We start from the raw sequence: 55,915 nt of genomic DNA, 5'->3' as shown, positions 1-55,915 counted from the left end.
GGACCATCGCCAGGATCGGGGTGATGCCGATGCCGCCGGCGAGGAAGAGGTAGCCGGCGGCGTCGACGAGCGGGAAGTGGTTGCGCGGGCCGCGCACGGACAGGGTGGCACCGGCGCGGGCGACCGCGTGCAGCTCCACCGAGCCGCCCCGGCCACTCGCCTCGCGCAGGGCCGCGATGCGGTAGTGGTGGGCGTCGTCCGGGTCGCCGCACAGGGAATACTGCCGGACCCGGCCCGAGGGCAGCCGCACCTCCAGGTGCGCCCCCGGCGCCCAGGGCGGCAGCGGCGCGCCGGTGGCGTCGTCGAGGCGTACCTCCAGCACGTCGTCGGCCGCGACGGCCGCGACCTCCACCCGCAGGTCCCGGTCGCCCGCCGGGCCCGCGACCGGCCGGGCACCCGGCGCGTCGGCGGCGCGGGTGCCGGGGGTGAACACGGCGGGTACGGCGTCCCAGCCGGTCTGGTTGCCCCGGGTCGGGTACGTGACCAGGCCCTCCTCGACGACCCGGTAGTCGGGCAGCCGGGTGAGCACCTGCGTGATCATCTCGCGGAACATGAGGCGGGCCAGGTGGGCGCCGGCGCAGCGGTGGCTGCCGATGCCGAAGCTGAGGTGCCGGGCGGCGTCGCGGTCCAGCCGGATCTGCTTGGGCTCGGGGAAGACCGCCGGGTCGTGGTTGGCGGCGACCCAGGGGATCAGCACCCGCTCGCCGGCGGCGACCGGGCAGCCGCCCACCTCGGCGTCGGCGCGGGCGGTGCGGGCCATCGACTGCGACGGCGCGAACGCCCGCAGGAACTCCTCGGTGGCGTTGTGCAGCAGGTCGGGGGAGTCGACCAGCCGCTGCCGGTCCTCCGGGTGGCGGCTCAGGTGCACCAGCGTGGAGCCGGTCAGCGAGGTGGTGGTGTCGACCCCGCCGGCGATCAGCAGCCCGATCACGGGGACCAGCTCGTCGGCGTCGAACAGCTCGCCGTCGGGGCGCCGCTGGGCGGCCAGGTAGCTGACGGCGTCGTCCGTCGGCTGCGCCCGGCGCTCGACGATCAGCTCCCGGATGCGCCGGTCGAGGTACGCCAGGCCCGCCGCCCCGCGTGCGGCGCGCTCGCTGCCGGGCAGCGCGGCGAAGATGTCGTGGATGGGGCCGGCCAGCTTGGCCCAGTCGGCTTCCGGGAAGCCCAGCCAGTCGAGCGTGACGGCGGCCGGCAGCGGGTTGGTCAGGTCGCGGACGAAGTCGACCGAGCCCTCGGCGACGAACGCGTCGATGACGCGGGTGGTGTGCCGGGCGATCATCGGGGCCAGCTTCGCCACCGCGTCCTGGGTGAGCAGGGGGTTGATCAGGTCGCGGTACTCCGTGGCGGCCGGAGGGTCCAGCTCGATCGGGTACTGCTCCAGGCCGGGGCCCCGGGGGATGACGATGGCGGTGCCGTCGCCGCCGGCGACGGAGCGGGCGGAGGAGAAGGCGTCGTCGTCGCGGGCGATGCGGACCACGTCGGCGTACCGGGTGGTGTAGACGAAGCCGCCGTGCGCGGTGGTGCGCCCGACCGGGCAGGTCTGCCGGTACGCCTCGTAGTAGCCCACGGGGTCGGCGTTGCACTCGGCCGAGTGGTGGTCGAAGGGGGTGGCCGGTGTGGTCAGCTGGTGTTCGGTCATGGGGACGAGCTCCACGGGTGCGGGACGCTGCGCGGTGTTGCCCAGCCGCGCCACTGGGGTGTCGGACGCGAGCGTAGCTCGCTCACATCACGAGACGCTGTTACGGATCGAGCCTCAGAAGGTGAGGACCGCCTTGCCGACCTCGCCGGCCCGTACGGCGGCCACCGCCTCGTTGATCTGCTCGAACGGGAAGTGGGTGATCAGCCGGTCCACCGGGAACCGGCCGGCGGCGTGCAGGTCGAGCAGCTTCGGCAGGAAGACCTGCGGCAGGCTGTTACCCCCGATGATGCCGGTGACGGTGCGGCCGTTGAGGATGCTGCGCCAGTCGAAGCTCATCCGCTCGCTCGGCCCGACGCCGATGACGCCGCAGCGGCCCAGCGGGCCGAGGACCTCCACCGCCGTGCGCAGCACGTCCTCCCGGCCGGTGGTGTCGATCGCGACGTCGAAGCCGTGCGGGGCGATCGCCGCCAGCAGCTCGCGCGGGTCCCCGGCGGCCGAGTGCACCCCGTGGGTCGCGCCGAGCAGCCGCGCGGTGTCCAGCTTGCCGGCGTTGACGTCCACGGCGGCCACCACGGCGCAGCCGGCCGCGCGGGCGGCCAGGATCGCCGCCACGCCGACCGCGCCGGCGCCGAAGACGACCAGCGACGATCCGACCTCCGGGCGCAGCACGTTGAGCACCGCGCCGGCGCCGGTGCCGAAGCCGCAGCCGAACGGGCCGACGACCCGCAGGTCGATCTCCTTGTCGACGGGCACCACGGCGCGGGCCGGGGCGACCACGTGGGTGGCGAAGGACGACTGGCCCAGGAAGTGGCCGTTGACGGGTGCCCCGTCGCGGGACAGCGCCGAGCTGCCGTCCGGCCGCCGCCCGGCGAAGTTGACGGCGTCGAACCGGCGGCAGTACGCGGGGTTTCCGCCGAGGCAGAGCGGGCACTCGCCGCAGGAGGCGAAGCTCATCGCGACGTGGTCGCCGACGGCGACGCCCGTGACCCTTGCGCCCACCTGCTCCACCACGCCGCTGCCCTCGTGGCCGAGGACTGCGGGGGTGGGGAAGAAGTTCGAGAACTCCAGGTCCGTGCCGCAGACGCCGACGCTGTCCACCCGCACCAGCACCTCGTCCGGCCCCGGCTCGGCGAGGTCGAGCTGCTGGAGGGTGAACGGCGCTCCCGCGCTCTCCAGCACCGCCGCTGTGATCCGCACGCGCCCTCCCGGTCAACTCACAAAGCGAGACTGCATCTTGACATGCGAAACATGAAGGGTCAAGGATTCCCTCATGGCTGACCTGGACATTCCCCCCGCCCGCCAGTTGATCGACGGCGCCTGGGTCGCCGCCGCCGACCAGGGCGAGCTGCCTGTGCTCGACCCCGCGACCCGGCAGCTGATCCAGCCGGTGGCCCGGGCCCGGGCGGCCGACGTCGACGCGGCCGTCGCTGCGGCCCGCCGCGCCTTCCCCGCCTGGGCGGCGACCTCACCCACCGAGCGCGGGGCGATCCTGCGCCGCTGGGCCGACCTGATCGCCGCCCACGTCGAGGACCTCGCCGCCCACGAGGCCCGCGACGTGGGCAAGCCCCGCTCCGGCGGGCGCCTCAACATGTACATCGCGCACGGCATCGTCGACTACTTCGCCGGCGCGGCCGACAAGCTCACCGGTGTCACCCTGCCCACCCGCACGCCGGACTACTTCGGCTACACCCGCCCCGAGCCGTACGGGGTGTGCGCCGTGGTCCTCCCGTGGAACGTGCCCGCCGTGCTCACCGCGGCCAACGTCGCCCCGGCCCTGGCCGCCGGCAACACCGTCGTGCTCAAGCCCTCCGAGATCGCGCCGCTGGCCCCGTTCGCCCTGGCCGAGCTGGCCCACCGGGCCGGCCTGCCGCCGGGCGTGCTCAACGTCGTCACCGGCCTCGGCCCCGAGGCGGGCACGGCGCTGACCGGGCACCGCGACGTCGACCACATCAGCTTCGTCGGGTCCACGGCGACCGGCCGGGCCGTCATGCGGGCCGCCGCCGAGAACCTCGTCCCCGTGAAGCTGGAGCTAGGCGGCAAGTCACCGAACGTCGTCTTCGCCGACGCCGACCTGGACGTGGCGATCCCGGCCATCGTCACCTCGATCACCGAGAACGCCGGGCAGAACTGCTACGCCGGGTCCCGCCTGCTGGTCGAGGAGTCGATCCGGGTGGAGGTGGTGGAGCGGGTCGCCGCCGGGATGGCGGCCGTGCGGACCGGCCCCTGGGACCAGGACCTGGACATGGGGCCGCTGGTCAGCCAGGCCCAGTACGACCGGGTGCGCGGCTTCCTGGCCGAGGCCCCGAGCGCCGGGGCCCGGCTGGTCACCGGCGGGGAGTCGGCCGGCGGGCGCCACGGCGACGGCTGGTTCGTCGCGCCGACCGTCTTCGACGGGGTCGACTCCGGCATGCGGCTGGCCCGCGAGGAGGTCTTCGGCCCGGTGCTCGCCGTGCAGGGCTTCCGCGGCGTCGACGAGGCCGTGGCGCTGGTCAACGGCACCGACTTCGGGCTGCTGACCTGTATCTGGACCAGCGACGTGTCCCGGGCGCTGCGGGTCGCCGCCGACGCGCGCAGCGGCCAGGTGGCGGTCAACCAGTTCCACGACGCCGGGGTGATCGGCTTCCCGTTCAACATGCAGAAGGAGAGCGGGTTCAGCCGGGGCGGCGGCTATGCGGCGCTGCGCGAGTACACCCAGGAGAAGGCCGTCGCGGTCCGCCTGCTCGATCGCCCATCGGCGTGACCCGGCCGGGCGAGCTGCCGGCGGCGCGGGCGCGGCTGACCGTCGCGACCGGGCCGCCGCCGGCCGCGTTCGCCCAGGCCCTCGCCGAGCTGGCCTTCGGCGGCGCCGGCTGGCCGGGCCTGCTGGCCGCGCTCGCGCAGCGCGTCGGGGCGGCCTGCCGGCTGGTCTCCGAGGCCGGGGAGCTGCTGGCCGCCAGCGACGGCGCGGCCGGCGGCCCCCGCGGCGCCGACCCCGAGGAGGTACGCCGGGCGCTGGCCGGCTCCCGGCCCGGCGGTCAGGTGGCGGGAGGCGTCCCGGGCCGGGTCCGCTGCGCCGACGGGTGGACCGGCCGCGCCGTGCCGGTCGGCGCGGGGCCGCGGCGCCTCGGCGCGCTGCTGGTGGCCGAGCCGGTCACCGCCGGGCAACTCGACCTGGCCCGGGCCGCGACCACCGCGCTGCTGATCGACGCCGTACGCCGCGAGTCGCCCCCGCCGCCCGCCTTCGCCGACGCCGCGGCCGTGCTGCGGGCGCTGCGCGACGGCATCCGCCCGCCCGGGCCCGGCGACCCGCCTGGTGCGGGCGACCCGCTCGATGCCGCCGCCCCGCTCGGCGTCGGCGGCTCCGGCGGGATAGCCGGCCCGCGCGGGGTGACCGAGGCCGACCTGCTGCGGGCCGGCGCGGCCCACGGGTGGCGGCTGGACCAGCCGCACGCGGTCGCCGGGATCGTCTACACCGGGGCCCAGCAACGGCGCTGGGCGTCGGCGCTGAGCTGGCTGGACCGGCCCGTGCTCGCCGAGGGGCGGCGGGCCTGGACCCTGCTGCACGGCGACGTGGACCGCGAGGCGACCCGGCTGCGGGCCCGGCTGGACCAGATCGTCGGCGCGGGGCAGGTGCGGCTGGCCAGCGGCGCGCTGGTCAGCGGGGCCGCCCGGACGGCGGCGTCGTTCCGTGACGCGGACCGCCTGCTGCGCCTGCTGCTGCGGCAGCCGGACGCGCCGCCCGAGCTGCCGTTCGGCCGGGCCGGGCTGCACCAGGTCCTGCTGGCCGTGCCCGACGACCGGCTGAGCTGGTTCGTGCAGCGGCACCTGGGGCCGATCGCGCACCGCGACGACCTGCTGCGCACCCTGGACTGCTGGCTGGCCACCGGGGGCAGCCGGCAGGCCGTCAGCGAGCGCCTGCACCTGCACCGCAACTCGGTGGGCTACCGGGTGGGGTTGATCAAGCGGCTGCTGGGTGTCGACCCGCTCGAGCCCGACACGGCGACGGTGCTGCGCACCGCGCTCGCCGCGCGGGAGCTGCTGGCCGCGTCGGACCCCGGCTGACCTGCTGATCGGTGCCCGGTGAACGGCGCGGCGGGGGCGTAAAGGCACGGCTTGGTTTCGCTGGCGTTCCTGTTTCGGTCAAGCCGTTGACATGCCGACGCACCGCAGGCAGAGTACGTCGCTAAGCAACGCGAATCACAATGCAAGACGCCATATCGATTGGCAGAGCGCCGGAGGGTCCTGTGCGAGCGATGGTCCAGATGGAGTTCGGTGGCCCGGAGGTGGTGCGCCTGCGCCACCTGCCCGACCCCGAGCCCGGCCCGACCGAGGCCGTCATCCGGGTGCATGCTGCCGCGCTCAACCACCTCGACCTGCTCCAGCGCCGGGGCCCCGGCCGGCTGCCCGGCTTCCGGCTGCCCCACGTCGCCGGGATGGACGTCGCCGGCCAGGTCGTCGCCATCGGTGCCGACGTCACCACGGTACGCCCCGGCGACCGGGTCCTGGTCGACCCGACCGTCGGCTGCGGCACCTGCCCCGCCTGCGCCGCCGGCCAGCCCGGCCACTGCCCCCGGCTCGCGGTCGTCGGCGGCAACCGCCCCGGCGGCTTCGCCGAGTACGTCGCCGTCCCCGCCGCCGTCGTGCACCCGGTGCCCGCGCACGTCGACCTCGCCGACGCCGCGGCGCTGCCCACCGCCTGGAGCCTCGCCTGGCACGCCGTGCACCGCGTCGGGGCGGTCCGCCCGGGGGAGTGGGTGCTGGTGCAGGCCGGCGCGAGCGCCGTCAGCATCGCCGCCGTCCAGCTGGCCCGCCGCGCCGGGGCGCGGGTGATCGCCGTGGCCCGCACCGAGGCCAAGCGGGCCCTCGCCGCCGAGCTCGGCGCCGACGCGCTCGACCTCGACGAGCACACCGTGACCGCCGTCCGTGACCGCACCGACGGCCAGGGCGTCGACCTCGTCGTCGACCACGTCGGCACCGCCACCTGGCCGGTCTCCCTGGCCAGCCTGCGCACCGGCGGGCGGCTGGCGCTGCTCGGCAACACCAGCGGCGACCAGGTGACCTTCTCCCTGGCCGACGTCTACCACCGGGGGCTGCGGCTGCTCGGCGCCGGCGCGTACGCCCCGGCCGACTTCGCCGCCATGCTCGACGCGTTCTACGCCGGCGGGCTGCGGGTGGTGCGGGCCACCGAGTACCCGCTGGCCGACCTGCCCGAGGCGTACGCCCGGCAGGAGTCCCGCGACCTCGTCGGCAAGATCCTGGTGCGGCCATGACCGGGACCCCGCCGGTGCCCCCGGCCGCCCCCCGCCCCACCGGCCCCGCCGACCTGCTGATCGTCGACGCCGAGATCGTCACCATGGCCCCCGGCCGCGAGGTGGTCACCGGCGGCGCGATCGCGGTCACCGCGGGCCGGATCGCCGCGCTCGGCCCCGCCGACGCGCTGCGCGCCGCGTACCCGGGCAGCCCGGAGCTCGACGCCGCCGGCTGCGTGGTCGTGCCCGGCCTGGTGAACGCGCACCAGCACACCACCGCCGACCCCCTGGTGCGCAGCAGCATCCCCGACGACGTCCCCGCCCAGCAGGCCATCTACGACTGGATCGTGCCGCTGCACGCCGCCGTCACCGGCGACGACGACGAGCTGTCGGCCACCCTCACGGCCGTCGAGGCGCTCAGCTACGGCGTCACCACGCTGCTGGAGCCCGGCACTGTGGCGCACCCACTGCGGGTCGCCCGGGGGCTGCGCGCCGCCGGCATCCGCGCCCGCGTCGGCGGCTGGGGCTGGGACACCCCCGGCGCGCCGTACGCGCTGCCCGCCGCCGAGGCCCTCGCCGCCCAGGCCGACACCGTCACCGCGCTCGCCGGCGACGAACTGGTCACCGGCTGGATCACCCTGCTCGGGCACGACCTGGTCAGCGACGAGCTGTTCACCGGCGCCGCCGAGCTGGCCGAGCGGCTGGACGTGCCGATGACCTGGCACATCTCGCCCGGTCCGGACGACGTCGCCGCGTACGCCGCCGCCGGCCGCGCCCGGCCCGTGCTGCACCTGCGCGACCTCGGAGTGCTCGGCCCCCGGCTGCTGCTCGGCCATGCGGTGTGGCTCGACGACGCCGAGGTCGCCGCGATCGTCGACTCCGGCACCGCCGTCGCCTCCTGCCCGGGCGCCTACCTGCGCCTCGGCCAGGGATTCAGCCGCGCCGGCCGGCACACCGAGCTGCGCCGCGCCGGCGGCCGGCTCGCGCTGGGCTGCGACTCGCACAACGCCGGGGACACCCCGGACGTGTGGCGCGCCGCCCGGCTCTTCGCCGGCCTGGAGCGGGACCGGGGCGCACCCGACCCGCTGCGCGCCGACGAGGTTTTCGCCCTGGCCACCGTCGACGGCGCGGACGCCGTCGGGCTGGGGCGGCTCACCGGCTCGATCGAGGTCGGCAAGGCCGCCGACCTGGTCGTGTTGGACACCCGCACCATCTGCTGGACCCCGCGCGGCGACCTGGCCACCCAGCTCGTCTGGGGCGCGGCCGGGCACACCGTCCGCGACGTCCTGGTCGACGGTCGGCTGGTGGTCCGCGACCGGCGGATCACCACCGTCGACGTCGACGCCCTGCGCGAGGAGGCCACCGCACGCCGGGCCGCCCTGCTGCGCCGGGCCGGCATCGACATCCCCCATCGCTGGCCGACCGTGCCCGCGACCGAGTACTGCGCGCCAGGCCGAGCCGGCCGCCGCGACGCCCCCACTGTGAAAGGAAACGCACCATGACACTTCGTACCGCGAAGGGCCCGGCGGCGGTGATCGCCGGAGCCCTGGCGTTCGCCCTGGTCGGCTGCGCCAGCAACGACGCGTCCGCGCCGTCGGCGGCGGGAACCGCCAGCGGCGGGACCACCCAGGCCGGCCAGCCCGACGTCAACGGCGACGGCAAGGTCGTCATCGGGGTGCTCAGCCCCGGCGACATCAACGACAACGGCTACTACGAGAGCTTCGTCGTCGGCGCCGAGAAGTTCGCCACCGAGAAGGGGTGGCAGGTCATCAAGCGCGGCAGTGTCCCGGCCACCGAGGCGCTCGCCGCCGCAAGGGCGCTGTGCCAGCAGGGCGTGGACATGGTGGCGCTCGGCGCGTCCGAGCTCAAGGACGCCATCCCCGCCTCCGAGGAGGCGGTCTGCGCGAAGACCGCCTGGTACGTGCCGTCGTCGGAGAACGTCCCGCAGACCTCGCGGACCGTCATCTCCAGCGACGACCCCAACCAGAGCATGCTGGCCGCCGGGTACGCCACCGGCCTGCTGATGCAGCAGAAGAACGCCACCAAGGCCGGCTTCGTCACCGGCATGGAGGCCGACTTCTCCGTCAACGCCGCCAAGGCGTTCAAGGCCGGCATCCGGATGGTCGTGCCGAAGGCCGAGCTGGTCACCACCTACACCGGTGACTTCAACGACTCGGCGAAGGCCCGGGAGGCCGTCCAGGCGCAGCTCAGCCAGGGCGTGAAGGTGATCTACCCGTACCTGGGCGGGGCCACCGACGCCGCCGCCAAGCTCGCCGCCGACGGCGGGGCCATCACCCTGACCCCCGGCACCGACCGCTGCGACTCGACCGACCCGCGCTTCGACATCTCGGTCATCTTCGACCCGGGCGCGTACTTCGCCGCCGCCCTGGAGCTGTTCGCCAAGGGCGAGATGCAGCTCGGCACCACCAAGGTGTGGCACCTCGGCAAGGACGCGTACCCGACGGTCAAGATCTGCTCCCCCACGGCCGAGCAGACCCAGAAGATGGACGCCTTCATCGCCGACGTGGGCAGCGACAAGATCGACACCAAGGCGGAAGTCGCCAAGCTCGGCTCCTGACCCCCGTCGCCCGACGACCAACGAGGTGGAAACGGACTGTGGACGTTGACGACCAGCTGACGCCGGCCCTCACCCTGCGCGGGGTCAGCAAGCGTTACGGTCCGGTTGTCGCCTGCGACGCCGTGGATCTCGCCGTACGGCCCGGCGAGATCCACGGCCTCCTCGGCGAGAACGGGGCCGGGAAGTCGACCCTGATGAAGATCCTGCTCGGGTTGGTGCACCGGGACACCGGGACCATCCTGCGCGGCGCCGAACCGATCGAGATCGACAGCCCGCAGGTCGCCGCCGACCTCGGCCTGGGCATGGTCCACCAGCACTTCAGCCTGATCGAGCCGCTCACCGTCTGGGAGAACGTCATCCTCGGCGACACCGGGCGGGTCGACCGGGCGGCGGCCTGCGCCCAGGTCGAGCAGGTCGCCCGCCGCTACGGGCTGCCGATCGACCCGCTCGCCCGGGTCGACCGGCTCTCGGCCGGCGAACGGCAGCGCGTCGAGCTGATCAAGTGCCTGCGCCGCGACCCGTCCGTGCTGATCCTCGACGAGCCGACCTCGGTGCTGACCCAGGCCGAGTCGGCCGAGCTGTTCACCGTGCTGCGCCGCGTCGTGCAGGCGGAGAACCGCGCCGTCATCCTGATCAGCCACAAGCTCGCCGAGATCATGGCCGCCACCGACCGGGTGACCGTGCTGCGGCGCGGCGCGGTGGCGTTCCACGGCACGACGGCGGACACCACCGCCCAACAGCTGGCCCGGCAGATGGTCGGCCGCGAGGTGTCGCTGCGCGCCGAGGGCGCGGCCCTGGGCCTGCTGCCCGTCGAGCCCCCGGCCGGGGCGACCGACCCGACCGGGCCGGTGGACGCCGACCCGCCGGCCGATCCGGGGGAGGCCACCGCGCCGGACCCCGCCGCGCCGGCTGCGCTGCGGCTGCGCGGGGTTACCCTGCGCGTCGGCGGCCTGCCCGTCCTGGACGACCTCCACCTCGGCGTCGCCGCCGGCGAGATCGTCGGCCTGTACGGGGTCGAGGGCAACGGCCAGGCCACCCTCGGCGAGCTGCTCTCCGGGCTGCTGGTGCCCGACACCGGCGCCGTCGAGGTCGGCGGCCGGCCCGCCGACCTGACCCGGCCGGGCGCGCTGCACGAGGCCGGCCTCGGCATCGTGCCCGAGGACCGGCACCACTCCGGGGTGGTGCTCGACATGAGCGTGGCGGAGAACCTCGTCATGAAGTCCCTCGCCGGGGTCTGCACGCGCGGGGTGCTCAGCCGCCGACGGATGCACCGGATCGCCCGCCGGCAGATGGCGGAGTTCAACATCGTGGCGCCCTCGCCGGACACCCCGCTGCGCAGCCTCTCCGGCGGCAACCAGCAGCGGGTGGTGCTGGCCCGGGAGCTGTCCGCCGGCCCGAAGGCGCTGGTCGCCGCGCAACCCACCCACGGGCTCGACGTCGGCGCGATCGAAGACATGTACGTGCGGCTGCGGCAGGCCGCCGCGGAAGGAGTGGCCGTGTTGCTGATCTCCACCGAGCTGGAGGAGGTGATGGCCCTCGCCGACCGGATCGCGGTGATCTCCTCCGGCCGGATCGTCGGGGTCCTCCCCACCGCCGAGGCCACCGCGGAACGCCTCGGCATGCTGGTCGGCGGGGTGGCGCACTGATGGCCGCTACCACCGCCCCCGCGCCGCCCACCGGCCCGGGCGGCCTCGACGCCACCGGCCGCCGGCTGCTGCGCCGGCTCAACCCGGGCGTCGGCGGCTGGCAGGTCACCGCGGCCACGGCAGCCACCGTGGCCGTCGCCCTCGCCCTGTCCGCCCTGCTGATCACCGTTACCGGCGGCTCACCGACGGCCTCGGCCACGGCGCTCTACCAGGGCAGCATGGCCAGCCCGGCGGCCTGGTCCACCTCCCTGCTGTACGTCGCGCCGCTGCTGCTGGTCGCCGTCGGGGCCTGCGTCAGCGCCCGTTCCGGCTTCTTCAACATCGGCCAGGAGGGGCAGGTGCTGATCGGGGCGCTCTTCGGCGCCTGGGCCGGGCTGCGCCTGTCGCTGCCCGGGCCGCTGCTCGTCGTCTGCGTCCTGGCCGCCGCGCTCGTCGGGGCGGGCGCCTGGGCCGGGCTCAGCGCCCTGATGTACCGCTTCCGCGGCGTCAACGTCGTGGTCAGCACGATGCTGATGACGTTCCTGGCCCAGCAGCTCGTCTCGTTCGCGGTGAACACCCCGTGGCTGCTCCAGGAGTCCCGGCTGGGCCGGGGCACCCTGTCCCCGCAGTCCAACCCGCTGCCGGAGAGCGCCCGGATCACCTCCCTCGGCGAGTACCCGAACCTCCAGATCAACGGCGGCCTCGTCCTGGCCGTCGTCGTCGCGGTCGTGTTCAGCCTCGCGCTGGCGCGTACCCGCTGGGGTTTCCGGCTCACGATGACCGGCCTCAGCCCGGCGGCGGCCCGGCACGCCGGCGTGCGCGTCGGCGCCCTCGGCGGGATGGCGCTGGCCATCTCCGGCGGCCTCGCCGGCCTGGCCGGGGCGCTGCTGCTGGCCAGCCCCGTGGGCACCAACCGGTTGCAGCCCGGCATGTCCCTCAACATCGGCTGGGACGGCCTGCTGGTCGCCCTCGTCGCCCGGAACAACCCGCTGCTGGCCATCCCGGTCGCGGTGCTGTTCGGCGTGCTCCGGGCCGGGGGCAGCTTCCTGGCCGCCACCGGGGTGCCGCCGTTCCTCGTCGACGTGGTCAAGGCGCTGCTGGTGCTGGCGTTCGTCGCGCCGCCGGTGGTGATCGGCATGCTGCGCAAACGCCGCCGCGCCGGCGAGCCGGCGACCACCACGCCCGCCACCGACCCGGCCGTGAGCAAGCAGGACGCTATGGAAGGCAGTCTGGCATGAGCGCCGCCGACAACATCGCCACCATCCTCTCCAGCGGGGCCCGGCTCACCGTCCCCCTGGCCTTCGCCGCCTGCGGCGAGTACGTGGCGCAGCGCGCCGGCACCCTCAACATCTCCGTCGAGGCGATGATGCTCGGTGCCGCGTTCGGGTCGATCGCCGTGGCCAGCGCCACCGGCAGCGCCACCATCGGCCTGGCCGCGGGTGCGCTCGTCGGCGTGGCGGTGGCGTTCGTGCACGGCAACCTGTCGCACCGGGTGCAGATCAACACCTTCGTCGTCGGTTTGGTCCTCAACGCCCTCGTGCTGGGCCTGACCAGCTACCTGATCACGGTGAGCACCTTCACCGGGCACCAGGTGTGGCAGGTGAGCGCGCCGGTGCTGCGGGACATCCCGATCGTCGGCCCGCTGCTGTTCGTGCAACGCTGGCCGGTGTACCTGCTGCTCGTGGTGATCCCCCTGACCTGGTGGCTGGTCCAACGCAGCCGGTGGGGGCTGGAGCTGCGGGCCGTCGGGGAGAACCCGCAGGCCGCCGACGTGAGCGGGATCCACGTCAACCGCCGCCGCCGGCAGGCGCTGCTGTGGTGCGGGCTGCTCGCCGGGCTCGGCGGCGCGTACCTGGCCGTCGGCGAGGTCGGCTCGTTCAACCAGAACATGACCGCCGGGCGCGGCTACCTGGTGATCGCGGCCGTGATCTTCGGCGCCTGGCGGCTCGGCCGCACGCTGGTCGGCTGCGTCGTGTTCGGTCTGGCCGACGCGATGCGGCTGGCGCTTCCGGCGCTGGGCGTCACCATGAACTCGCAGCTGCTGATCGCCGCGCCGTACCTGCTGGCGCTGCTGGCGATGCTGGTGTTCGCCACCGCGCACCGTGAACCCCGCGCGCTGGCGCAGCCGTTCCAGCGCGGCACCACCTGACCTCGGCGAAACGGACGGGTGCCCGGTGCTCCGAGAGGTGTTCTCTCGGACGCCGGGCACCCGTGGTGGTGCTACTTCGTGGCGCCGGTCAGCGCGACCAGGGCGCTGGCGGTGCGGAAGTAGGGGTTGCGGCCGAGGTCGCCGACGGTGGTGATGTCGAAGGCGTCCTTGAGCAGCTTGGCATCGCCGTCGCTGACCCCGGCGAGGGCGGACACCGGGGCGTCGACGATCTCGGTGAGGGTCTTGTCCTGGTAGGCCTTGTCGACCAGCTTGGTGAGGTCGGCGGTGACGGGCATGCACACTCCTTCGAAAACTCCGGCCGGACACTCCGGCCGGATGCGGACAAATCTGACTAATTAGATCATGGGGCGGCGGGCGGATCCACAGTGGACCCGCCAGGGGCTCACGCCTCCTCGTCGCCGCCTTCCTCGTCCTCGTCGTCGCCGAAGACCTCGTCGGCGATCATGCCGCCGGCGAAGCCGAGCGCCGCGCCACCGACCACACCCGCGACGACACCGCCCATGCCGGGCCCGTCGTGCCGCTCGTGGTGGTGGTCGTCGCGGTAGTGGCCGTCGGGATGGCCGTACGCAGCGTGCCCGTAGCCGGGCGGGCCGTAGCCCTGGGTGGGCACCGCGTAGCCGTGGCCGGTGTGCATGCTTTGACGGCCGTCGAGGACCTGGCGGACCCAGGCGTCGACCTGCGCGGCCCAGTCGCCGTGCTCGGCGCCGCCGTGGGCGACGTGGTGGCGACCGTACGAGTCGTGGCCACCGGTGAACAGGCCGCCGCGCTTGTCGAACTCCAACACGACGTCGACGCCGTGCTCGTTGGCGACGAAGGTCAGCTCGACCTCGTTGACGGCGTGGGCGTACTGCGGGGCCGCGAAGTATTCGATCTCCTGGTAGAACGGCAGCGTCTGGTGCAGCCCGGAGAGGTGACCGCGTTCGAGGTCGGCGGCCTTGAACTGGAAGCCGAGCCGGCCGAACGCCTCCAGGATGTGTTCCTGTGCCGGCAGCGGGTGCACGTACACCGGGTCGAGGTCGCCCTTGTCGACCGCGCCGCGGACGGCCACCTCGGTGCGCAGGCCCATCGTCATGCCGTGCAGGTGCTGCCCGTACAGGTCGGTCACCGGGGTCTCCCACGGCATCGCCACCTGGAACGGCAGGGACAGGTGCTGCCCCTCGCCCAGGATCAGGCTGCCGGCGACCTGGACACGGTGGAACTCGACGAGCGCGTCGTGCTCCTCCTCCGCGCCGTCGACCTCCACCCGGGTGACCAGGCCGACGGTGATGTGGTCGATCTCCACGTCGTGGCTGCCGCCGGTCAGGTTCACCTGCCCGCCGAGCAGCAAGCCCGGGCGGGTGTTCGGATTGGACAGGACCGTGTCGACGCTCGGGCCACCCACCCCGAACGCGCCTAGCATCTTCTTGAACACTCCGCGTGTCTCCCTTGACAGCCGCCACGCGCGTCACCCGGACTCGGTGGAACTTCCACCGGAAACCCTTGTGCCGCAACGGATTCAGCGGCGTCCATGGTGGAAGCCGCTGCGCCGGGAAAGTACCAACTCAACCTGAGAGGTAGCTGAGTGTATTCACATGCTTCACTTTCGGTGAGGTTGCGAGGGTTGGCGGGTCCGCTCAGGCGTCGTCTAGCCCTGCATTCCGCACGTCGGCGATTGTCAGCACCATTCCAGCGGGTTGACGTCGAGTAGGTCGAGGAGTTCGAGTTGCAGGGGTGTGGGTTGAGGGATGGTGTGCAGGTTGCCGCTGGTCGCGGGCCGGCCGGCGTAGAGGCCGGCGATGCTGGTCCGGCCTTGGGCGCGTGCTGACCAGCTTCGACAGGTCAGCATCGGAGATGTACTCTTCGCCCGCCTCGCGAGCCTGCTGACGCAGGCGCAACCCGTCGTTGAAAACCACACGGGCGCACCCGAACGCCTGCGCCAGCGCGGCACGCTGGGTGGCGTCCGGGGTGATCCGGAAGTGGTAACGGAGCTGCACGGACAGCACTGTACGTCAGCGTACAGCCATAGGATCGACGGCATGACTTCCACCCTCGACACCCTCCCGCGGATCGGAGCACCAGCGACGCGGGCCCTGAATAACGCCGGCTATACGACCCTGCGCGACCTGGCCGGGGTGCCTCGCGCCGAGCTGGCCAAGCTGCACGGCATGGGGCCGAAGGCCCTCGGGATCATCCGAAACTCCCTGGAGGAGCACAACCTGAGCCTGGGGTAGGGCATCCCCGAAGCGACGGCACGGGGAGAGGAACCCGCCGACGAGAAGCCGGGGAGAAGTGCGTACCTTGTGGTGAAGTTCTGTGTGGGACCGTGCTCAGGATTGCGGCAGTCGGCTCAGCGCGGACGGTCCCCACCCGGTCGGGTCCTCGCCGGGCGGCACCATCGCGAGGGCCTGCCAGAGCAGCAGGACGTCCCACCAGCCCGACTCCGCCGGGGTCAGTGGGCGCACGGCCTGGTAGCCGGCGAGGAACCGGGCATGGACCTCAGGCGGCACCGGCCCCCAGTCGTGGTAGCGGGTGCCGAGCAGGATCGTCGCGCGGGCCAGGTCGACGAGCCGGTGGTCGTGCCGGGCCTCCTCGAAGTCGAGGACCGCGGCGATCTCGCCGTCGGCACACAACACGTTGGCGGAGCGGAAGTCGAAGTGGACGAGTTGCCGTGGCAGCCGGTCAGGTGGCGCGCTGGCGACCAGTCCGCGCAGCGCGTCGCGGGCCGCTGCGGGCAGCTGCTCGGCGCGGGTGTCGAGCCATTCGGTGATGACGGCGTGCCGACCCATGCCAGCGCGTTGCCGCCGCTCATCACGATCCGCTCGCACGAGTCGATGCGTACGCCCCAGTGCTCGTCCAGGACGTCGGCGACCCAGCGGCCCGCCGTCCGCGCGTCGCTGAAGCCGAACCTTCCGTCGAGGACGTGGTGCGGATCGTGCGCCTCCCACAGCATCTCCAACACAGGCATCTGCGATCCGATCATGCGGCCCAGTGTGGCGGAGCCGTACGAGAAGGCGGGCGCCCCGGATGCCGGGCCGTCTCCTGACGGTGGCATCCGGGGCGCCCGGTCGCGCGCGGCATCAGGTCAGGCCCGGCTCCACCGCTGGTTCGCGGCGGTGTGGCAGGTCCAGGCGAGCACGGTGGTGCCGTTGGCCGTGCCGGCGTTGTTGACGTCCAGGCAGAGCGACGGGAACCGCACGTTGCTGATGGTGCCGTTGCCGTTGAAGGTCCACTGCTGGTTGGTGCCTCCGTTGCAGTCCCAGATCTGCGCCCGGGTGCCGGCGGCGGCGTTCGTGGGCAGTTCCAGGCACTTGCCCAGGACCTGGAGGGCCTGGCCGGACTGGGTGAACTGCTGGTTGGCGTTGCTGTGGCAGTCCCAGATCAGCATCCCCGTGCCGTTGGCCGGGTTGGCGTTGTCGACGTCCAGGCACCGGCCGCTGGACTCGCTGCGCAGCCGGAACGTGGTGGTGGGCGGCGGGGTGGTCGTGCCTCCGCCGCTGACCCGGTAGACGACCGTGCCGTGGGCCGGCACGCTGGCGGAGATGGTGCCGGTGGTGGTGGAGGTGCCGTTCGTCCAGGCGTCGCGCAGGGTGAACGAGGAGCCGGACTTGCCGATCGCGGCGGCGGTGGTGGAGACGGTCGTGGTGGAGCCGCCCTGGTTGAACAGGGCGACGGCCACGTCGCCGTTGGCGAGGCGCTTGGCCAGCACCCGGCGGGTGCCGTCGTTGGAGACCTGGGTGGCCTGGAGGCCGAGGGTGTCCTGGTTGATCCCGATGAGGTTGGCGTTCTTGAGGATCGTCTGCGTGGCGCTGTCCATGTTGCGGATGTCGTTGCCGGCGATCAGCGGCGAGGCCATGATGGCCCACATCGCGAAGTGGCTGCGCATCTCGGTGTCGTTCATGCCGCCCCGGCCGACCTCCATCATGTCGGGGTCGTTGAACGCACCCGGACGCGCGTAACCGGCCAGCGGCACGGTGACGTTGATGATGTTCTGGATGCCCATCGGGTAGCCGTTGGTCTGGCCGGTGTCCCAGGCGTTGGTGATGTCCTCGGTGGTGCGCCAGATGTTGGCGACGTCGCCCCAGTCGCGCATGGGGCCGGTCTTCTCGTGGATGCTGTTGGAGTTGATGCTGTAGAGAATGGGACGACCGGTGGCGGCGAGGGCGTCGCGCATGATGGCGAACCGGTTGACCTGCTCGGTGATGGTGCCGGTGGGGGAGCACCAGTCGTACTTGAGGTAGTCGACGCCCCAGGCGGCGAACTGGCGGGCGTCCTGGGCCTCGTGGCCCATGGCACCGGTGGCCCCGGGGTAGGAGTTGAAGTACTGGGCGCAGGTCTTGTCCAGGGGCGCCTGGTAGATGCCGAACTTGAGGCCCTTGCTGTGGATGTAGTCACCCAGGGCCTTCATGCCGCTGGGGAACCGGGTCGGATCGCCCTGGAGGTTGCCGGCCGAGTCGCGGTTGGGGTTCATCCAGCAGTCGTCGACGACGACGTACTGGTAGCCGGCGTCCCGCATGCCGGAGCTGACGATGGCGTCGGCCATCTGCCGGATCAGCGCCTCGTTGATGTTGCAGTAGAACGTGTTCCAGCTGTTCCAGCCCATCGGCGGGGTGCGGCCCACCCCGTTCTCCAACGCCTGAGCCGGTTTCGGTGCGGCTACCGTGTCGACCACGGTCAATCCGACTGCTCCCAGGAGTGCGACGCTCAGGGCGGCGAACCATCTCGTACGTGCGCGCATTGACTCTCCATTGTTTCCGGGTGGTGGATGTCGTTGTTTTTGCCTGTCGACTGATGCCAATTGGCAGGCAGGGACGGTGAACTGGTGACATCGATGCGGCGGCTACCTGCGATTGCGGGACGGGAATGCGGCCCGGCCACCATCGCTGCGGAGTGTTCCCGGATGTTCACGGCTCGACGCTGCGACACGCATCGAGCTGAGGCCCGTGGGATCCCGATGGGCTGGTCGGAGCGGCCCGGTAGCTCCTCGGGAAAGTTATCATGTTATCGCTAACATGGGCAAGCAAAACCCCCGTCGGTGATCGTCGGTCGCCAATGGGTTGCGACTGCGGGCGACACCCGCCCCCGGTCACCTCGCGGCGGGCGAACTCACCACCCGCACCTCGCCGGCCGGCAGGTGCAGCTCCCCGCCGACGGGTTCGCCGGTGAGCATCTCCCGGCCCCGCGCAGCGACGACGGTATCGGTGTCGGCGTGGTTGACGAAGAAGGTGAAGACCTCCTCGTCGTTCCGGCGTACCAGCACCTCGACGCCGGCGGGCACGCCGGTGGGGGCGGCCACCAGCGAACGCACCAGGGCGAGCAGCGACTCGCCGTCGAGGCCGGCGGAGACGTACACCGCGCGGCCCCCGCCCGCCAGCGAACGCGACGTGATCGCGGGACGGCCGTCGAGCTGCCCCCCGGAGTATCCGGCCAGCACCTCCGCGTCGTGGACGCGGAGAAGCTCCGTCCACTCCGTGCCGCGCCAGCCGTTGTCGAGGGCGAACGTCTCGCCCTCCTGCAACGGACGGAACTCCTCGCACCGGACACCGAGGAGGTCCCGGAACGCCCCGGGGTAGCCGCCCAGCCGCACCTGGTCGTTCTCGTCCACGATCCCCGACAGGAAGCCCACCACCACCGTGCCGCCGGCCTCGGCGAAGGCGGTGACCCGCCCCGCCGTGTCGTCGCCGGTCAGGAAGAGCGCCGGCACCACCAGCACCTCGTACCCGGTGAGGTCGGCCCACGGCGGGAGCACCTCGATGCTCACGTTCAGCCGCCAGAACGCGTGGTGCCAGTCGCGGACGAGACGACCGTAGTCGAGGTGGTTGTTGGGCTTGACCCCCTTCGCCATCGCCCAGCCCGCCTCGTCGTCGAAGAGGATGCCGACCCGGGCCTGGGGAGCGCGTGAGCCCAGGACCGGGGCGAGGCTGCGCAGGTACGCACCCAGCCGGCACACGTCGCGGTAGAGCTCGGTGTCCTCGCCGGCATGCGGGACCATCGCCGAGTGGAACTGCTCCGCGCCTGCCCGGGAGGCGCGCCACTGGAAGAACATGACGCCGTCGGCGCCGTGACCCACGTGGCTCAGGCTGTTGCGGATCAGCTCTCCCCGCGTCTTTGCCCGGTTGCGCGGCTGCCAGCTCACCGCGCTGGTCGAGTGCTCCATGAGCAGCCACGGCCGCCGCCCGGTCGTCATCGCCCGCATCCGATCCCCGGAGAAGGCGACGTCCTGCTCGGGGACCGGGTCGGCGGAACGGGTGTAGTGGTCGTTGGCGACGATGTCCATGTGCGCCGCCCAGCGCGGGTAGTCCACGACGTCGGGCTCGGCGCCCACCATGAAGTTCGTGGTGACGGGCAGGTGCGGGGTGACGGCCTTGAGCACCGCGCGCTCGGCGAGATAGTGCGCCAACAGCTCGTCGGAGGAGAAGCGGTCGAAGTCGAGCACGAGCGACGGGTTCTTCGCGTTGTTGCCGCGCGGCGGAACGACATGCGCGAAGTCGCGGTACGTGTGGCCCCAGAAGGCGGCACCCCACGCGTCGTTCAGCGCGTCGAGCGTGCCGTACCTGCGCCGTAGCCAGCCGCGGAACGCCTCCGCCGACACGTCGCAGTAGCAGCGGCCGTTGCCGCCCCCCAACTCGTTGCTGACGTGCCACATCACGACGTGGTCCCGATGCCCGTAGCGCTCGGCGAGGGCTCGGACGACGCGTAGCGCGTACTCGCGGAAGACCGGGCTGCTCGGACACCAGCCGAGGCGGGCGCCGGGCCAGTGCGGTCGCATGTCGTGGTCGACGGGGCGGAGCTCGGGGTGCGCCGCCAGCAGCCAGCCCGGGGGCGCGGCGGTCGGCGTGGCGAGATCGACGGCGATGCCGCCCTCGGCCAGGAGATCGACGACCTCGTCCAGCCAGCCCCAGTCGAACTCCCCGTCCGCGACCTCGACCAGCCCCCAGGAGAAGATGCCGAGCGAGACGAGGTTGACGCCGGCCTGCGTCATCAGCCGCACGTCCTCGGCCCAGGTCGCCCTGTCCCATTGCTCCGGGTTGTAGTCGGCCCCGTAGCTGAGCCCTCTCGTCGGCCAGGCGTTGTCGACGTGCGACCAGGTCATCCGCTGACTCCTCGGTCTCGTGGAAGCCACCCGCCGCTCGCCGCGACCACCGCGACCGTGCGGACCGCCGGCAGGCCACGGGACGCCTCGATCCTGACCCGCACCTCGCTCACGACGCGCGGGGCGAAACGCAGGATGCGTCGATAGCCGATCGAGTTCGCCTCGGCCAGCACCTCCTCGTGCCCATCGGCCACCGCGGTCACGACGATCCGCTCCAGCCGCTGCCCCTGCGTGATCTCCTCGCCGACGACCACGGCGGCGACCTCGGTGGGGCCGGCCAGGACGACCGAGACGGTCGGCAATCTGTCGGACGCCTCGGGACGCCACACGCAGCCCTCCGCCGCACCCACCGCCAGCCGTGCGAGCGCGGCCGGGTCGCCCGTCGGCGCACCGGCGGCCGTACGCACGGCCCCGGAGGACAGGACGACGTCGGCTTCCCGCACCGCGCCCCGGAACGCGCGGATGCGCTCGCCCAGGCCCGCCAGGGCCGCCACGTCGGGGTCGGCCACGAGGCCACGGGAGTCGGGCGGCACGTTGAGCAGTAGGCAGGCGTTCCCGCCGACGGCCGCGCACCACAGCTCGAAGAGCTCGTCGGCGGAGCGGACGGCGTGGTCCTCACGCCGGTGGTGGAACCACCCCGGCCGGATGGACGTGTTGACCTCGGCCGGATACCACACGAGATCGTCGAGTCGGCCCGCGACAGCCGCCCGGCTGCCCAGATCCTCCCCGTCGCTGCGCACGAGCCGTGCGAAGGTGCCGTCGTCGACGTGCTGGGAACCCTCGGCGATGCGCTCGGCGTCGCGTAGCCCGGCGGGCACGACGCTCCACTCGTCCGCCCGGGTGTGCCCGGCCTCGTTGCCGCACCACCGCACGTCCGGCCCGCAGACCGAGATCACCGCGTCGGGTTGCCGCCGCCGGACGACGGCGTAGTACCGCTCCCAGTCGTACTCCTGGTGTGGGCCGTCGGGGCCGTTGCCGTTGGCCCCGTCGAACCACACGGAGAAGACCTCGCCGTAGCCGGACAGCAACTCCTCCAGCTGGGCGACGAAGAAGTCGTCGTACGCCTTCCCCGAGCCGTACGTGGCCTCGCTGCGGTCCCAGGGCGAGAGGTAGACACCGAACCGCAGACCGTGCCGCCGCGCCGCATCCGCCACGAGCCGCACGAGGTCACCCTGCCCGTCGCGCCACCGGGAGGCGGCGACGGAGTGCGTCGTCACCTTCGAGGGCCACAGGCAGAAGCCGTCGTGGTGCTTGGCGGTGAGGATGACGCCGGTCATCTCCGCCGCCGCGATCGCCGTCATCCACTGGTCGACGTCCAACTCCGACGGATCGAACAGCGCCGGGTCCTCGTCGCCGAGACCCCACTCGCGGTCGGTCATCGTGTTCATGCCGAAGTGGACGAAGGCGTAGAACTCCATCGACTGCCACGCCACCTGCCGCGCGCTGGGCCGCACGGCGGTCAGCGCCTCGGCCTCGTCGACGGAGCCCGGAGCGGGACGAGGGGGAATGGGGGCAGGGGTCATGCGAACCGTCCTGTCCGGATGCCGGGGCCCGATGCCGTTCGTCACCCTACCGGACGAATTGACCGCCGTCTTCCCGTGGCCGGTCCCGCTGCTCGGCCGCCCGTGGCGTCAGCGGCGCCGCAGGGTCGGGTCGGTCAGCGCCGGCGGCCGGTAGCCGGCGTCGGCCGGGTTGATGTTGTGGCCCGGCGGCACCAGCGTGTCGATCCGGTCCAGCACGTCGGCCGGCAGGCCGTCGAGCTGGCCCGCGCCGAGCTGGCTGCGCAGCTGCTCCAGGGTGCGCGGGCCGATGACGGCGCTGGTGACGGCCGGGTGGCTGAGCACGAAGCCCAGCGCCAGCTCGATCAGCGTCAGGCCGCTCTCCCGGGCGAGCACGTCGAGCTCGCCGACCAGGTCGAGCTTGCGATCGCGGGCGGCGGCGTCGCGGAAGTCGAAGTGGTCGCCGTTGCGCCCGGCGCGGGAGTCCGCCGGCACGCTGCCCGCGCGGTACTTCCCGGTGAGCCAGCCGCCGTTGAGCGGGCTGAACACCATCACCCCGAGCCGGTGCCGCTCGCAGGTCGGCAGCACGCCGGCCTCGGCACCCCGGGCCAGGATCGAGTACGCCAGCTGCTCCGTCGTGAAGCGTTCCCGCTGCCGCCGCTGCGCGACCCACTGCGCCTCGACGATCTGCTCGGCGGGGAACGCGGAGGTGCCGATCAGGCGTACCTTGCCCTGCCGGACCAGGTCGGACAGTGCGCCGAGGGTTTCGTCGACGTCGGTGCGCGGGTCGGGGCGGTGCACCTGGTAGACGTCGATCCAGTCGGTGCCCAGCCGGCGCAGGCTCTCCTCGACCGCCTGCGTGATCCACCGCCGGGAGTTGCCCCGCCGGTTGCGGTCGGCGCCCATCGACTCGTGGAACTTGGTGGCCAGCACCACGTCGTCGCGCCGACCGCGCAGCGCCCGGCCGACGATCTCCTCGGTCTCGCCGTGCGCGTACACGTCGGCGGTGTCGACCAGGTTGACCCCGGCGTCGAGCGCCTCGGCGACGATCTGGTGGCACTCCTTCTCGTCGGTGTTGCCCCAGGCACCGAACATCATCGTGCCGAGACAGAGCGTGCTGACCTCGACGCCCGTGCCGCCGAGCCTGCGGTAGCGCATGATGTGATCGTCCTCCTGCTGGTGTGTGCCGACCACGCTGGCACGCCGGCCGGGCCCCCGGCACTGTCCCGCCGGGTCGAATCGGCCCGGACGGGTTTGTGTCCCCGGCACAGCGCGCCCCGGAGCGGGGACGAATAGGCTGGTGGCAGCGTTGTGATGGACATTCCGGCACGGTGGAGGTACTCATGGGGACCGGCCTGACCCAAGCCCGATGGACGCACGTGGCACTGCCCACCGGCGACCTCGACAAGGCGATCGCGTTCTACACCAGTCTCACCCCGCTGGTGGTGGTGGAGCGGTTCGCCGACGCCGACGGGGAGAGCGTCTGGCTCTCCAACGACAAGCAGGTCGAGACGCCGTTCGTGCTGGTGCTCGTCTCCTTCAACAAGGACAAGGGCGGCCAGCTCGGCCTGCTGCACCCGTTCGCGCACATCGGCATCGAGGTGCCGCAGCGCTCGGACGTCGACGCGATCGCCGAGCGGGCCCGCGAGCTGGGCTGCCTGCACTGGGAGCCGCGCCAGATGCCGCCGCCGGTCGGCTACATCTGCGCGCTGAAGGACCCCGACGGCAACGTCATCGAGATCTCCCACGACCAGCAGGTGTTCGACACCGTACGGCGGCTGTGGGGGAACTGAGCGCGGGCCGCACCCGCGCCGCGGTGCTGGGTTACCTGGCCGCGTTGAACGCCCACGACGCCGACGCCGTCGCCGCCTGCGTCAGCGGCGGCTTCGTCAACGAGCACACCGCCGGGCTCGGGCGGGGTGTCGTGGGCCGGGCCGGCTACCGGGAGCGGCTCGACGGCTTCCTGGCCGAGTTCGCCGACCTCCGCTACGAGGTGGAGGAGCTGATCGTCGACGGGGACCGGGCGGCGCTGGCGTACCGGATGTCCTTTCGGCTGGTCTCCGCCGGCCGGGCCCCGGTGCGCGTGCGCGGGATGTTCCGGTTCCGGGTCGACGCCGACGGCCTGGTCGCGCACCGGGTCGACTACTGGGACAGCGGCGAGGTGCACCGCCAGCTCGCCACCGAGCCGTGACCCTGCGTGGTCGCCTTGCTCGGCTGCGCCCACACTGGCGAACCCCTTTGCTCTGCACCCAATGACGCAACAGTCGCTTTGTGTAATGGAGTGTCGTCTCGTCCTGCCCTTCGGGGTTCTGCATAGGCGCAGCACGGCCGCCATGTTGCGCCCGTGGGTGCAGAGCAAAAGGGTCGGGACGCGTCGAATGGGATCGCGGGGGTGTGACGCAGCGTCAGGATCGACCCGTCCGGGTGAATTAGCAGGCCGATCTCACGCACGGTAGTCGAAGTCCCGTGCGGTGGGTGGCGGGTCCGCGCCGCGCCGCGCCGGCCTCGCACCTCGGCCGTCGCGCTGGGTAGAGTGCGCATCCTGCGGAGGCGACGGGGATGCGCGAGGTGACGCGATGGCGGTCGGGGTCGGGATCGAGGAGCACAACGGCGACGCGCCCGCGATCCAGACCGTGCAGCGGGCCGCCACCATCCTCCAGGCGTTCTCCGCCGAGCGGCCCCGGCTCACCCTGGCGGAGCTGACCGCCGACCTCGCGATCAGCCGGGCCACCGCGCACCGGTACGCCCGCGCGTTGCGCGCGGCCAACCTGCTGCGCTTCGACACGGCCACCGCCACGTACACGCTGGGCCCGCAGATCCTGGCGATGGAGGCCGCGGCCCGCGCGGCGCTGCCCATCGTCACCGCCGCCGAGCCCCACCTGGACCGGCTGACCCGGCTGACCAACCAGACCTCGGTGCTCAGCGTGTGGAACGGCGAGAGCCCGATCGTGGTCCGCTGCATGGACAACGTCAGCGGCGACGTGCGGCTGAGCGTGCGTACGGGATCACCGCTGGACCTGGTGCGCTCGGCGCAGGGCCGGGTGTTCTGCGCGTTCCTGCCGCCCGCCGAGGCCCCGGTGGTGGCCCGTCAGCTGCGCCTGTCGGCCGGGCTGCGAGCCGTGGTCGAGCAGGTGCGCCGCGACGGCTTCGCGGTCAACTCGCCGGAGGACTTCGGGGTGCGGGTGCTGGCCGCGCCGGTGTTCGAGCGTACCCAGGTGGTGGCCGCGTTGGGCGTGCTCGGCACCGACGCGGTGCTCTCCGGCGCGGCGGATGCCGCGGCGGCGGATGCCCTGCTGGCCATCGCGCGCGAGCTGTCCGAGGGGCTCGGCGCGGCCGTGAGCTGACGAGTCGGCGTCAGCGCCCGCGCCCGGTCGGTTCGGCCCGCGCCCGGTCAGCGCCGGCCCGCGCCGCCACGCGCCGCCGGGGGGCGGTGGCCGTTGCCGTTGCCGTTCTCCGGCACGGGGTGGTGGCCGTTGCCGTTGGTGCCCAGCTCGGCGGTGACCACGGCGGCGACGCGCTGCAGGGCGATGGCGAGCGGGCTGTCGGTGCCCTCCGGCACGGACGTGGTGGTGCCGACGATGGCCATCGCGGCGATCAGCGTGCTGCCGCGGAAGATGGGCGCGGCGATGCTGCGGACGCCGTTGGCCGACGGCGTGTTCGCCGAGATGCCGGTGCGCCGGATCTTGTCGACCTCCCGGCGCAGCTCGGCGGAGGCGGCCAGCTCGTCGGCCAGCCCGACCACGTCGTCCGCGGGCAGGAAGGCGCAGAAGACCCGGCCCTGGGCGGACTCGGTGCGCGAGAGCCGGGAGCCGGTGCGGACGCTGACGCGGATGACCCGGTCGGTGTTGTCGTCGGCGCGGACGACCACGGCCGTGTCACCGTCCCAGACGCTGAGCACCACCGTCTCGTCGATCTCGCGGACGAGCTGCTGCATGTGCGGGCCGGCGATGCTGATGACCGGCATCGCGGCGCGCGCGGCGGCGGAGAGGGTCAGGATCTGCGGGCCGAGCGAGTAGAGTCCCTCCCGCTCGTCGTAGCGCAACAGGTTGCTCTCCCGCAGCGCCTTGGTGTAACGGTGGGCCGTCGCCTTGCTGGTGCCGAGGCTGGCGGTCAGTTCGTTGAGGCTGAGTCGTGGGCGCGCCGCGGTGAACGCGTTGAGGATGACCGCCGCGCGCTGCACGGTCTGGATCGCCGGAGCGCTCTGGTCCGCGTTCTTCCCCGGCGAGGGGCTGTCGTCCGCCATCTGGATCCCTCGTTGCGTGAAGTGAGACAGTATCATGGCATATGGCACATCAGCCTGTCGATGTCTGCCGGCTTCGTAGCGCGATGTCGGCATATATCCGGGCGAAACGCAGCAGGTCCGCGACGGCACAACGGTCCCGCCGAGAGTCGGCCGGGTCCGCCGGGAGCAGCGGGGGCCCCAGCCGGACGGTCGGCACGCCCCGCCCGCGCAGCAGCACCCCGTCGGTCGACCCCGTCCAGCCCCGCACCGGCTGCGGCGCGCGGCCGTGCGCGGCCCGCCAGGCGGCATCGGCCCAGTGACAGATCGGGGCGTCCGGGTCGGTGGCGGCGGCCGGGTGGACCGGCCAGCCGGTCACGCTCACCCCGCAGTCGCCCAGCGGGGTGTCGCGCAGCCTCTCGGTCAGCGTCGCGGCCAAGGCGGCGGTGATCTCCGCCGGCTCGTCGCCGGGCACCGTCACGAGGTAGAGGTGGAACTCCAGCCGCCCGGGCAGCAGGTCGGGCTTGCCCGGCTGGCCGGCCCGCACCGCCCCGATGCCCACCTCGGCCCCGACCTGGCCGGTGCGGCCGGCCCGGCTCGCCAGGTGGGCGTGCCGGAACGCCTCCAGCGCCGCGACCACCCGGCCGAGGTGTGCCAGCAGGCCCCCCGGCGGGACGGCGGTGTCGCGGAACAGCGCCGGATGGAAGCGGCTGGTCAGCCGTACCCGGACGAACATGGCCCCTGGCTCGGCGGTCAGGACGCCCGGCGGGCCGCTCTTGGCCACGACCGCGGCGGCCGGCAGCGGGTGCCGGTCCAGGTGGTGGGCCACCCCGCCGGGGGCGGGGCCGGCGTCCGGATCGTTGCGGTGGGTGCCGGCGGCGGCGAGCAGCAGGGTCAGCCGGTGCGGCCGGCCGGCGGCCCGGCACGCGCCGGCCGCGGCGGCGAACCCGACGAGAGCGGCGGCGGCTGCCCCCCGGGCGACCCCGAGGCCGAAGCCGCTGACCACCCGCTCGGTGTCGGGCCCCTCCGGCCGCCGCAGCCCGGGCGCGGGGGCGTCCAGGCCGGTGATCGGCGCGTCGAAGTCGGCCCCGCCGGTCAGCGAGGTGTCCAGGTGTGAATAGACGAGCAGCTCCGGCGCCGTGCCGAGGGCGGAGGAGCCGACCAGGTTCGCGCTGTCCGGCAGCGCCGCCGTCGGGTCGAGGGGGTCGACCCGCCAGGACAGCTCCGGCCAGCGCGCGGCGGCCCAGCCGGCGAGCCGGTGGGCGGTGGCCCGCTCCCGGCCGTACGGGCTCGGCTCCGCCCCCAGCACGGTCAGCGCGTCGAGGACGGCTGCCTCGTCGATCGCGTCCTCGGCCGCCCGCCGCAGTGCCGCCGGCACATGGTCGTCCATCCCCACACTCCCGCCGCCGTGACTTCATTCAAGATGACGTCTCGTATGTTGACATACTCGGGATGGCTTCTCTAGCGTGACCTGACATCAACGACATCGCCCCGCATCCGGCGACGTCAGCGCGACGGGCAGCGGTGCGGATGCGGACGGCCGACCCAACCGCTGGAGGACCGATGACCTACGTGGTCACCGACGAGTGTGTGGACGTGCAGGATCGGTCCTGCGTCGAGGAGTGCCCCGTGGACTGCATCTACGAGGGCGACCGGATGATGTACATCAACCCCGACGAGTGCGTCGACTGCGGGCGCTGCGAGCCGGTCTGCCCCGTCACCTCGATCTTCCACCTGGAGGACCTGCCGGCCGACCGGGCCCACTTCGGGCCGATCAACGCCGAGTTCTTCGGCGAGCTCGGCAGCCCCGGCGGGGCCCGCAAGATCGGCCGGGTCGGCCGCGACCACCCTGCCGTCGCGGGGAGCGCCGCCTGATGGGCGAGCTGCACGAGGTCGACCTCGCGATCGTCGGCGCCGGCCCCGCCGGCCTGTACGCCACCTACTACGCCGGCTTCCGCGGGATGAGCGTGGCGCTGATCGACTCGCTGCCCGAACCCGGCGGCCAGATCGCCGCCCTCTACCCCGAGAAGGCCATCTACGACATCGCCGGCCTGCCCTCGGTGCGGGGCCAGGAACTCGTCGACGCACTGCTCACCCAGGCCGCCACCGCCAAGCCGACGTTCCTGCTCGGGGAGAGCGCCGTCGAGCTGACCACCGCCGCCGACCACGTGCTCATCGGCACCGACACCGGCACCCAGGTACGCGCCAAGGCGGTCCTGCTCACCGCCGGCATCGGCACCTTCACCCCCCGCGAGCTGCCCGTCGGCAACGACTACCTCGGCCGGGGCCTGCGCTACTTCGTGCCCCGCCTCGACGAACTCGCCGGCCAGGAGGTCGTCGTGGTCGGCGGCGGCGACTCCGCCGTCGACTGGGCCCTCGCGCTGGAGCCGTACGCCCGCAGCGTCACCCTCGTGCACCGCCGGCCGCAGTTCCGCGCCCACGAGCACAGCGTCGCCCAGCTGGAGTCCTCGACCGTGCGTGTGCTCACCCCGTACGAGGTGTGCGGCATCGCCGGGGAGCGGACCGTCACCTCCGTGAGCATCGCGCAGGTGCGCGGCGAGGGCCGCGAGGAGCTGCCCGCGCAGGCGGTGGTGGCCGCCCTCGGCTTCATCGCCGACCTCAGCGCCATGGAACGCTGGGGCCTGGAGATGCACCGCCGCTACGTCGCCGTCGACCGGTCGATGCGCACCAACCTGCCGCGCGTCTTCGCCGCCGGCGACATCACCGACTACGAGGGCAAGGTGCGGCTGATCTCCGTCGGCTTCGGCGAGGCCGCCGCCGCCGTCAACAACCTCGCCCCGCTGGTCAACCCGATGCTGGGCACGGTGCCCGGGCACTCCTCGGACGCGGCGTGACCGCCCCGCAGGGCGACGCGCCCAGCGCCGCCGGCCCGCACCCCGCCGACGCCCCGCACACCGTTGCCGGCCCGCACCTGGTCGCCACCCGGCACGGGCTGGGCCGGCTGACCGGCGACGGCGCCGTCGAGCTGCTCGACCTGCCGTACGCGGACGTGGCCGCCCTGCTGCGGGCCGGCGCCGGGCTCGCCCCGGCCCGCGCCGCGACCGTGCGCCGCCGGCTGCCCCTCGACGCCCTCGCCGGCGACATCGTCGCCCCGCTGGGCGGGACCCCGGCCGTGTGGGGGGTGGGCCTCAACTACCACTGCAAGGCGCGCACCACCGGGCGGCCCCTGCCCACCCAGCCCGTGCTCTACCTCAAGTCGCCCAACGCCGGCTCCGGCCCCGACGACACCGTGCCGCTGCCCACCTCGGTCAGCGCGCAATCCGACTACGAGGGCGAGGTCGCCCTGGTCATCGGCGCGCGGATGCACCACACGCCCGCCGAGCGGGCCTGGGCGCACGTCGCCGGGATCACCGCCGCCAACGACCTGACCGCCCGCGACGTGATGGTCGCCTCCGGCAGCCCCACCCTGGCCAAGAGCTTCCCCGGCTTCGGCGCGCTGGGCGCCTCGGTGCTCGGCCTGGACGCGGTCGCCGACCGCGACGCCATCGGCGTACGGACCACGGTCAACGGGGAGCTGCGGCAGCAGGCCAGCACCGCTGACCTCATCTTCCCGGTGCCCGACCTGCTTGCCTGGATCTCCCGGTACGTGGTGCTGGAGCCGGGCGACGTGGTGCTGACCGGCACCCCCACCGGCACCGGCCAGGACCGGGGCTGCTTCCTGACCCCCGGCGACCTGGTCGAGGTCACTGTCGCCGGGGTGCTGCCGCTGCGCACCCGGTTCCGCGCCGAGACCCCGGCCGCGACAGCCGGGGCCCCGGACCGGACAGCCGAGACCCCGACCCCGAAGGCCGAGCCCGACCCCCTGCCCGGCGACGCCCGCCCGTCGCCGCCGCTTCGTACAGAAAGCGTGATGCCATGACTGACAGTTCCCCGCGCTACGACCTGGTGCTGGCCGGCGGCGAGGTGTTCGACGCCGCCACCGGCGCCAGCGCAGTGGCCGACGTCGCGGTGACCGGCGACCGGGTGGCCCGGATCGCCCCCGGCCTCGCCGCGCAGGGCCGGCAGGTGGTCGACTGCACCGGGCAGTACGTGCTGCCCGGCCTGGTCGAGGCGCACACCCACATCTTCGCCGAGGTCTCCAAGGTCGGCGCGCCGCCGGACGAGGCGCACCTGCACCGGGGCGTCGTCGCGGCCTGCGACGCCGGCACCGTCGGCGCGTCCACCTTCGCCGCGTTCGAGCGCTTCGTCGCCGGCCCGGCCCGGATGCGGCTGGTCAACTTCCTCAACGTCTCGGTTCTCGGCCTGATCGACTTCCGCTTCGGCGAGCTGCTCAACCCGGGCACGCTGGTGCCCGAGGACGCCCTGGAGATCGCCGCCGCCAACCCGCACCGGGTGCGCGGCTTCAAGATCCGCCTCTCCGAGGACGTCGTCGGCCTGGAGTGGCGGACGCTGCTCAAGCGGTCCCTCGCGCTGTCGGCCGAGGCCGGGCTCCCGCTGATGATCCACATCGGGGAGACCCCGGAGCCGCTGCCGGTGATCCTCGACCTGCTGCGCCCCGGCGACGTCGTGGCCCACTGCTACACCGGCAAGCCGTACGGCATCCTCGGCGACGGCACCGTCCTGCCCGAGGTGTACGCCGCCCGCGAGCGCGGCGTGCTGTTCGAGTCCGCCCACGGCAAGAGCAACCTCAGCTTCGCCGTGGCCCGTCCGGCCATCGAGCAGGGCTTCCTGCCCGACGTGATCACCTCCGACACCAGCGGCCGCAACTGGCGTGGCCCGGTGTTCGACCTGGTCACCAGCATGGCCAAGCTGCGGGCCATGGGCATGACCATGGAGCAGATCGTGCCCCGGGTGACGTCCGCCCCGGCCCGCCTGACCGGCCTCGACGCCGAGGGCTACGGCAGCCTCGTCGAGGGCGGCCCGGCCCACGTCACGGTGCTCGCCGACGCCGAGGAGGCCGAGCTGCCCGACGCCGCCGGCAACCGGGTCGTCGCCCGCCGGCTGGAGCCGAGCCTGGTGCTGCTCGCCGGCGAGCAGGTGCCGACCGTGCCGTGGCGGGGGCTCCCGGCGGCCGGCGTCGCCGGGGCGTGAGCCGCTGATGCCCGCCACCGACCCCGCCGTCCCCGCGCCGTCCGCCACGGATGCCGCGCCGCCCGCCGGCGTGCACCGCTCCCGCAGGCGGCTGCGGGCGGCGCTGCGCGGCGGCGGGCGGCTCGTCGGCACGTTCCTCAAGCTGCCCGGCCCCGACGTGGTGGCCCTGGCCGCCCAGGCCGGGCTCGACTTCGTCGTGGTCGACCTGGAGCACTCCGCGCTGGACGAACGCACCGCCGCCGACCAGCTCCGGTTCGCCGCCGCGCTCGGCCTGCCGGCGCTGGTCCGGGTGCCGGCGGTCGACCCGGGCCAGGTCAACCGGCTGCTGGAGGCCGGCGCCGTCGGGGTCCAGCTGTCCACCGTCCGCAGCCGGGCCGAGGCCGGGGCGCTGCGCGCGGCCAGCTTGTACGCCCCGCACGGGCGCCGCAGCATCAGCCTCGCGCACCCGGCGGCGGGCTACGGTGTCGGCGGCCTCGACCGGTACCTCGCCGCGGAGGCCGCCGACCCGCCGCTGCTGGTCGCCCAGATCGAGACGGCGACCACCGACGACCCCCTGCGAGACCTGCTGGCCGGCCTGGACGTCGGCTTCGTCGGCACCACCGACCTGGCGGTCAGCCTCGGCCTCGCGAGCACCGACGATCCGACGCCGCTGCTGCGGCGCACCGGCGACATCGCCGACGCTGCCCGGGCGACGGGAGCCGCGCTGGGCGGCTGGGTGTCCGACCGTACGCCCGACGCCCTGGCCCGGTACGGCCTCACCGCCGCCGGCTACCTGGTCGTCGGCTCGGACCTGCAACTGCTCGGTGCCGGCCTGCGCCGGCTGGCCGGCTGACCCGACCCGGAAAGGGAGCGCTGACATGCTCAACCCGCAGCTCTACGGCATCGCGGTGAACTGGGACGACATCCCGGCCACCGAGGTGCGGCCCGGGGTGCGCCGCAAGGTGTACGCCACCGACGAGGTCGTGCTGGCCTGGCACGAGCTCAGCGTGGGCATGACGCTCAACCCGCACCACCACGACGACTTCGACCAACTCGTGCTCATCCTCGGCGGCCGGTGCGACTACCACGTCGACGGGGTGGCGCACCCGATGGGAGCGGGCTCGATGCTGCTCGTGCCGCGCGGTGCGGTGCACTACGTCGAGCCGACCGAGGGCCCGTGCATCAACCTGGACGTCTTCGCCCCGCCCCGGGCGGACTTCCTGGCGCACGCCTGGCGTCCCGGGCAGGGCTGAGGCCGCCGTGACCGACATCGTGGTGGTGGGCAGCCTCAACGTCGACGTGGTGGTGCCCCTGGCCGAGTTGCCCGCGCCCGGCCAGACGGTGCTTGGCACCGCCGACCACCGGCGCGCCGGCGGCGGCAAGGGTGCCAACCAGGCGGTCGCCGCCGCCCGGCTGGGCCGCCGCGTCGCCATGGTCGGCGCGGTCGGCGACGACGCCGAGGGGGAGTGGCTCACCGGGCTGCTCGCCGCCGAGGGCGTGGACACGGCCGGGGTGCTGCGCGCGCCCCGCCCGACCGGCCAGGCGATCGTGCTGGTCACCGCCGACGGCGACAGCACCATCGCGGTCAGCTCCGGGGCCAACATGTGGCTCGCGCCCGAGCACCTCGTGCCGTCGTACGACCTGCTCGCCTCGGCCCGCGCGGTGCTGTTGCAGCAGGAGGTCGCCGCCGAGGTGGTGGCCGCCGCAGTGGCCGCCGCGGGCGGCCTGGTGGTGCTCAACCCGGCCCCGGCCCGTCCGGTGGACGCGGCGACCCTGGCCCGGGTCGACATCCTCGTGCCGAACCGGGGCGAGCTGGCGGCCCTGGCCGGGGCCCCGGCGGCCTCCGTGTCTGGCCCGGCCTCCGTGTCTGGCCCGGGGCCGGCGCCCGGCTCGGGGCCGGCCGCGCAGTTGGCCGGGCTGGCCCGGTCGCTGGGCACCCGGGGGCCGGTCGTGGTGACCCTCGGCGCGGACGGCGCGCTGGTCGTCACCGCCGACCGGGAGTGGCTGGTGCCGGCTGAGCGGGTCGACGCGGTGGACGCCACCGGCGCGGGGGACACCTTCTGCGCGGCCCTGGCCGACGCGCTGCTCGACGGCGCGGCGATCGACGACGCGGCCCGCTGGGCGAGCCGGGTGGCGGCGGTGACCGTGACCCGGCCGGGGGCGATGGCCGCCGCGCCCCGCCGCGCCGAGGTGCCGGTCGGCTCGTAGGTGCCGCAGCGGCGCCGGGGCCGCTAGGCGCTCCCGGCCCTCGTCGGCGACGGCCACGCTGCGTATGGACCGCGCGCCGCTTCCCGGTGGGATCGGCGCGTTCACTCTGCGTGGCTCTCCGCCGGCCTCGGACAACATCGCGCGCTCCCTTTGCTCTGCACCCACCCACGCGGCACCCCGGCTTGCCAGGCTATATCCGATATCGTGGATGTCCGGGGGGTCCCGTGGCCCATCACAGCGGGTCAACTGCTGCGTATGTGGGTGCAGAGCAAAGGGCGGTGAAGCAGTTGTGGCGCCGGGAGGGCGCGTGACGCCCCGTCGTCTGCCGGGGCGGCCTCGCGAGGCCAGGCCGGAGGCCCGTCCCCGCCCCCGCCCACCCGGCGTCCCGGCTCAGACGTGGGCCGGGAAGTCCGCCTTGCGGATCAGGCAGTGGATGCCCTTCACCCCGTCGACGACCTGGCTGACCTCGAAGTCGGCGGCGGCGCTCAGGTACGCCAGGGCGGTCTGCGGTGGCATGCCCTGGGTGCGGGCGAGGAAGGCGACGGCGGCGCGGACGGCCCGGCGCATCGCCTCGTCGAGGTCGCTGTGCAGGCCGACCGGCAGCCAGTGGGTGGCGGTCTCGGCGAAGGGCCCGTCGGCGACGCCCAGGGCCCCCGCCTGCGCCTGCGGGACGACCGACAGCCGCAGCGTGGCCCGCAGCGGCGCTTCCAGGGCGGTCAGCGCCACCTCGCCGTCGCCCTGGGCGTAGTGCGGGTCGCCGGCGTAGAAGCCGGCCCCGGGCAGCTGCACCGGCAGGTAGAGGGCGGAGCCGATCTGGAGCTCGTTGATGTCGAGGTTGCCGCCGAACGCGCCGGGCGGCACGGAGTGCACCGGGTCGTCGGTGTCCACGGCGACGCCCATCAGGCCGAGGAACGGGGCGAGGGGGAAGCGGGCGGCCCGCCCGTCGCCGTACGGCAGTGTCCCGTACAGCCGGCCGCCGCTGCTGACCACCGCCGTGAAGTGGCAGACGCTGCCGTACTCGCGGAGACCGTCGCCGTCGGGGCCGGTGTCGGCGGGGGTGAGGGGGAACTCGCCGGGCAGCGCGCCGTACCCGTGGCGGCTGCTGACGAAACCGTACGGGGCCCGGATGAGCAGGTCGAGGACCTCGACGCGGAGCACGTCGCCCGGTTCGGCCCCGTCCACCGCGATCGGTCCGGTGACCACGTGCGGCCCGTCGGCGTCGTAGTCGTGGGCGACGTCGGAGCCGGCCAGGTCGCGGGCGTCGGCGAGGACCCCGTCGGCGGGGACGTCGAACTGCTTGAGGTACGCGACCGGGTCGCGGCCCTGGTCCTCCAGGATGCCCTCGTGGCTGAGCGTGTCGATCGTCACCGTCTCGCCGGAGCGGATCCGCAGCACGGGCTGGTGCCGCCGGTCGGGCAGCCGGCCCCACAGGCAGGTGTCGGGCGTGCTCGGCAGGTAGTGGGTTCCAGCGATCGGGCCTTGGTGCGGCTGGAGCATGGGATCCTCCGGGAGGGGTGACACCGGCTGGCGGTGCGGTGGGCGGCGCGCGGCGCAGGGGCCCGTACTCGCGGTGCAGCGGCGGGGCCGCGCCGAGTCGATGTTCGGCATCGTGGCCAACGAAACAGCGGGTGCGTGTTGCGTCCGTATTAACAGCGAGTAACCCGGTGCCGGAGTATGGCCTGCTCTTGACAGGTGGCGGGGCCGGATAGCAGCATCGTGGTGCGAGACGCTGTCTCGCATGACGTAGAAGGCGGTGAGGTGATGGCGCAGCAGACGCCGGTACGCCCGCTCGGTGCACCCGGTGACGGCGCGATGATCGACGAGGACTGGGAGGCGCTGCGGTTCCGCGTGCACCGCTCGGCGTACCGCGAGTCGGGGGTGTTCGCCGAGGAGATCGCGCGGATCTGGGGGCACACCTGGCTCTACCTCGGTCACGAGACGGAGATCCCGAAGGCGGGCGACTTCAAGACCCGCACACTGGGCGGGCGTCCGCTGATCTTCTGCCGCGACGCCGACGGCGAGGTGCGGGTCTTCTTCAACTCCTGCACCCACCGGGGCACCGTGCTGTGCCGGCACAGCGAGGGCAACACCAAGTTCTTCCAGTGCTTCTACCACGCCTGGGCGTTCAGCAACTCCGGCGAGCTGGCCGCGCTGCCCGGCGACGACGCGTACCCCGACGACCCCGCCTTCCGGGCGTCGATGGCCCTGCGTCAGGTGCCCCGCCTGCAGATCCACGAGGGCTTCGTCTTCATCGCCTTCGACGCGGGCGTGCCCGACCTGCTGACCCACCTCGGCCCGGCGGCGCACTACATGTCGCTGACGGCCAAGATCGGCGAGCGCGGTATGACCACCCTGCCCGGTGTGCAGCTCTACAGCGTCAAGGGCAACTGGAAGCTGGCCGTCGAGAACGCCATGGACGGCTACCACTTCGCCCCGACCCACAACACGTTCGTCGGCTACCTGCGGGAGACCGGCTTCGCCGTCACCGACGACGACCAGTACGCCTACGACCTCGGCGGCGGCCACGGCCTGCTCGTCCTCACCGGCCACAACGGCCGCATCGGCATGGTCTGGGAGCCCCGCTTCGGCGAGGAGGAGAAAGTGCGCACCGTCGCCAAGCGGCGCGAGTTGGAGGCCCGCCTCGGGCCCGAGCTCGCCGCCGAGGTGGCCGACGCCAGCCGCATCCTGTTCGTCTTCCCCAACCTGCTGCTGTTCGACCTGGAGGCGCTGACCATCCGGCAGCTCGAACCGGTCGCCGCCGACCGCACCGACGTGCGGGCGTGGCAGTTCGTCGAGGTCGGGGAGCCGGAGTCGGTGCGCGCGCTGCGGATCAAGACGATGGTCAGCTTCGTCGGGCCGGGCGGCCTGGCCACCCCCGACGACATCGAGGCGTACGAGGCGGTGCAGCGCGGCATCGTCGCCACCGCCGACGCGGCCGACCCCGGCCACGACTGGAGCGACATGTCGCGCGGCATGGCCAACGAGAAGCAGGGCAACCAGGGGCGCTCGATCGACGAGGGCGCGATGCGCAGCTTCTGGCGGCACTGGGCGCACGTCGTCGGTGCGTCCACCAGTGTGGCCGGCGCGCCCCCGGCCGGCGCCCCGGCGAGCGGCCCCGCCGCTGCCAAGGCGGGGGAGTGAGCGCCGTGACGTCGACCATCGGCAGCCGTGGGGGAGTGGTGAGTGTGGAGTCGCGCGAGGTCACCCGGGCCGAGGTGGAGGAGTTCCTCTACCGCGAGGCCCAGCTGCTCGACGAGTGGCGTCTCGACGAGTGGTTCACCCTCTTCGAGCCCGGCGGCCGGCTGGAGGTGCCGACCACCGACTGGGCCGGCTGGGACGCCACCACCGCCGGCTACTTCGTCGCCGACGACTACGAGCTGATCCGGGCCCGGGTCAAGCGGCTCAAGAGCCGCAAGGCGCACGCGGAGAACCCGCACTCGCGCACCCACCGGATGGTGTCCAACGTGATCCTGCTGGAGGCCGGCGCGGAGACCGTCTGGATCACCGCGAACTTCGTCATCCACCGCTACCGCGACGGCGGCTCCTACACCTACGTCGGCCGCTACGAGCACGTGCTCAAGGTCGACCCCGACGGGCTGCGGTTCCGGGTCCGGCGGGCCGTACCGGTGATGGAGTCCATGGACCCCGGCGCCCGACTCAGCTTCATCCTCTGAGCCGGCCGCCATGATCACCCACATGCTCGTGTTCCGGTTCCGCGACGACCTGCCGCCCGGTGCGGCCGAGTCCGTCCTGGCCGAGCTGGAGACGTTCCCGTCGCGGTACCCGGCGATGCGCAACTGGCGCAGCGGGCCGAACGTCAGCACCCGCGACGACACCATGAGCCACGGCTTCGTCGTGGAGTTCCCTACCGAGCAGGACCTGCTCGACTACCTGCACAGCGACTCGCACGAGCGGTTCGTCCGGGAACGCTGGCGCCCGGTCGTCGCGCGTCAGGCCATCGTCAGCTTCCCCACCGCCGGGGACCACCAGCACACCGAGAGGGGTAGCAGATGACCACCGAGGCCGCCGCCCGCCGCCGTGGGCCGTACGGCATGGAGTACGCCCGGATCGAGGTGCCGGACCTGGCCGCCTCCATCGAGTTCCTCCAGTACCACGTCGGCCTGCAACTGGAGCAGCACGACGACGAGTACGCCTTCCTGCGCGCCGACATCGAGCACCACAGCATCGAGTTGGTCGCCGCGCCGCAGCGGGAGGTCTCCTGGACCACGGCCGTCGGCTTCAGCGTCGAGTCCGACGCGGTCCTCGACGACCTGCGGGAGCGGGTGACCGCGGCCGGGCACGAGGTGTTCGAGCTGGCCGACCGGGTCAAGGGCCTCGTCCAGCGCGGCTTCGCCGTCAAGGACCCCAACGGCCTGATCGTCGAGCTGTTCACCGAGTACGCCGAGTACGCCGAGCCGCCGCTGATCGAGCTGCGCCCGCTGGACCTGGTGCACCCGTTCCTCGCCACCGACAAGTACGAGGAGACGCTGCGCTTCTACACCGAGGTGCTCGGCTTCCTCGTCTCCGACTACGTCGGCGACGTGACGGTCTTCCTGCGCAGCGAGGACCGCTACCACCACAGCCTGGCGATCCAGCGCAACAAGGAGTTCTACGTCGCGCACCTGTGCTTCATGATGAAGAGCTTCGACCACGTGATGCGCGGCCGGGCGCGCGCCCAGTACAAGCGGGTGCCCATCGCCTCGGACCTGGTCAACCACTCCGCGTCGACGTCGATCGCCTTCTACATGCACGACCCGGTGCACGGGCCGCGCTACGAGCTGTGCGACCGGCACCGGGTCTTCACGCCCGAGGAGCACGAGACCCACCGGGCCCGCCGGATGGCCGTGGACCCGCGCAACATCGACGTGTGGCGGCCGGCCGCCGACGACTGGGGCCGCTTCTGACCCCACCGCCGCGCGCCGACCTGGCGGCGGGCCCCGCACCGGGCCGTCAGCCGGGCCGGCGCGCGGCGGCGGGCAGGCCGAACACGACCGGCACGCCGGGGGAGCAGAGCACGCTCACCGGCGCCCCGGCGGGCGCTGGTAGCCCGGCGGCGGCGACCAGTTCGTCGTCCAGGTGCAGCAGCTCGGCCCGGTGCAGCGGCCAGCGGGGGTGCCAGTTCGGCAGGTGCAGCGTGCGCCCGTACGCCCGGGTGTGCAGCCCCCAGCGGGCGGTGAGGAAGTGTTCCAGCGGCGTCGGGTCGGCGATCGGGTCGCCGACCCGGACCGTCATGCGGCTCGACGCGCCGGCCGGGCCGGGCCAGCGGCGCCGGCAGCGGTACGTGTAGGTGTCGCCGTCGCGGTCCAGCCGCATCGTCGACCACAGGTACGGCAGCCGCAGGCTCGCCCGGGCGACGAGCACGGGGACCAGCCGGGACGCGTCGAGCGACCGGAACACGACGGCCCGCCGCCCGGCGTCGTCGACCGAGTAGAGCCGCACGTTGGTCTCCCGGAAGGTGCCGAAGTAGGGCACCCCCGGCCCCCGGCCGAGGCCCAGCCCGACCATCCGGAAGCCGACGAGGCCGACGTGGGCGGCTCCGTCGAAAGTGTCCGGGCGGGTGCCGGCGGGCAGCAGCGGCGCGACCAGTTCCGGCGCGACCGCCCAGTGCACAAAGGTGAGGTCCTCCCACCGCTGTCGCAGGATGGCCCAGGGGAACGCCCGGGCGGGGGCGGGGTCGACCGGCTCGATGTCCACGGCCCCATCCTGTCCGACCTCAGCCATGCCATCCTCCTAGGACGCTGTACGCGGCTACGCGGGCAAATACGTCGACCTGTGCGCGTGGGCGGACCGACACACCATCGGCATGGTGGTCTTCCGGGGGTTCGGGGAACGCAACCGGCCCGAGGACATGTTCCTGCGAATACGGTCCCAGGTGGAACGCCCCACCTCCTGGTCGCCGGGCGGGCGGCTCACCGGCCCGCAGGACCGGCGAACGTCTCGTGCAGCACCGACACCAGTGTGGAAAGCGCTTTACAGCACCTCCGCGCCGTGCCACGATGGGGCCCTTCAGATCGGTAAGCATGAATATCGTCGGGACTCTGGGAGGGTCACCGTGAGTGTTCTGCCGAGCGGGCGGCGAGCCCTGTCGGTGACCGTCGCCGTCGCCGTCGCCACCGCCACCACGGTCGTCGCGGGCGTCGCGACGACCGGTTCCGCGCAGGCTGCCGCCGGCTGCCAGGTCACCTATGCCGTGGCCAGTCAGTGGACCGGCGGCTTCAGCGCCAACATCACGATCAAGAATCTGGGGGACGCCATCAACGGCTGGCGTCTCGGCTGGTCGTTCACCGCCGGTCAGGCCGTGACCCAGTCCTGGGGCTTCACCGCGAGCCCGGCCAGCGGAAACGTGGTCGCGACGAACGTGGACTACACCGCGTCGATCCCGACCAACGGCACGGTGAGCGTCGGCTTCAACGGGTCCTGGAACAACTCCAGCAACCCCGCGCCGACCGTATTCACCCTCAACGGCACCACCTGCACCGGGACGACCGCGCCCACCACCGCGCCGCCCACCACCGCGCCCCCGACGACCGCGCCTCCGACCACTCCGCCCCCGACGACCCCGCCGCCGAGCGGGGCGCCGACCGTGGCGGCGGACGGCACCGGCACGTACCGCACGGTCCAGGCCGCGATCAACGCGGTGCCGGCGAACAACAGCTCGCGGGTCACCATCACCATCAAGCCGGGCACCTACCGCGAGGTCGTCACGGTGCCGGCCAACAAGCCCCACATCACCCTGCGGGGCCTGGGTTCGTCGCCGTCGAACACCGTGCTCGTCTACAGCAACTACGCCGCCACCCACGGCACCTTCAACAGCGCGAGCATGTTCGTCTACGGCGCGAACTTCGTCGCCGAGAACCTGACGATCTCCAACGACTACACCGAGAACTGGAACAACAGCGACCAGCAGGCGGTCGCCCTGCACCTCAACGCCGACCGGGCGGTGCTGCGCAACGTGCGGCTGCTGGGTGACCAGGACACCTTCCTGGTCAACGACAACACCCGCGCCTACGTGGTCGACTCCTACGTGGAGGGCACGGTCGACTTCATCTTCGGCGGCGGCACCGTCGTGCTCGACCGGGCCTCGATCTACGAGAAGCGGTCCACCGGCGGGCCGATCACGGCCGCCCGCACGGCAGCCGGCAAGACGTACGGGATGCTGATCTACCGCTCGACGATCACCGGCGCGACCAACAACACCACCACCCTCGGCCGCCCGTGGGGGCCGACCGCCCAGGTCCTGTACCGGGAGTCGTCGCTCAGCGCGACGATCAAGACCTCGCAGCCCTGGACGGACATGTCGGGTAACACCTGGCAGAACGCCCGCTTCCTGGAGTACAGGAACACCGGCTCCGGGGCGGGCGTCAACAGCAACCGTCCGCAGCTGAGCGACTCGCAGGCGGCCAACTACACGCCCCAGAAGTACCTCGCGGGCACCGACGGTTGGAACCCGATGTGACCCCGCTCAACGACGACCCTCCCCATGCCTCCGGAGACTCGATGACGACGAAGAAGGCGCGCGGCACCTGGCGGTCCGCGCTGGTGCTGGGCGCGACCGCCGGGCTCGCGGCGGTGGGCGCGGTGACGGCGGTCTCCGCGCAGGCGGCGGCGGGCTGCCGCGTCGACTACCAGGTCGCCAGCTCGTGGGCCGGCGGCTTCAACGGGGACGTGACGATCACCAATCTCGGTGACGCCGTCAACGGCTGGAAGCTGACCTGGACGTTCACCGCCGGTCAGCAGGTGACCCAGGCGTGGAACGCGACGATCCCGGCCGGGACGTCGAACATCACCGCGACGAACGTCAGCTACAACGCGGCGATCCCCACCAACGGCACGGTCAACTTCGGGTTCAGCGGGACGCAGAACGGCAACAACCCGGTGCCGACGAACTTCGCGCTCAACGGCACCGCCTGCACCGGCGGGGTCACGCCCACCACCGGCGCCCCGACGACGGCCCCGCCGCCCACCACCGCGCCCCCGACCACGCCGCCGCCCAGCGGCGTGCCGTACGCCAACAGCCCCGACGGTTTCGCCGGGGCGGCCGGCACCACCGGCGGCGCGGGCGGCACCACGGTCACCGTCACCAACCAGGCCGACCTGGAGAGGTACGCCAGCGCCAGCGCCGCGTACGTCATCCGGGTCGACGCGGCGATCACGGTGAGCCCGTACGGCAAGGAGATCCCGGTCAAGTCCAACAAGACGATCGTGGGCGTCGGCAGGAACGGTCAGATCGTCAACGGCGGGTTCTTCCTCGGTGAAGGCACCAGCAACGTCATCATCCGGAACCTGACCATCCGCGACACCCGGGTGGCGTCGGACGACCCGGACGACAAGGACTTCGACTACGACGGCATCCAGATGGACACCGCCAACAAGATCTGGATCGACCACAACCAGATCGTGCGGATGAACGACGGCCTGATCGACAGCCGCAAGGACACCACGAGCCTGACCGTGTCGTGGAACGTCCTCGCCGAGGGCAACAAGTCCTTCGGTATCGGCTGGACCACCAACGTCACCGCCCGGATCACCATCCACCACAACTGGATCCACCACACCAACTCGCGCAACCCGAGCACCGACAACGTGGCCTACGCCCACCTGTACAACAACTACCTGCAGAGCGTCACGGGCTACGGCAACTACTCGCGCGGCTACACGAAGATGGTCCTGGAGAACAGTTACTTCGAGAGCGTGAAGGACCCGTTCTACAAGGACGACACCGCCGAGCTGCGCCAGTCCGGCAGCATCGTGACGGGTTCCTCGGGCAAGCAGCAGACCGGCGGCTCGGCGTTCAACCCGAGCAGCTTCTACTCGTACACCCTCCACCCGGCGTCCCAGGTGCCGAGCCTGGTCAAGACGTACGCCGGACCGCAGGCGGCCATCGGTAGCTGAGCCGGTCGCCCAGCAGCACGCGTGGCCCGTCCCGGAACGTCGGGGCGGGCCACCGCTGTGTGATCTGACCGGCCAGGATGCTCCGTCGCCTTCACGCCTCCTTCAGCGCCCGTGACATCGAGGGCATGGTCACCGTCCTCGCGCGCCACCACCCAGAGCCCGACGGTCCGCGAGTCGCCCTGATCCAGGCAGGGCCCATTGATTTCGTGATCTTGGCCATAGATTCAACTCGGTGTGGTTCTTGCTCGTAGGTCATGGTCGCTCGCGGCGGATTCCCTTTGTTCGCAGCCCGCGTCCCGTTGTCGGGACTCTCCGGTGGGCCGGCGGGGCCCGATCGGTTGTTGCACGGAAAGTAGCTCATTGTCACCTGGCGTGTCGGTTGAGGCCGGCCACTGTTCATCGGCAGCCCTCCCGGTTTGTGCCCGCTCACTACCCTGATCGATGATCCAGTGCCTGGGCACCCGTCGACAGCGATAAGGGCTTCAGATGAGCAACGTTCACCCTCCATACGGAGGGCAGCCGGATCCGAACGTCACCCCCTGGAGCGGGCCTCCGGCTCAGCCCGCCGGGTACCCCGGGTACGGCCAACCCGGGTACGGCTACCCGGGGCAGCCCCCGCAGTTCGGCGCTCCCCTCCCGCCGCCGCAGAAGTCGAACCGGGGGCTGATCATCGGCCTGGCCGCCGGGGCCGTGGTCGTCGTCCTCGCGATCTGCGGTGCCGGTATCGGGCTCGCCCTGGTCGGCAACGACGACGATCCCGCCCCGATCGCGTCCGGCCCTGCCTCCGTGGGCCCGAGCAACGGCAACCCCCGGCCCGGCACCGACACGTCGGCCGCCCCGGAGCCGTCCGAGTCCCAGGAGCAGCCGAACAACAACAACGCGGTGACCGCGCGCTACTCCAGCGACCTGTCCGGTGTCTGTGACGGCAGCCCGATCCTGAACGCGGCGACCTACAGCGGCCCGTCCGGCGCCAAGGCGTACACCTTCGCGAACTCCATCGAGCGGCCCACCTTCTGGTCGACGAAGTCGGTCAGCTCGGCGAAGCCGTACTACGCGAAGTCGGCCGATTTCACGTCGGTGTCGGTGGTCGCCTGCCTGAAGGTCGACGAGGGCAGCGAGGGCGCGCCCAAGAAGTGCGACTACAAGGACAACTCCGGCAAGCAGGTCACCATCTCCTACATCTCGTCGCGCTACACGATGACCTTCTACGCGGCGAAGACCGCGGAGAAGATCGGCGACGGCGGCACCGTGAACGCCCCGGCGAACCGGTGTCCGAGCTTCATCTCGTACAACAAGCTCACCATGAAGTCGTACGCCTCGCCGGACAGCGGCACCATCGAGGCGGCCCTGGACAAGTTCCTGTCCTGAGGCGGTTCACCGCAGCCGGTTCACCGCAGCGCGGGGAGGGACGGCGTTGCCCGTCTCTCCCCAGTTCTTGGGAGGCGACTGTTGCCGCCGCAGGGGCGGCGCGGCACCTATGGAGCTGAGTCGTATACGCCATCACCCCTGCCATGCCCCCGCCCCTGCCGAGCCGATCCCCGCCCCGTCCCGCCCCGTCCCGCCCCGTCCCGCCCCGTCCCGCCCCGTCCCGCCCCGGTCCGACCTGACGATCAAGAGGTTTGCGTCACTGTCGAGATCAACTGTGACGCTTTCTTCTTGATCACCGGGGCGAATGGTTGAGCGGCTGCGGCGGTAGCGTTGGCGGGATGTTGCTTGGCTATCCTGCCGTGGAACTCGCTGATCGGGCTGTTCGTCTCCGTCCCTGGCGCAGGGATGACCTGGATTGCCTCCGGGCTGCTGTCCAAGATCCGCGGATTTCTGAGGCCACCACGGTTCCGCATGTTTTCTCGGTGGAGGCTGGACATGCGTTCGTTCGTCGACAGTGGAGTCGAGCCGAGGGGGGTCAGGGGATCTCGCTCGCGATCGCCGATGCGGTGACCGGTGAGGCCGTCGGTTCGGTCGTGCTCATGCTGCGACCGCAGCCGGGTGTCGCCGGCCTCGGATACTGGCTCATCCCGTCGGCACGGGGGCGAGGATACGCCAAGCGCGCGGTGATGCTGGTGACTTCGTGGGCGCTGGACGTCGCGAGGATCGCACGGGTGGAGGCGTGGGTCGAGACCGACAACGACGCGTCCCGGCGTGTCCTCACCGCTGCCGCGTTCGAGCAGGAGGGAGTGCTGCGCAACTTCCTGACTTTTCCCGACCGGCGTGCTGACGCCGTCGTCTTCTCCCGGATCCGAGAGCCTCGCCGCCGGAAGGACTGAGGGTGGTTCAGGCGAGGCCGGGAGAGCGTGGCCTCAGGCCCCGACGGCACTCTACGAGCGCTGTCCCGAGTCGTCGGTAACGAAGACGCCGATGCCCTGCCTGCCCTCCAGGACGCCCGACTCGATCAGGATGTCGATGGCCTTCCTGACGGTCACGCCCGAGGTGTCGTACTGGGCGGCAAGCTCCTTGGTCGTCGGGAGCTTGCCGCCGGGCTTCAGGATCCCGGCATTGATCCTGTCCAGGATGTCCTGCCGGATCCTTCGCCACAGCGGCACGTAAGGCACCATGCGCCGACTCCATCACGGCCGGCTTCGCGTGGTGCAACCTATGCCTTGTTTAAAGTCTATGCCTTGAAAGACTTGTTTGGTTGTAAATTCCGACGGCATGACCATGAAGGGGAGATGGCATGGGCAGGCGGTGGAAGTGGTTCCTGCGGCCGGGAAGGTCGCGGTGGACCTGACCGGGCAGGTGGTGCCCGACGGTGACGTGCCGGGGCGCTGGCGGCGGCGGGCGGCGGGCGGGCCCAACCAGCGCGCGGACCGCTACCGGGCGCAGCTGCCCGCCCAGCGAGGTCGGGAGGGTTCCGATGGTTGAGGCCACGGGCTCGACGGTGCCGCGCCGACAGCTCGGGCGGGCGCTGCGGGAGCTGCGCACCGAGGCGTGCATGACGCTGGACGGCGTGGCCGAGGCGCTGGAGTGCAGCCGGCAGAAGGTGTGGCGCATCGAGAGCGGCCTCGGCGCGGTGCGCGGGGTCGACGTGCGGGCCATGTGCGAGCTGTACGGGGCGCGGCGCGAGCTGACCGCCGTGCTGGTCGCCCTGGCCGGCGAGACGCGGGGGAGGGGCTGGTGGCACGCCTACGGCGACCCCGTACCCGACTGGTTCGACCTCCACGGCGGCCTGGAGTCCGCCGCGTGCCGGCTGCGCGAGCACGCCGGGGTGCTGGTCCCCGCGCTGTGCAGACCCGGGCGTACGCTGCCGCGACGTGCCCTCCCCGGCCCGGCGCGACCGACGAGGAGCGGGAACGGCCGGTCGAGGCGCGGCTGCTGCGGCAGGGTCTGCTCCGGCGGCGGCTGCCCGCGCCGCCCCGGTTCGAGGCGGTGCTCTCCGAGGCGGTGCTGCTGCGGGTGGTGGGCGGCGCGGCGGCCATGGCCGGGCAGCTGCGGCACCTGGTGGAGGCGAGCCGGCTGCCGCACGTGTCGATCCGGGTGCTTCCGCTCGCCGCCGGGGCGCACGACGGGTCGGTCGCCGGGTCGTTCGTGCTGCTGGACTTCCCGCTCGGGCTGCGCGTCGACCCCGACCCGCCGGTGGTCTACCAGGAGTCGCTGACCGGGGCGCTCTATCTCGACCGGCCGGCGGAGCTGGCCGCGTACGAGAGGGTCTGGGCCGGCCTGGACGCGCTGGCCCTGGGGGAGGAAGAGTCGCGGCGGCTGATCGCCAAGATCGGCGAGGAGGTCCACCACGGGTGGCACCAAGGCGTGTCAGCGGGGCATTGACGCGAGCACCTACCGGCTAACGTGATCCCATCGGGGATCATCGCTGGGGAGGGTCGGTGCGGCCGAGTCGACGTCCACCTATTGCCCTGCAACTGTCACTTCTGATCATCGCAGTCCTGCTGGAGATCGCGGCGAACTTCTTCGCCAACGCCGACGCCTCGCCGTTGAATGCCGGAATCCGGCAGGTGGCCGGGCCTGCACTGATCGTCCTGCTGGTGGTGCTGATCGTGGGCAACGGCCTGGTGCTGTGGTGGGAGGCACCACGCAGCACCCGGCCCGTGTGGCAGTCGGATCGGAGCCCCTATCCCGGGCTTTCCGCCTTCACCGAGCAGGACGCGTCTGTGTTCTTCGGGCGGGACGACCAGGTCACCGAGTTGGTGAGACGGCTGCACGAGCTGGGCCTGGACGGGGCTGATCGGTTCTGTGTCACCGGCGCATCCGGCAGTGGCAAGTCGTCGCTGGTCCACGCGGGTGTTGTTCCCCGGCTGCGGCGTGGACGGTGGCAGGTGTTGCCGGCGGTGACGCCAGGGGGCGAGCCCCTCGGTGGGCTCGCTGATCTGGCAGTGACGCTGGGCGCTGGTGACCGGGCCCGCGCGCTGCGGGACGTGCGGTCCCGTCCGGGCAGTCTCGCCCGTGCCCTGGCGGCCCGGACGACCTGTTCATCACCGGCGACCCGCACCAGCGGATCTACGACTCCCGGGTGTCGCTGAGCGCCCTCGGCATCTCCGTCGCCGGGCGCAGCAGCCGGCTGCGCATCAACTACCGCAACACGGAGGAGATCCTGTCCTGGGCCACCGGCGTGATGGTCGGGTCGCGGGTCGACGACCTCGGCGGCGAGGGCGAGGACAGCCTTACCGGCTACCGGTCGCTGCTGCACGGCACCCGGCCGCACGTGCAGGGGCACGACGCGCAGCAGGCCGAGGTCGCGGCGCTGGTGACGCGGGTGGGCAAGTGGCTCGACCAGGGCGTCCAGCCCGGCGAGATCGCCATCTGCGCGCGATTCAACCTGCTGCTCAACACCGTGTACGACGAGCTGGCCGCCGCCGGCATCCCGGCCGTTCGGGTACGCGACCAGCCCGGCCCGGACGCCGACGGCGTACGCCTCGCCACCCTGCACGCGATGAAGGGCCTCGAGTTCCGCTGCGTCGCGGTGGCCGGAGTGACGGCGAAGGCGGTCCCCTTCACCAAGGAGGTCACGCCCAGCGACGTGGACCAGGTGCAGCACGACAGCGATCTGCTGCGCGAACGCTGCCTGCTCTTCGTCGCGGCTACCCGGGCCCGGGAGGCCCTGAACGTGTCGTGGAGCGGGGCACCCAGCCCGTTCCTGCCGTTGGCCGAGAAGCGGCTGCACTTGGCCTAGGATCGGCTGCGCTTGGCTAGGAGCGGCTTTGCGCGGCGGTCGGGCCCGGTCGGGTGCGCTCCACCCGCTCCAGTCCGGCGGCGAAGTCCCGTCGCCACGCGGGCGCGTTCCACGCGTAGCTGAAGGCCCAGGGGGCGACGCCGTGCAGGACGACTCCCGGCGGCGGGTGGGCGACCATCGGGGCGCCCCGCACCATCTCCAGCATGTTCAACGAGCAGTCCACCCGGCCCGGTGGTGCCGCCGCCCGTAGCCGGAGGAACCAGGCGAGCTGAGCCTGCGCCTCCTGTTCCCGCTCGCCGGGGAAGCCGAAGATCAGGTTCGTCACCACCGTGATGCCGTGTCCGGCGAGGGCCAGGATCAGCTCCTGGAGCAGCACGGGATCGGCCCGCTTGTCGAACAGCCGCTGGCCGGTCGGACTGATCGTCTCCACGCCGATCTCCATCGTGGCGAGCCCCGCGTCGGCCAGCAGGGGCGCGAGCGGGATGAGGGCCCGGCTGGCCTTCGTCGTGGCGCTCCACCGGACCTGCACCGTCGGCTCCCGCAGCAGCGCCTCGGCGAGGGCGCGCAGCATGGGCGCGGTGAACAGCGAGTCCTTCAGGGAGTACCGGCGGACCCCGTGCGCGCGGACGAGGGCCTCGATCGTCGAGCGCGCGGCTTCCGGGCGGAGGGCGGTGATCTGCGGCTCGACCACGGGGTACGTGCAGAAGGTGCATCGCCCGTAGGAACATCCCCGGGTGAACTGGACCGGGAGCGTCACCCGCTGCCGGTCGTAGGGGGCGAGTTGCCGTTCGGAGAACGTGGGAAGGTACTCGAACAGGGCGCCGGCGCGAGGCTGTGCCGGCAGCAGCGGCCGTCGGATGGGGCGTGCGCTGTGCCGGGCCAGGACGCCCACGAACTCGTCCTCGCAGTGGCCGGTGAGCACGAGGTCGGCCGCCTCCATGAGTCGTGGGTCCCGCTGTGTCTCCGCCCGCAGCAGCGTCACGTGGCTGCCGCCGAGAACCGTGGTCGCATCCGGCCAGATCTCCTTGACGACGCGCAGCACGAGCAGGCCGACGAAGACCTGGGAGGGACCCATCAGAGAAACGCCCACCACCGCGGGCGGACGATCGCAGGCGGTGCGGAGCTGCTGTTCGAGCCACGCCCGCCACGGCTCGGGTTCAGCGCCGGCGGCGGCCACGGCGGCCGTGACGGCGGAGAGCGGGTAGTGCATCCCGGCCACCGGATCGGCGCTGTCGGGCAGGTGCAGCGCAGGAGCGTCACGCAGCCCCGTGTGGGCGAAGAGCCACTGGGCTGCGGCAGCCACGCCCGGACGGTCCTTGCCGTGGTCGCCGAGTGTCGGGCCGTGCGGGGCGTCCCGGCCGACGAACCGGCTCAGCAGGAGGATGTTCAGGTCCAGTACTTCCACGCGGAAGCCGCTGCGCGCCGCGACGGTCGTGAGAATCGCCGGCCCCAGCGGCGGGTTCGTGTCCGACGGCGACGGCGGCGGCACGACGACCAACGCGTCGCAGAATGGTCCCCCCGGGACCGGTGTGGAAAGTCGGGCGATCCGAGGTGATGCCATGGGCATCCTCACACTCAGATGGGCATTGAGGTGCCTCAGTGTAAGAAAGCTGTCGCCCCTGGTCTATACGCGGCTCAGCACGTCTCGTAGGTCTCGTATCCGGAAGTCCGCGGTGCAGTTGCGGAATGCAAAGTCAGGGTGGGCGAAGAGATAGGTCGTTCCGCCGGCGACGTCTGCCAGCCGCATGTCGCTCGCCGAGTCACCGATGATCACGAGCTCCTCGAACGCCGGCTGTCCGGCGAGATATCCGGCGAGGACGTCGTTCTTGGTGGTCCGCACGTCCCGGACGTGCTGATCGACGGCGAAGGCTCGACCGGGGGTGAAGTGATCCGCGAGTTCCAGCAGCTTGAGGAACATGTCGAGGGTGCCGGGGCGGGTGTTGGAGATGACGATCTGCTGGTGGCGGGCCCCGACGATGTCCAGCACGCGGGTGACGTGCGGCGTCGGCCGCATCCACCGGTACTGCATGTCGGGTCGCTCCTCGGAGAGGGCGAAGCACGCGTCCTGCAACTCCAGGTGGCGGTCGTGCGTCTCGCCGGGGAGGAGGAACGCGAAGTACTCGTACCACTTGTGCCCGTAGAGTCGTCGCCCGTCCTCGTACCCGAACCGTTGCCCGTATCCGAAATCCGACAACACCTGGTTGGAAATGTCGATCACGGCCCGGTCGTTTCCCTGTTCCAGCACGCCGTGCAGATCCCAGACAAAGAGTTTCACGAGTCGGCCTTCCCGTGGTCGCGTCATGTCGTCATCCCCTCATCCCGCAAACGAGGTCGAGTTTGCGTCCGCTATGGGCCGACGGGAGATCGCCCGCAGCAGCTCGGACAGTTCTTCCTCCAACTGGCCGGTCAGCCCCTGCCCGAGCAGCGCGCCGACGGCCGCGCGAAGCGTGGACAGGGAGGGTCCGTCGACCCGTTCCTGACGTACAAGATAGATGTCCATGAAGGTGTACAGGTCGACGTAGCGGCGTTGCGCGGGGATTGCCTGGAAGGTCGGGCTGTCGAACATCGCCAGTACCCGGCTTGAGGTGCGTTCGTGGCCGAGGTACGGCGGCACGTCCAGGAACGGGGGGCGACCCGTCCGGACGTCGCCGTAGTAGTAGAGGACGTAGCCGCGGCTACAGGCCCGGAACACCGGGTCGCGCCGCAACAGGGAGAAGAAGCGCGCGAGCGCCGGATCCGACCGGTGGTGGCACATCGCCCACAGGATCGAGCTGAGCAGGAACCTGTCGCGCTCCCCCCGCAGCAGGGCGTCCAGTTGTCGGGGTGCCGCCGGACTGGTGCGGGAGATCAGATAGACCAGCAGGTTGCACACGGTGAGCCGGTCGGCGCTGTCGAGACCCGGCCCGTCGCGCAGCAGCCGGTACAGCTCGGACAGCCGCACGCCGAGCCGGTCGTCGGCCAGTTCCCGCAGCTGGCCGATCAGGTGATGCCGGACCTCCCGGGTGAGGTCGCGACGCAACACGGCGAGGGCCTGCTCCGGGGAGAGCCCGGCGAGCAACTGGTCCCGGATGTGCCGGGCCAGCAGATACTCGAAGAACGAGTAGTGCAGGAACTCGCCGACCTCGGCGCCGTGCAGAGTGCGCCGGTCGATCACCTGGTCGAGCGCCCGGATCTCCGCGGCCCGCCCACGCCCGTGGGCGAGGGCGGCGTGCAGATCGGCCATGGGTATGGCGTCCGCCGGCAGTTGCCGTGAGTGCACGAACCAGGCCGCCTCCCGCCAGACCGCGAGCGACTGTCCGCTCCACTGGGGATGGCCGCCGCGCACCGCGAAGTCCGTGGCGCGGCTGAGCCGGTTCAGATACTCGCCGTAGAGGCTGCTCGCGTCACTGACCTGTGTCACCCCGGACCGTCCGATGAAGGTGAGCATCCTGGCGTAGAGCGGGCGGGCCACGAGGTGGGTCAACCGTTCCGAGGCCACCACCGTCCGGTAGAGATCGGGATCCGCGATCAGTCCGTGCCGTCGCAGCCGGACCAGGTACTCGGCGAACTCGGTCTCCGCCGACCAGCCCCTGAGCACGAAGACCTCGTCGAAGATGATCGTGGTGGTCTCGAAGGCGATCCATTCCTCGTACTCTCTCGTGCGGGAGGTGACGAGTGCGGGGGCACGCCGGAGCAGGTCCAGCAGCGCGGTGGCGAGCGGGGCGTCGCCGGCCAGGTCGCTCGCCTCGTCCAGGCCGTCGACCAACACCACCGCGTCGGCCACCGCCGCCAATGCCAGACCCGATCCGCGCAGGCTGCCGAGCACCTCCGGGGCGTCCAGCGCCCGCAACGGGATCGGCAGCAGGCCGACCTGCGCAAGCGCGAGCGCCACGCCGTAGAGCGACAGGCTCTTACCGGACCCCGGCTCGCCCAGCAGGAGCACGGACTCCCCCTGTCGCAGGCGGGCCACCATCGCCGTCACCGCCCGCTCGCCCGCCTCGGCGTTGCGTTCGTGATAAGGGGTCAGCCGGCTGGGCACGAACAGGCCCATGCGGTGCAGCTCGGCCAGGCTCAGATCCAGGGGGTACGCCGTCCGTCGCCGGCCCAGCCGACTGACCAGCTCCGAGGACAGGCGCGCCACCCGGTCCCGCTGTTCGCCACGTTGGTCCTCGATGGGAGTCGCCTCGCCGACGATCCGGCTCGCCGACGGCACCTCGGCCGTCGGGGGTGCCCGGGGCAGGTCAGCGGCCGGATCGCCGAGGGCGGCAGAGGCCTCGCGCTCGGCGTTCCCTGTCGGCAACGCGGCCAGGACGACGGTCAGCCCCACCAGGAGCAGCGCCAGGGCGCCGAGCGAGAGCCACGGGTGGGTGCGGACGAGCTCCAGCCATCCGGGCCACCGCTGCTGGGCCGACGCCTCGTTGGTGATCAGACCCGTCAACACGGTCGCGGCGGAGAGGACAGCGGTGACCGCGATTGCCACCGCCATCCGGCGTGTCCTCATAGTTGGCAACCCTCGTCACCTGTCGGTGCTGGCCTGCTGATCGAGGCGGCCCAAGCCGTGACCCGTCTTTGTCGACCGACGGTCACCGGGGCCTGACTCCAGGCTATCTCCCGCAGCTCATCGTCGCTGTCCGGCGAAACTGCGACAGCGGCCCGGCCGGGAGTACCAGGATCGGCTTCGGGGCCAGGCGGGCATGGCTGCTCTCGGCATAGACCTCGACCGGGTGCGGCCCGAGCTCCCGGAAGACCCACCGTCTTCATCGGTGACCTGCTCGCCAACAGGACCACGTGACCAACCGATAGTCGGGGACGCCCCGTCCGCGTTCTTCGGGCGGCGCGTCGAGGGAGCGTGCGGCGATCCCCGCCGGGATGGGCGACCTGGAAAAGGTGGATGCCCTCCAGGCGGGTGTCGCACCCAAACGAGGCGCAACCGTAGCTGGATCCAGGTGGCGCGCGGTGAAGACGAGGCGCAGCGTCCGGTGGGCACAGTCTGGGCATTGCAGGTCCGACTTTGCAGGCAGCGTGTGGTAAGCGCTGTCATGCGCGTCCAGCCGCTTGCTGAACGTTGCCGCAGCGCGCGCTCCTGGCCTGACCGGGCTAGCTGGCGAACATCATTCGCTCCGGGAACTCTCCCGCCGAACGCCAGGCATTGACGATCTTCGCGGTAATGGCGCTGGCGGCCGGATTGAAGTCGCCGTCCTCGACGCGTGCTTCCAGGGTGCGCGGATCGATCGTGAGTACCCGGTCGAACCTGCCCTCCAACCCGAACTGGTAACGCACCTCGTCCACCGGAGCTTCAATCCGGCGAGCGATCACCATCATGCCCATGGCACTATTCTCCGAACTTTGAGTAGTCCTCGTACGTCGGGCCGGGGATCGACGCCTCCCAGTTCGACACCCGATTGGCAGCCAGATGCGCCTCTCGGTAGTCGGCCTGCGGATGCGCCTGGTAGTACCTCAGCTCCGCCAGCTCGTGCTCCAAGAGCACGAAGTCCTCCGGCAGCGGATCACCCTGTCGGAGGCGAAGCCACGCCTCGGCCATCGGCGCGCTCGGATCGTACCGCTGACGGACGATGCCACCGGCATAGTCGTCCATTGGATGCTCCTCGAAGAAGATGTGCCGGCGGATCTGTTCGATCTCAGCCCGGGTGAAGCCTCGGGAGCCGTCAAGACGAGGTGCGTCGGCGACGTGGCGGGCGAGAGCCTCGACGTCGTCCTGCTGGCGGATCGCCTCGTATGCCTCGCTGGCCCAGCGCTCCTGGCGATCGTAGTCACCAAGGTTGCGAGGACGGGTGGAGTGCCCTCCGTGAAATCCAGGGCCATGCTTCGGCACGCCGTTTGAAGGCCCGTGGGGTGAACCCGTGAGCCGGCTGAGCGCCTGCTTCAGTTTCTCGATGAGGTCGCCGAGTCGGCGGATCTGCGGCATCAGCCGCCGCAGGCTGGCCAGCAGCCCGCGTAGCAGCCGTGCGATCCGCGCCGCCCACGACGCCACCGTGGTCGTGACCTGCTCCACGACCACGGGCGTGGCGAGGCCGGCGGTGGCGACGAGTTCTCCCGCGTACACGATGAGGCGGGAGACGCAGGTGGCGATGGCGTCGCGGACCAGGAGCCGGACGGCGGCGACGAGGCCGGCGGCGCCCTCGGTGATGGCGGCCAGGGTGTCGGCGGCCAGGGCGAGCCCGGTGATCGCCTGGTGCTGCCCGGCGGCCCAGGACCGGTAGGCGGGGCCGGCGTCGCCGCCCCAGCTGGCGACCTCGACGCGTACGGCGTGGGTCAGCTCGGCGGCGTCGTCGCGCAGCGACGCGGCGACGTTGCGCCAGGTCTGGGCGTGTGCGGTGATCTGCGCCGGGTCGCCGGCGAGCCAGTCCAGCGCCTCGCTGAGGGGTTTGACGTGCTCGATGAGCCAGGCGATGCCGTATTGCAGCAGGGCGCCGACCGGGTCGGAGACGAAGGCGAGGGCGTCGAGGCCGGCGCTGACCACGCCGAGGCCGCCGTCGATCCAGCTGCCGTTGCGTACGCCCTGCGCGATGAGCTCGATGTCCTCGCAGATCCAGATCCCGGCCCACGCGCTGGGCGCGGCGCCCGACGGGGCGGCGACGAGCGGGTTGCCGGTCATCGGCGGTCCTGTATTTGGTGGAGCAGTTGCTCGGCGCGGGCGTCGGAGGCCTGGTAGCGCTCGGCGCTGGACCGCAGCCTGCCGGCGGTGTCGCGCACCGATCGGGCTGCGGTGTCGACGCCGTCGACCAGGGTCCGTTGGAGGCCGTCGAGCAGCGCCGGCATGATCGCGCACAGCTGGCCGTACGCGTCGGCGCCCAACCGGACGTGCTGGCCGGCCTGACGGGCGGTGTCGAGGCTCGCGGCGCAGCGCTCGAGGTGGGCGGCGTGGGTGGTCAGGTCGTCCGGGTCGACCCGGATGCCGTCACCGGCGGCCATCGGGCGTGCCCTGGTCGGGGTCGAGCCGCCGTCGGTAGTCCTCGAGGATCGCCTGCCCGGCCGGGTCGTCGTCGCCGAGGGTCTGTGTGGTCGCCTCGGTGAGCTGCCGCAGCAGGTCGGCGTGCGCGGCCCGGGTGGTCGCGACGATCTGCCGGGCGGTGTGGGCCGCCGGGTGCTGCCGGGTCTGCTCGCCCAGCCGCAGGTCGACCAGCAGGCCCGTGGCGTCGACGGTGACCTCGACCGTGCGGTCGGGACTGCGGGCGGTGCCGGTCAGGGCCCGCACCCGCGCCGACAGCGCCTGGGCGCGGGCGGCCCGGTCGGCGAACGACGACTCCCACTCGTCGAGCCGGCGGGTCGCCGCCTCCAGCGCGGCCTCGTCCGCCCACATGTCGACCCTCCCCAGGGGACACCGGTGCCCGTCACGCACACCGTAGCAACCGGTCACCCACCGCCGTCGACCGGTGACGCGCGACGGTACCCGGCCGGTGGACCGGTTCGGGGACCGGCGGCGACGTGCTCCCGCGCTGGCGCTGCGGGGAGCACGCCGCCGGGCGGTCAGAGCATCCGGCGGAAGGCTGCCACCGCGTCCTGCTGCATCCGCCGCGACACCGCCGCCTCGGTCACCAGCGCGGAGCCGTGGAACGTGGCCGGGTACAGGTGTGCCTCGGTCGGCACGCCGGCCTGGGCCAGCCGCTGCGCATAGTGCATGCCCTCGTCGCGTACCGGATCGAACTGGCAGCTCGAGATGAACGCCGGCGGCAGCCCGGCAAGATCCTTCGCGCGGGCCGGGGCGGCGTACGGCGACACGCCCGGGTCGCCGGGCTTGACGCCGTCCCCGAGGTAGTGGGCCCAGCCCAGCTCGGCGCTGGGGCGATTCCAGATCGGGGTGTCGACGTAGGCGCACATGGACACGCTGTCGAGCTGGTCGTCGAGCACCGGGACGTCGAGGTACTGCATGGCCAGCTGCGGGCCGCCGCGGTCGCGGGTCAGCAGGGTGAGGCCGGCGGCGATCCCGCCACCGGCGCTGCGGCCGTAGAGGCCCATGCGGGTGGGGTCCACGCCGAGTTCGTCGGTGTTGCCGGCCAGCCAGCACAGCACCGCGTAGCAGTCCTCCAGGGCCGCCGGGAAGGGCGCCTCGGGCGCGAGGCGGTAGTCGACGGCGATCACCATGGCCCCGACGCCGGTGGCGAACGCGGCGGCGTCGGCGTGTTCGAGCGCAAGGTCGCCGAGCACGAAGCCGCCGCCGTGCAGGTGCAGGACGGCCGGCGTCGGCGCCGCCGCTGGCCGCGGGGTGTAGATCCGCACCGGGACGGCGGGGGAGCCGGCCGGGCCGGGCACCGTGCGGTCCAGCACGGAAAGGCCGGTCAGGTCGGGCTGGGGGAGCTGGGCCGCGACGGCCCGTCCGACTTCGCGGGCGGCGGCCGGGTCGCGAAGGTCGAGGATGGGCAGCATCGGGACCCACGGTGCCAGCTCCGCATCAAAGGCATATGTCATGACAACCTCCACGGCCGGAACTGCTCGGCAGGCTGCCGAGCGGCATCTCGTCCTACCGACGAGCGACCAGGTAGGGATCAGACATCCTGGTGGTACTACTTTCCGTCGGTCTGACGTCGCGGCCGTCGGTCCGGCGCCGACCGCTCACAACGTGGGCGCCCGCCCCCGGGAGCACGCCCCCCGCAGCCCCGCCCCCGCCCGCCCCCCCCCCGCCGACAAAGCCGCCCCCCAG

Annotated in this window: 54 protein-coding genes and 2 pseudogenes (1 of these 56 running past the window's edge); 32 read left to right on the top strand and 24 right to left on the bottom strand. The window is 72.6% G+C overall.

Translation table 11 applies throughout. The features are described from left to right. A protein-coding gene (locus ACFT41_RS19855; RefSeq protein WP_377590344.1) for a cytochrome P450 crosses the window boundary here: on the bottom strand, nt 1-1,639 show its 5' portion. It extends 587 nt beyond the left edge of the window; 1,639 of the gene's 2,226 nt are visible here — the first part of the coding sequence; it begins with the start codon at nt 1,637-1,639; the stop codon falls past the left edge of the window. 114 nt (nt 1,640-1,753) lie between these two features. Beyond that, a complete protein-coding gene (locus tag ACFT41_RS19850; RefSeq protein ID WP_377590342.1) occupies nt 1,754-2,836 on the bottom strand; it encodes an NAD(P)-dependent alcohol dehydrogenase in 1,083 nt (360 codons plus the stop codon). 73 nt (nt 2,837-2,909) lie between these two features. Here ACFT41_RS19850 and ACFT41_RS19845 point away from each other — a divergent pair, with 73 nt between their 5' ends. From ACFT41_RS19845 to ACFT41_RS19810, 8 genes are all read left to right on the top strand, one after another. After that, nucleotides 2,910-4,379: an aldehyde dehydrogenase family protein gene (locus ACFT41_RS19845; protein ID WP_377613945.1), complete on the top strand. Its 1,470-nt coding sequence runs from the start codon at nt 2,910-2,912 to the stop codon at nt 4,377-4,379. Next, on the top strand, nt 4,376-5,680 hold the full coding sequence (locus ACFT41_RS19840) for a PucR family transcriptional regulator (protein WP_377588384.1): 1,305 nt from the start codon (nt 4,376-4,378) through the stop codon (nt 5,678-5,680). Before ACFT41_RS19845 ends, ACFT41_RS19840 begins: the two co-directional genes overlap by 4 nt. A 191-nt stretch (nt 5,681-5,871) precedes the next feature. Beyond that, entirely contained in the window at nt 5,872-6,888 is a 1,017-nt protein-coding gene (locus ACFT41_RS19835) for an alcohol dehydrogenase catalytic domain-containing protein (RefSeq protein ID WP_377588385.1), read from the top strand. Continuing rightward, a complete protein-coding gene (locus ACFT41_RS19830; protein ID WP_377588386.1) occupies nt 6,885-8,369 on the top strand; it encodes an amidohydrolase family protein in 1,485 nt (494 codons plus the stop codon). Before ACFT41_RS19835 ends, ACFT41_RS19830 begins: the two co-directional genes overlap by 4 nt. Further along, on the top strand, nt 8,366-9,445 hold the full coding sequence (locus tag ACFT41_RS19825; RefSeq protein ID WP_377588387.1) for a BMP family ABC transporter substrate-binding protein: 1,080 nt from the start codon (nt 8,366-8,368) through the stop codon (nt 9,443-9,445). Before ACFT41_RS19830 ends, ACFT41_RS19825 begins: the two co-directional genes overlap by 4 nt. Nucleotides 9,446-9,483: 38 nt before the next feature. After that, the gene (locus ACFT41_RS19820) at nt 9,484-11,091 is read left to right on the top strand and encodes an ABC transporter ATP-binding protein (RefSeq protein WP_377588388.1); all 1,608 of its coding nucleotides are present in this window, start codon (nt 9,484-9,486) and stop codon (nt 11,089-11,091) included. Further along, on the top strand, nt 11,091-12,308 hold the full coding sequence (locus tag ACFT41_RS19815) for an ABC transporter permease (RefSeq protein ID WP_377588389.1): 1,218 nt from the start codon (nt 11,091-11,093) through the stop codon (nt 12,306-12,308). Before ACFT41_RS19820 ends, ACFT41_RS19815 begins: the two co-directional genes overlap by 1 nt. After that, entirely contained in the window at nt 12,305-13,219 is a 915-nt protein-coding gene (locus tag ACFT41_RS19810) for an ABC transporter permease (RefSeq protein ID WP_377588390.1), read from the top strand. Before ACFT41_RS19815 ends, ACFT41_RS19810 begins: the two co-directional genes overlap by 4 nt. A 71-nt stretch (nt 13,220-13,290) precedes the next feature. On the opposite strand, the gene ACFT41_RS19805 is transcribed toward ACFT41_RS19810, so the two are convergent. The 4 genes and pseudogenes from ACFT41_RS19805 to ACFT41_RS19790 form a co-directional block, all read right to left on the bottom strand. Next, nucleotides 13,291-13,515 (bottom strand): hypothetical protein, encoded by a 225-nt coding sequence (locus tag ACFT41_RS19805; protein WP_377588391.1) that lies wholly within the window; start codon nt 13,513-13,515, stop codon nt 13,291-13,293. A gap of 107 nt (nt 13,516-13,622) precedes the next feature. After that, nucleotides 13,623-14,639 (bottom strand): sporulation protein, encoded by a 1,017-nt coding sequence (locus ACFT41_RS19800; RefSeq protein ID WP_377588407.1) that lies wholly within the window; start codon nt 14,637-14,639, stop codon nt 13,623-13,625. 255 nt (nt 14,640-14,894) lie between these two features. Then, nucleotides 14,895-15,065 carry a hypothetical protein gene (locus tag ACFT41_RS19795; protein ID WP_377588409.1) on the bottom strand — a complete coding sequence of 57 codons (171 nt, stop codon included), beginning with the start codon at nt 15,063-15,065 and terminating at the stop codon, nt 14,895-14,897. A gap of 25 nt (nt 15,066-15,090) precedes the next feature. Continuing rightward, nucleotides 15,091-15,213, bottom strand: a pseudogene (locus tag ACFT41_RS19790) (helix-turn-helix domain-containing protein); the annotation flags it as partial. A gap of 42 nt (nt 15,214-15,255) precedes the next feature. Between ACFT41_RS19790 and ACFT41_RS19785 the strand changes: the two are divergent. Continuing rightward, a complete protein-coding gene (locus tag ACFT41_RS19785; protein WP_377588392.1) occupies nt 15,256-15,450 on the top strand; it encodes a helix-hairpin-helix domain-containing protein in 195 nt (64 codons plus the stop codon). 96 nt (nt 15,451-15,546) lie between these two features. Here ACFT41_RS19785 and ACFT41_RS19780 read toward each other — a convergent pair whose 3' ends face one another. The 5 genes from ACFT41_RS19780 to ACFT41_RS19760 form a co-directional block, all read right to left on the bottom strand. After that, nucleotides 15,547-16,044, bottom strand: a complete 498-nt coding sequence (locus tag ACFT41_RS19780) for a phosphotransferase (protein WP_377613944.1) — start codon at nt 16,042-16,044, stop codon at nt 15,547-15,549. Between the two features lie 257 nt (nt 16,045-16,301). Further along, the gene (locus tag ACFT41_RS19775) at nt 16,302-17,954 is read right to left on the bottom strand and encodes a glycoside hydrolase family 27 protein (protein WP_377588394.1); all 1,653 of its coding nucleotides are present in this window, start codon (nt 17,952-17,954) and stop codon (nt 16,302-16,304) included. 348 nt (nt 17,955-18,302) lie between these two features. Next, nucleotides 18,303-20,309, bottom strand: a complete 2,007-nt coding sequence (locus ACFT41_RS19770; RefSeq protein WP_377588395.1) for a beta-galactosidase — start codon at nt 20,307-20,309, stop codon at nt 18,303-18,305. Further along, a complete protein-coding gene (locus ACFT41_RS19765) occupies nt 20,306-21,832 on the bottom strand; it encodes an alpha-L-fucosidase (protein ID WP_377588396.1) in 1,527 nt (508 codons plus the stop codon). Before ACFT41_RS19765 ends, ACFT41_RS19770 begins: the two co-directional genes overlap by 4 nt. A gap of 108 nt (nt 21,833-21,940) precedes the next feature. Next, nucleotides 21,941-22,966: an aldo/keto reductase gene (locus tag ACFT41_RS19760; protein ID WP_377588397.1), complete on the bottom strand. Its 1,026-nt coding sequence runs from the start codon at nt 22,964-22,966 to the stop codon at nt 21,941-21,943. Nucleotides 22,967-23,151: 185 nt separating this feature from the next. On the opposite strand from ACFT41_RS19760, the gene ACFT41_RS19755 reads away from it, so the two are divergent. The 3 genes from ACFT41_RS19755 to ACFT41_RS19745 all read left to right on the top strand — a co-directional run bounded on the left by ACFT41_RS19755 (nt 23,152) and on the right by ACFT41_RS19745 (nt 25,152). Continuing rightward, nucleotides 23,152-23,601: a VOC family protein gene (locus ACFT41_RS19755; protein ID WP_377588398.1), complete on the top strand. Its 450-nt coding sequence runs from the start codon at nt 23,152-23,154 to the stop codon at nt 23,599-23,601. Beyond that, nucleotides 23,589-23,999: a nuclear transport factor 2 family protein gene (locus ACFT41_RS19750; protein WP_377588399.1), complete on the top strand. Its 411-nt coding sequence runs from the start codon at nt 23,589-23,591 to the stop codon at nt 23,997-23,999. The genes ACFT41_RS19755 and ACFT41_RS19750 overlap by 13 nt, the downstream gene beginning before the upstream one ends. 385 nt (nt 24,000-24,384) lie before the next feature. Next, nucleotides 24,385-25,152, top strand: coding sequence for an IclR family transcriptional regulator (locus ACFT41_RS19745; RefSeq protein WP_377588400.1), 768 nt, complete (start codon nt 24,385-24,387; stop codon nt 25,150-25,152). 47 nt (nt 25,153-25,199) lie between these two features. Here ACFT41_RS19745 and ACFT41_RS19740 read toward each other — a convergent pair whose 3' ends face one another. Next, nucleotides 25,200-26,051 carry an IclR family transcriptional regulator gene (locus tag ACFT41_RS19740; protein WP_377588401.1) on the bottom strand — a complete coding sequence of 284 codons (852 nt, stop codon included), beginning with the start codon at nt 26,049-26,051 and terminating at the stop codon, nt 25,200-25,202. Between the two features lie 49 nt (nt 26,052-26,100). Next, nucleotides 26,101-27,417: a hypothetical protein gene (locus ACFT41_RS19735; protein WP_377588402.1), complete on the bottom strand. Its 1,317-nt coding sequence runs from the start codon at nt 27,415-27,417 to the stop codon at nt 26,101-26,103. Nucleotides 27,418-27,590: 173 nt separating this feature from the next. On the opposite strand from ACFT41_RS19735, the gene fdxA reads away from it, so the two are divergent. From fdxA to ACFT41_RS19700, 7 genes are read left to right on the top strand one after another with little or no spacing between them, the layout of a single operon-like run. Beyond that, nucleotides 27,591-27,902: a ferredoxin gene (gene fdxA, locus ACFT41_RS19730; protein WP_377588403.1), complete on the top strand. Its 312-nt coding sequence runs from the start codon at nt 27,591-27,593 to the stop codon at nt 27,900-27,902. Between the two features lie 8 nt (nt 27,903-27,910). Next, the gene (locus tag ACFT41_RS19725) at nt 27,911-28,882 is read left to right on the top strand and encodes an NAD(P)/FAD-dependent oxidoreductase (RefSeq protein ID WP_377588408.1); all 972 of its coding nucleotides are present in this window, start codon (nt 27,911-27,913) and stop codon (nt 28,880-28,882) included. Next, complete coding sequence (locus ACFT41_RS19720) at nt 28,879-29,907, top strand: fumarylacetoacetate hydrolase family protein (protein WP_377588404.1); 1,029 nt, start codon at nt 28,879-28,881, stop codon at nt 29,905-29,907. Before ACFT41_RS19725 ends, ACFT41_RS19720 begins: the two co-directional genes overlap by 4 nt. Next, nucleotides 29,904-31,079 (top strand): hypothetical protein, encoded by a 1,176-nt coding sequence (locus ACFT41_RS19715; protein WP_377588405.1) that lies wholly within the window; start codon nt 29,904-29,906, stop codon nt 31,077-31,079. Before ACFT41_RS19720 ends, ACFT41_RS19715 begins: the two co-directional genes overlap by 4 nt. Nucleotides 31,080-31,086: 7 nt before the next feature. Then, on the top strand, nt 31,087-31,911 hold the full coding sequence (locus tag ACFT41_RS19710; protein ID WP_377613943.1) for an HpcH/HpaI aldolase/citrate lyase family protein: 825 nt from the start codon (nt 31,087-31,089) through the stop codon (nt 31,909-31,911). A gap of 25 nt (nt 31,912-31,936) precedes the next feature. Further along, nucleotides 31,937-32,311 carry a cupin domain-containing protein gene (locus ACFT41_RS19705; RefSeq protein ID WP_377589918.1) on the top strand — a complete coding sequence of 125 codons (375 nt, stop codon included), beginning with the start codon at nt 31,937-31,939 and terminating at the stop codon, nt 32,309-32,311. 7 nt (nt 32,312-32,318) lie between these two features. Beyond that, nucleotides 32,319-33,266 carry a ribokinase gene (locus ACFT41_RS19700; protein ID WP_377589917.1) on the top strand — a complete coding sequence of 316 codons (948 nt, stop codon included), beginning with the start codon at nt 32,319-32,321 and terminating at the stop codon, nt 33,264-33,266. 390 nt (nt 33,267-33,656) lie between these two features. Here ACFT41_RS19700 and ACFT41_RS19695 read toward each other — a convergent pair whose 3' ends face one another. Beyond that, the gene (locus ACFT41_RS19695; protein WP_377589916.1) at nt 33,657-34,763 is read right to left on the bottom strand and encodes an acetamidase/formamidase family protein; all 1,107 of its coding nucleotides are present in this window, start codon (nt 34,761-34,763) and stop codon (nt 33,657-33,659) included. Between the two features lie 264 nt (nt 34,764-35,027). Between ACFT41_RS19695 and ACFT41_RS19690 the strand changes: the two genes are divergently transcribed. The 4 genes from ACFT41_RS19690 to ACFT41_RS19675 are packed head-to-tail and all read left to right on the top strand — an operon-like array spanning nt 35,028 to nt 38,170. Then, a complete protein-coding gene (locus tag ACFT41_RS19690; protein ID WP_377589915.1) occupies nt 35,028-36,407 on the top strand; it encodes an aromatic ring-hydroxylating dioxygenase subunit alpha in 1,380 nt (459 codons plus the stop codon). A gap of 5 nt (nt 36,408-36,412) precedes the next feature. Then, nucleotides 36,413-36,940, top strand: a complete 528-nt coding sequence (locus tag ACFT41_RS19685; protein WP_377589914.1) for an aromatic-ring-hydroxylating dioxygenase subunit beta — start codon at nt 36,413-36,415, stop codon at nt 36,938-36,940. Nucleotides 36,941-36,962: 22 nt separating this feature from the next. After that, nucleotides 36,963-37,280 (top strand): Dabb family protein, encoded by a 318-nt coding sequence (locus ACFT41_RS19680; protein WP_377589913.1) that lies wholly within the window; start codon nt 36,963-36,965, stop codon nt 37,278-37,280. Continuing rightward, entirely contained in the window at nt 37,277-38,170 is an 894-nt protein-coding gene (locus tag ACFT41_RS19675; protein ID WP_377589912.1) for a VOC family protein, read from the top strand. The genes ACFT41_RS19680 and ACFT41_RS19675 overlap by 4 nt, the downstream gene beginning before the upstream one ends. A 46-nt stretch (nt 38,171-38,216) precedes the next feature. Here ACFT41_RS19675 and ACFT41_RS19670 read toward each other — a convergent pair whose 3' ends face one another. Beyond that, complete coding sequence (locus ACFT41_RS19670; RefSeq protein WP_377589920.1) at nt 38,217-38,960, bottom strand: YqjF family protein; 744 nt, start codon at nt 38,958-38,960, stop codon at nt 38,217-38,219. A gap of 358 nt (nt 38,961-39,318) precedes the next feature. On the opposite strand from ACFT41_RS19670, the gene ACFT41_RS19665 reads away from it, so the two are divergent. The 4 genes from ACFT41_RS19665 (at nt 39,319) to ACFT41_RS19650 (ending at nt 44,422) form a co-directional block, all read left to right on the top strand. Next, nucleotides 39,319-40,722 (top strand): pectinesterase family protein, encoded by a 1,404-nt coding sequence (locus ACFT41_RS19665; RefSeq protein ID WP_377589911.1) that lies wholly within the window; start codon nt 39,319-39,321, stop codon nt 40,720-40,722. Nucleotides 40,723-40,763: 41 nt separating this feature from the next. Then, on the top strand, nt 40,764-42,158 hold the full coding sequence (locus ACFT41_RS19660) for a cellulose binding domain-containing protein (RefSeq protein ID WP_377613942.1): 1,395 nt from the start codon (nt 40,764-40,766) through the stop codon (nt 42,156-42,158). Nucleotides 42,159-42,644: 486 nt separating this feature from the next. Next, nucleotides 42,645-43,526 carry a hypothetical protein gene (locus ACFT41_RS19655; protein ID WP_377613941.1) on the top strand — a complete coding sequence of 294 codons (882 nt, stop codon included), beginning with the start codon at nt 42,645-42,647 and terminating at the stop codon, nt 43,524-43,526. A 338-nt stretch (nt 43,527-43,864) separates the two neighbouring features. Beyond that, nucleotides 43,865-44,422 carry a GNAT family N-acetyltransferase gene (locus tag ACFT41_RS19650; RefSeq protein ID WP_377589642.1) on the top strand — a complete coding sequence of 186 codons (558 nt, stop codon included), beginning with the start codon at nt 43,865-43,867 and terminating at the stop codon, nt 44,420-44,422. Nucleotides 44,423-44,473: 51 nt separating this feature from the next. Here the strand turns inward: ACFT41_RS19650 and ACFT41_RS19645 are convergent, their stop codons facing one another. After that, on the bottom strand, nt 44,474-44,710 hold the full coding sequence (locus tag ACFT41_RS19645) for a GntR family transcriptional regulator (protein WP_377589644.1): 237 nt from the start codon (nt 44,708-44,710) through the stop codon (nt 44,474-44,476). 97 nt (nt 44,711-44,807) lie between these two features. Between ACFT41_RS19645 and ACFT41_RS19640 the strand changes: the two genes are divergently transcribed. From ACFT41_RS19640 to ACFT41_RS19620, 5 genes and pseudogenes are all read left to right on the top strand, one after another. Then, nucleotides 44,808-45,017, top strand: coding sequence for a hypothetical protein (locus ACFT41_RS19640; RefSeq protein WP_377613940.1), 210 nt, complete (start codon nt 44,808-44,810; stop codon nt 45,015-45,017). Continuing rightward, nucleotides 45,010-45,171, top strand: a pseudogene (locus ACFT41_RS19635) (helix-turn-helix domain-containing protein); the annotation flags it as partial. The gene ACFT41_RS19640 and the pseudogene ACFT41_RS19635, both read left to right, overlap by 8 nt. A 206-nt stretch (nt 45,172-45,377) precedes the next feature. Next, nucleotides 45,378-45,917 carry a DUF5753 domain-containing protein gene (locus tag ACFT41_RS19630; protein ID WP_377589648.1) on the top strand — a complete coding sequence of 180 codons (540 nt, stop codon included), beginning with the start codon at nt 45,378-45,380 and terminating at the stop codon, nt 45,915-45,917. Nucleotides 45,918-45,973: 56 nt separating this feature from the next. Further along, complete coding sequence (locus tag ACFT41_RS19625) at nt 45,974-46,627, top strand: hypothetical protein (protein ID WP_377589650.1); 654 nt, start codon at nt 45,974-45,976, stop codon at nt 46,625-46,627. Then, nucleotides 46,618-47,277 (top strand): 3'-5' exonuclease, encoded by a 660-nt coding sequence (locus ACFT41_RS19620; protein WP_377589652.1) that lies wholly within the window; start codon nt 46,618-46,620, stop codon nt 47,275-47,277. Before ACFT41_RS19625 ends, ACFT41_RS19620 begins: the two co-directional genes overlap by 10 nt. A 16-nt stretch (nt 47,278-47,293) precedes the next feature. Here ACFT41_RS19620 and ACFT41_RS19615 read toward each other — a convergent pair whose 3' ends face one another. From ACFT41_RS19615 to ACFT41_RS19580, 8 genes are all read right to left on the bottom strand, one after another. Beyond that, nucleotides 47,294-48,682 (bottom strand): B12-binding domain-containing radical SAM protein, encoded by a 1,389-nt coding sequence (locus tag ACFT41_RS19615; protein WP_377589653.1) that lies wholly within the window; start codon nt 48,680-48,682, stop codon nt 47,294-47,296. Nucleotides 48,683-48,901: 219 nt separating this feature from the next. Continuing rightward, nucleotides 48,902-49,552 carry an HAD family hydrolase gene (locus ACFT41_RS19610; RefSeq protein ID WP_377589654.1) on the bottom strand — a complete coding sequence of 217 codons (651 nt, stop codon included), beginning with the start codon at nt 49,550-49,552 and terminating at the stop codon, nt 48,902-48,904. Nucleotides 49,553-49,591: 39 nt separating this feature from the next. Next, nucleotides 49,592-51,742, bottom strand: coding sequence for a hypothetical protein (locus ACFT41_RS19605; protein ID WP_377589655.1), 2,151 nt, complete (start codon nt 51,740-51,742; stop codon nt 49,592-49,594). Nucleotides 51,743-52,353: 611 nt separating this feature from the next. Then, a complete protein-coding gene (locus ACFT41_RS19600; protein ID WP_377589656.1) occupies nt 52,354-52,584 on the bottom strand; it encodes a hypothetical protein in 231 nt (76 codons plus the stop codon). Nucleotides 52,585-52,588: 4 nt separating this feature from the next. After that, the gene (locus ACFT41_RS19595; RefSeq protein WP_377589657.1) at nt 52,589-53,872 is read right to left on the bottom strand and encodes a WXG100 family type VII secretion target; all 1,284 of its coding nucleotides are present in this window, start codon (nt 53,870-53,872) and stop codon (nt 52,589-52,591) included. After that, complete coding sequence (locus ACFT41_RS19590; RefSeq protein WP_377589658.1) at nt 53,869-54,189, bottom strand: type VII secretion target; 321 nt, start codon at nt 54,187-54,189, stop codon at nt 53,869-53,871. Before ACFT41_RS19590 ends, ACFT41_RS19595 begins: the two co-directional genes overlap by 4 nt. Then, nucleotides 54,176-54,577 carry a YbaB/EbfC family DNA-binding protein gene (locus ACFT41_RS19585; protein WP_377589659.1) on the bottom strand — a complete coding sequence of 134 codons (402 nt, stop codon included), beginning with the start codon at nt 54,575-54,577 and terminating at the stop codon, nt 54,176-54,178. Before ACFT41_RS19585 ends, ACFT41_RS19590 begins: the two co-directional genes overlap by 14 nt. Before the next feature lie 167 nt (nt 54,578-54,744). Continuing rightward, nucleotides 54,745-55,683 carry an alpha/beta hydrolase gene (locus tag ACFT41_RS19580; protein ID WP_377589660.1) on the bottom strand — a complete coding sequence of 313 codons (939 nt, stop codon included), beginning with the start codon at nt 55,681-55,683 and terminating at the stop codon, nt 54,745-54,747. Nucleotides 55,684-55,915 lie beyond the last annotated feature (232 nt).

The organism is Micromonospora sp. NPDC057141 (assembly GCF_042670805.1).
In the GTDB taxonomy this organism is placed as follows: domain Bacteria; phylum Actinomycetota; class Actinomycetes; order Mycobacteriales; family Micromonosporaceae; genus Micromonospora.
The sequence above is the reverse complement of the archived record's forward strand: the minus strand, read 5'-3'. Positions and strand labels throughout refer to the sequence as shown.

Bases quoted from the DNA above. Each gene is read 5' to 3' on its own strand.
- ACFT41_RS19845 (WP_377613945.1), top strand. From the start codon at position 2,910: ATGGCTGACCTGGACATTCCCCCCGCCCGCCAGTTGATCGACGGCGCC.
- ACFT41_RS19835 (WP_377588385.1), top strand. From the start codon at position 5,872: ATGGTCCAGATGGAGTTCGGTGGCCCGGAGGTGGTGCGCCTGCGCCAC.
- ACFT41_RS19830 (WP_377588386.1), top strand. From the start codon at position 6,885: ATGACCGGGACCCCGCCGGTGCCCCCGGCCGCCCCCCGCCCCACCGGC.
- ACFT41_RS19825 (WP_377588387.1), top strand. From the start codon at position 8,366: ATGACACTTCGTACCGCGAAGGGCCCGGCGGCGGTGATCGCCGGAGCC.
- ACFT41_RS19815 (WP_377588389.1), top strand. From the start codon at position 11,091: ATGGCCGCTACCACCGCCCCCGCGCCGCCCACCGGCCCGGGCGGCCTC.
- ACFT41_RS19810 (WP_377588390.1), top strand. From the start codon at position 12,305: ATGAGCGCCGCCGACAACATCGCCACCATCCTCTCCAGCGGGGCCCGG.
- ACFT41_RS19805 (WP_377588391.1), bottom strand. From the start codon at position 13,515: ATGCCCGTCACCGCCGACCTCACCAAGCTGGTCGACAAGGCCTACCAG.
- ACFT41_RS19800 (WP_377588407.1), bottom strand. From the start codon at position 14,639: ATGCTAGGCGCGTTCGGGGTGGGTGGCCCGAGCGTCGACACGGTCCTG.
- ACFT41_RS19795 (WP_377588409.1), bottom strand. From the start codon at position 15,065: ATGCTGACCTGTCGAAGCTGGTCAGCACGCGCCCAAGGCCGGACCAGC.
- ACFT41_RS19785 (WP_377588392.1), top strand. From the start codon at position 15,256: ATGACTTCCACCCTCGACACCCTCCCGCGGATCGGAGCACCAGCGACG.
- ACFT41_RS19775 (WP_377588394.1), bottom strand. From the start codon at position 17,954: ATGCGCGCACGTACGAGATGGTTCGCCGCCCTGAGCGTCGCACTCCTG.
- ACFT41_RS19770 (WP_377588395.1), bottom strand. From the start codon at position 20,309: ATGACCTGGTCGCACGTCGACAACGCCTGGCCGACGAGAGGGCTCAGC.
- ACFT41_RS19765 (WP_377588396.1), bottom strand. From the start codon at position 21,832: ATGACCCCTGCCCCCATTCCCCCTCGTCCCGCTCCGGGCTCCGTCGAC.
- ACFT41_RS19760 (WP_377588397.1), bottom strand. From the start codon at position 22,966: ATGCGCTACCGCAGGCTCGGCGGCACGGGCGTCGAGGTCAGCACGCTC.
- ACFT41_RS19755 (WP_377588398.1), top strand. From the start codon at position 23,152: ATGGGGACCGGCCTGACCCAAGCCCGATGGACGCACGTGGCACTGCCC.
- ACFT41_RS19745 (WP_377588400.1), top strand. From the start codon at position 24,385: ATGGCGGTCGGGGTCGGGATCGAGGAGCACAACGGCGACGCGCCCGCG.
- ACFT41_RS19740 (WP_377588401.1), bottom strand. From the start codon at position 26,051: ATGGCGGACGACAGCCCCTCGCCGGGGAAGAACGCGGACCAGAGCGCT.
- ACFT41_RS19735 (WP_377588402.1), bottom strand. From the start codon at position 27,417: ATGGACGACCATGTGCCGGCGGCACTGCGGCGGGCGGCCGAGGACGCG.
- fdxA (WP_377588403.1), top strand. From the start codon at position 27,591: ATGACCTACGTGGTCACCGACGAGTGTGTGGACGTGCAGGATCGGTCC.
- ACFT41_RS19715 (WP_377588405.1), top strand. From the start codon at position 29,904: ATGACTGACAGTTCCCCGCGCTACGACCTGGTGCTGGCCGGCGGCGAG.
- ACFT41_RS19710 (WP_377613943.1), top strand. From the start codon at position 31,087: ATGCCCGCCACCGACCCCGCCGTCCCCGCGCCGTCCGCCACGGATGCC.
- ACFT41_RS19705 (WP_377589918.1), top strand. From the start codon at position 31,937: ATGCTCAACCCGCAGCTCTACGGCATCGCGGTGAACTGGGACGACATC.
- ACFT41_RS19695 (WP_377589916.1), bottom strand. From the start codon at position 34,763: ATGCTCCAGCCGCACCAAGGCCCGATCGCTGGAACCCACTACCTGCCG.
- ACFT41_RS19690 (WP_377589915.1), top strand. From the start codon at position 35,028: ATGGCGCAGCAGACGCCGGTACGCCCGCTCGGTGCACCCGGTGACGGC.
- ACFT41_RS19680 (WP_377589913.1), top strand. From the start codon at position 36,963: ATGCTCGTGTTCCGGTTCCGCGACGACCTGCCGCCCGGTGCGGCCGAG.
- ACFT41_RS19675 (WP_377589912.1), top strand. From the start codon at position 37,277: ATGACCACCGAGGCCGCCGCCCGCCGCCGTGGGCCGTACGGCATGGAG.
- ACFT41_RS19660 (WP_377613942.1), top strand. From the start codon at position 40,764: ATGACGACGAAGAAGGCGCGCGGCACCTGGCGGTCCGCGCTGGTGCTG.
- ACFT41_RS19655 (WP_377613941.1), top strand. From the start codon at position 42,645: ATGAGCAACGTTCACCCTCCATACGGAGGGCAGCCGGATCCGAACGTC.
- ACFT41_RS19650 (WP_377589642.1), top strand. From the start codon at position 43,865: ATGTTGCTTGGCTATCCTGCCGTGGAACTCGCTGATCGGGCTGTTCGT.
- ACFT41_RS19645 (WP_377589644.1), bottom strand. From the start codon at position 44,710: ATGGTGCCTTACGTGCCGCTGTGGCGAAGGATCCGGCAGGACATCCTG.
- ACFT41_RS19640 (WP_377613940.1), top strand. From the start codon at position 44,808: ATGACCATGAAGGGGAGATGGCATGGGCAGGCGGTGGAAGTGGTTCCT.
- ACFT41_RS19605 (WP_377589655.1), bottom strand. From the start codon at position 51,742: ATGGCGGTGGCAATCGCGGTCACCGCTGTCCTCTCCGCCGCGACCGTG.
- ACFT41_RS19600 (WP_377589656.1), bottom strand. From the start codon at position 52,584: ATGGGCATGATGGTGATCGCTCGCCGGATTGAAGCTCCGGTGGACGAG.
- ACFT41_RS19595 (WP_377589657.1), bottom strand. From the start codon at position 53,872: ATGACCGGCAACCCGCTCGTCGCCGCCCCGTCGGGCGCCGCGCCCAGC.
- ACFT41_RS19590 (WP_377589658.1), bottom strand. From the start codon at position 54,189: ATGGCCGCCGGTGACGGCATCCGGGTCGACCCGGACGACCTGACCACC.
- ACFT41_RS19585 (WP_377589659.1), bottom strand. From the start codon at position 54,577: ATGTGGGCGGACGAGGCCGCGCTGGAGGCGGCGACCCGCCGGCTCGAC.
- ACFT41_RS19580 (WP_377589660.1), bottom strand. From the start codon at position 55,683: ATGACATATGCCTTTGATGCGGAGCTGGCACCGTGGGTCCCGATGCTG.